Annotated in this window: 52 protein-coding genes, 4 tRNA genes and 1 rRNA gene (1 of these 57 running past the window's edge); 43 read left to right on the top strand and 14 right to left on the bottom strand. The window is 27.0% G+C overall.

The features are described from left to right. The 3 genes from BCF89_RS00005 to BCF89_RS07280 form a co-directional block, all read left to right on the top strand. A partial coding sequence (locus BCF89_RS00005) for an IS3 family transposase (protein WP_146236470.1) occupies positions 1 to 299 on the top strand: 299 nt, incomplete at its 5' end. Positions 300 to 409: 110 nt separating this feature from the next. Next, the gene (locus BCF89_RS07275; protein ID WP_111517924.1) at positions 410 to 1,423 is read left to right on the top strand and encodes a V-type ATP synthase subunit I domain-containing protein; all 1,014 of its coding nucleotides are present in this window, start codon (positions 410 to 412) and stop codon (positions 1,421 to 1,423) included. Positions 1,424 to 1,481: 58 nt separating this feature from the next. Next, a complete protein-coding gene (locus BCF89_RS07280; protein ID WP_111517925.1) occupies positions 1,482 to 3,650 on the top strand; it encodes an MAG2960 family serine endopeptidase lipoprotein in 2,169 nt (722 codons plus the stop codon). A gap of 73 nt (positions 3,651 to 3,723) precedes the next feature. Here BCF89_RS07280 and BCF89_RS03570 read toward each other — a convergent pair whose 3' ends face one another. Together BCF89_RS03570 and BCF89_RS00025 are read right to left on the bottom strand one after the other, a co-directional pair. Beyond that, complete coding sequence (locus tag BCF89_RS03570; protein ID WP_277870025.1) at positions 3,724 to 4,839, bottom strand: BspA family leucine-rich repeat surface protein; 1,116 nt, start codon at positions 4,837 to 4,839, stop codon at positions 3,724 to 3,726. 495 nt (positions 4,840 to 5,334) lie between these two features. Continuing rightward, positions 5,335 to 5,916 (bottom strand): variable surface lipoprotein, encoded by a 582-nt coding sequence (locus BCF89_RS00025; RefSeq protein ID WP_111517926.1) that lies wholly within the window; start codon positions 5,914 to 5,916, stop codon positions 5,335 to 5,337. Positions 5,917 to 6,277: 361 nt separating this feature from the next. Here BCF89_RS00025 and BCF89_RS07285 point away from each other — a divergent pair, with 361 nt between their 5' ends. The 3 genes from BCF89_RS07285 (at position 6,278) to BCF89_RS00040 (ending at position 11,114) form a co-directional block, all read left to right on the top strand. Further along, positions 6,278 to 7,678 (top strand): DUF2179 domain-containing protein, encoded by a 1,401-nt coding sequence (locus BCF89_RS07285; RefSeq protein WP_277870026.1) that lies wholly within the window; start codon positions 6,278 to 6,280, stop codon positions 7,676 to 7,678. A 452-nt stretch (positions 7,679 to 8,130) separates the two neighbouring features. Continuing rightward, positions 8,131 to 10,110, top strand: coding sequence for an ABC transporter permease (locus BCF89_RS07290; RefSeq protein ID WP_111517927.1), 1,980 nt, complete (start codon positions 8,131 to 8,133; stop codon positions 10,108 to 10,110). Next, entirely contained in the window at positions 10,110 to 11,114 is a 1,005-nt protein-coding gene (locus BCF89_RS00040; protein ID WP_170108348.1) for an ABC transporter ATP-binding protein, read from the top strand. Before BCF89_RS07290 ends, BCF89_RS00040 begins: the two co-directional genes overlap by 1 nt. 75 nt (positions 11,115 to 11,189) lie before the next feature. Here the strand turns inward: BCF89_RS00040 and BCF89_RS00045 are convergent, their stop codons facing one another. Both BCF89_RS00045 and BCF89_RS00050 read right to left on the bottom strand, forming a co-directional pair. Next, positions 11,190 to 11,645 carry an RpiB/LacA/LacB family sugar-phosphate isomerase gene (locus BCF89_RS00045; RefSeq protein ID WP_111517928.1) on the bottom strand — a complete coding sequence of 152 codons (456 nt, stop codon included), beginning with the start codon at positions 11,643 to 11,645 and terminating at the stop codon, positions 11,190 to 11,192. Between the two features lie 4 nt (positions 11,646 to 11,649). Next, positions 11,650 to 12,117: an L-threonylcarbamoyladenylate synthase gene (locus tag BCF89_RS00050; protein WP_111517929.1), complete on the bottom strand. Its 468-nt coding sequence runs from the start codon at positions 12,115 to 12,117 to the stop codon at positions 11,650 to 11,652. A 68-nt stretch (positions 12,118 to 12,185) separates the two neighbouring features. Between BCF89_RS00050 and mutM the strand changes: the two genes are divergently transcribed. The 6 genes from mutM to nrnA (BCF89_RS07305) all read left to right on the top strand — a co-directional run bounded on the left by mutM (position 12,186) and on the right by nrnA (BCF89_RS07305) (position 16,938). Beyond that, positions 12,186 to 13,010: a DNA-formamidopyrimidine glycosylase gene (mutM, locus tag BCF89_RS07295; protein ID WP_111517930.1), complete on the top strand. Its 825-nt coding sequence runs from the start codon at positions 12,186 to 12,188 to the stop codon at positions 13,008 to 13,010. Between the two features lies 1 nt (position 13,011). Continuing rightward, positions 13,012 to 13,260: a Smr/MutS family protein gene (locus BCF89_RS00060; protein WP_111517931.1), complete on the top strand. Its 249-nt coding sequence runs from the start codon at positions 13,012 to 13,014 to the stop codon at positions 13,258 to 13,260. Between the two features lie 110 nt (positions 13,261 to 13,370). Continuing rightward, positions 13,371 to 14,060, top strand: coding sequence for a hypothetical protein (locus BCF89_RS00065; protein WP_111517932.1), 690 nt, complete (start codon positions 13,371 to 13,373; stop codon positions 14,058 to 14,060). Positions 14,061 to 14,136: 76 nt separating this feature from the next. Beyond that, complete coding sequence (locus BCF89_RS00070) at positions 14,137 to 14,724, top strand: Mbov_0283/Mbov_0339 family surface lipoprotein (protein ID WP_111517933.1); 588 nt, start codon at positions 14,137 to 14,139, stop codon at positions 14,722 to 14,724. Between the two features lie 260 nt (positions 14,725 to 14,984). Continuing rightward, on the top strand, positions 14,985 to 15,962 hold the full coding sequence (gene nrnA / locus BCF89_RS07300) for a bifunctional oligoribonuclease/PAP phosphatase NrnA (RefSeq protein ID WP_111517934.1): 978 nt from the start codon (positions 14,985 to 14,987) through the stop codon (positions 15,960 to 15,962). Then, positions 15,949 to 16,938, top strand: a complete 990-nt coding sequence (gene nrnA / locus BCF89_RS07305; protein WP_111517935.1) for a bifunctional oligoribonuclease/PAP phosphatase NrnA — start codon at positions 15,949 to 15,951, stop codon at positions 16,936 to 16,938. Before nrnA (BCF89_RS07300) ends, nrnA (BCF89_RS07305) begins: the two co-directional genes overlap by 14 nt. A gap of 102 nt (positions 16,939 to 17,040) precedes the next feature. On the opposite strand, the gene BCF89_RS00085 is transcribed toward nrnA (BCF89_RS07305), so the two are convergent. Both BCF89_RS00085 and BCF89_RS07310 read right to left on the bottom strand, forming a co-directional pair. Then, on the bottom strand, positions 17,041 to 17,688 hold the full coding sequence (locus BCF89_RS00085) for a hypothetical protein (protein WP_111517936.1): 648 nt from the start codon (positions 17,686 to 17,688) through the stop codon (positions 17,041 to 17,043). Next, positions 17,688 to 18,692, bottom strand: a complete 1,005-nt coding sequence (locus BCF89_RS07310) for a nicotinate phosphoribosyltransferase (protein WP_111517938.1) — start codon at positions 18,690 to 18,692, stop codon at positions 17,688 to 17,690. Before BCF89_RS07310 ends, BCF89_RS00085 begins: the two co-directional genes overlap by 1 nt. Before the next feature lie 127 nt (positions 18,693 to 18,819). On the opposite strand from BCF89_RS07310, the gene BCF89_RS00095 reads away from it, so the two are divergent. Further along, on the top strand, positions 18,820 to 19,203 hold the full coding sequence (locus BCF89_RS00095; protein ID WP_111517940.1) for a hypothetical protein: 384 nt from the start codon (positions 18,820 to 18,822) through the stop codon (positions 19,201 to 19,203). 64 nt (positions 19,204 to 19,267) lie between these two features. On the opposite strand, the gene yidC is transcribed toward BCF89_RS00095, so the two are convergent. The 3 genes from yidC to rpmH are packed head-to-tail and all read right to left on the bottom strand — an operon-like array spanning position 19,268 to position 21,815. Next, positions 19,268 to 21,307 carry a membrane protein insertase YidC gene (yidC, locus tag BCF89_RS07315; protein ID WP_111517942.1) on the bottom strand — a complete coding sequence of 680 codons (2,040 nt, stop codon included), beginning with the start codon at positions 21,305 to 21,307 and terminating at the stop codon, positions 19,268 to 19,270. Continuing rightward, positions 21,294 to 21,623, bottom strand: a complete 330-nt coding sequence (gene rnpA / locus BCF89_RS07320; protein WP_211305401.1) for a ribonuclease P protein component — start codon at positions 21,621 to 21,623, stop codon at positions 21,294 to 21,296. Before rnpA ends, yidC begins: the two co-directional genes overlap by 14 nt. A gap of 45 nt (positions 21,624 to 21,668) precedes the next feature. Next, positions 21,669 to 21,815, bottom strand: coding sequence for a 50S ribosomal protein L34 (gene rpmH, locus BCF89_RS00110; RefSeq protein WP_002881399.1), 147 nt, complete (start codon positions 21,813 to 21,815; stop codon positions 21,669 to 21,671). Positions 21,816 to 22,420: 605 nt separating this feature from the next. On the opposite strand from rpmH, the gene dnaA reads away from it, so the two are divergent. The 9 genes from dnaA (at position 22,421) to BCF89_RS00155 (ending at position 28,002) form a co-directional block, all read left to right on the top strand. Next, positions 22,421 to 23,794 (top strand): chromosomal replication initiator protein DnaA, encoded by a 1,374-nt coding sequence (dnaA, locus tag BCF89_RS00115; RefSeq protein ID WP_111517945.1) that lies wholly within the window; start codon positions 22,421 to 22,423, stop codon positions 23,792 to 23,794. A gap of 24 nt (positions 23,795 to 23,818) precedes the next feature. Continuing rightward, complete coding sequence (gene dnaN / locus BCF89_RS07325; protein WP_111517946.1) at positions 23,819 to 24,916, top strand: DNA polymerase III subunit beta; 1,098 nt, start codon at positions 23,819 to 23,821, stop codon at positions 24,914 to 24,916. Continuing rightward, entirely contained in the window at positions 24,917 to 25,147 is a 231-nt protein-coding gene (locus BCF89_RS00125; RefSeq protein ID WP_111517947.1) for an RNA-binding S4 domain-containing protein, read from the top strand. A gap of 80 nt (positions 25,148 to 25,227) precedes the next feature. After that, complete coding sequence (gene rpmB, locus BCF89_RS00130; RefSeq protein ID WP_111517948.1) at positions 25,228 to 25,425, top strand: 50S ribosomal protein L28; 198 nt, start codon at positions 25,228 to 25,230, stop codon at positions 25,423 to 25,425. Positions 25,426 to 25,500: 75 nt separating this feature from the next. Further along, a complete protein-coding gene (locus tag BCF89_RS07330) occupies positions 25,501 to 26,202 on the top strand; it encodes a phosphorylase family protein (protein ID WP_111517949.1) in 702 nt (233 codons plus the stop codon). Continuing rightward, positions 26,202 to 26,969, top strand: coding sequence for a TatD family hydrolase (locus BCF89_RS00140; protein WP_111517950.1), 768 nt, complete (start codon positions 26,202 to 26,204; stop codon positions 26,967 to 26,969). The genes BCF89_RS07330 and BCF89_RS00140 overlap by 1 nt, the downstream gene beginning before the upstream one ends. A 3-nt stretch (positions 26,970 to 26,972) precedes the next feature. After that, positions 26,973 to 27,737 carry a 16S rRNA (adenine(1518)-N(6)/adenine(1519)-N(6))-dimethyltransferase RsmA gene (rsmA, locus tag BCF89_RS00145; RefSeq protein WP_111517951.1) on the top strand — a complete coding sequence of 255 codons (765 nt, stop codon included), beginning with the start codon at positions 26,973 to 26,975 and terminating at the stop codon, positions 27,735 to 27,737. A 108-nt stretch (positions 27,738 to 27,845) separates the two neighbouring features. Continuing rightward, a tRNA-Cys gene (locus tag BCF89_RS00150) sits at positions 27,846 to 27,920 on the top strand. A gap of 5 nt (positions 27,921 to 27,925) precedes the next feature. After that, positions 27,926 to 28,002: transfer RNA gene (locus tag BCF89_RS00155), tRNA-Arg, on the top strand. Positions 28,003 to 28,205: 203 nt separating this feature from the next. Here the strand turns inward: BCF89_RS00155 and gpmI are convergent. Further along, positions 28,206 to 29,717, bottom strand: coding sequence for a 2,3-bisphosphoglycerate-independent phosphoglycerate mutase (gene gpmI / locus BCF89_RS00160; RefSeq protein ID WP_111517952.1), 1,512 nt, complete (start codon positions 29,715 to 29,717; stop codon positions 28,206 to 28,208). A gap of 275 nt (positions 29,718 to 29,992) precedes the next feature. On the opposite strand from gpmI, the gene rrf reads away from it, so the two are divergent. Further along, a 5S ribosomal RNA gene (gene rrf, locus BCF89_RS00165) occupies positions 29,993 to 30,096 on the top strand. Positions 30,097 to 30,133: 37 nt separating this feature from the next. Then, complete coding sequence (gene recO, locus BCF89_RS00170) at positions 30,134 to 30,793, top strand: DNA repair protein RecO (RefSeq protein WP_111517953.1); 660 nt, start codon at positions 30,134 to 30,136, stop codon at positions 30,791 to 30,793. A 57-nt stretch (positions 30,794 to 30,850) separates the two neighbouring features. On the opposite strand, the gene BCF89_RS07335 is transcribed toward recO, so the two are convergent. Both BCF89_RS07335 and BCF89_RS07340 read right to left on the bottom strand, forming a co-directional pair. Continuing rightward, positions 30,851 to 33,271 carry an MAG6410 family transglutaminase-related lipoprotein gene (locus tag BCF89_RS07335; RefSeq protein WP_111517955.1) on the bottom strand — a complete coding sequence of 807 codons (2,421 nt, stop codon included), beginning with the start codon at positions 33,269 to 33,271 and terminating at the stop codon, positions 30,851 to 30,853. Positions 33,272 to 33,406: 135 nt separating this feature from the next. Beyond that, the gene (locus BCF89_RS07340; RefSeq protein ID WP_111517956.1) at positions 33,407 to 35,101 is read right to left on the bottom strand and encodes a ribonuclease J; all 1,695 of its coding nucleotides are present in this window, start codon (positions 35,099 to 35,101) and stop codon (positions 33,407 to 33,409) included. Between the two features lie 160 nt (positions 35,102 to 35,261). Here BCF89_RS07340 and BCF89_RS00185 point away from each other — a divergent pair, with 160 nt between their 5' ends. The 17 genes from BCF89_RS00185 (at position 35,262) to BCF89_RS00265 (ending at position 54,015) form a co-directional block, all read left to right on the top strand. After that, the gene (locus BCF89_RS00185; protein WP_111517957.1) at positions 35,262 to 35,669 is read left to right on the top strand and encodes a hypothetical protein; all 408 of its coding nucleotides are present in this window, start codon (positions 35,262 to 35,264) and stop codon (positions 35,667 to 35,669) included. A gap of 75 nt (positions 35,670 to 35,744) precedes the next feature. Continuing rightward, positions 35,745 to 36,215, top strand: a complete 471-nt coding sequence (locus BCF89_RS00190; RefSeq protein WP_111517958.1) for an MscL family protein — start codon at positions 35,745 to 35,747, stop codon at positions 36,213 to 36,215. Positions 36,216 to 36,464: 249 nt separating this feature from the next. Next, positions 36,465 to 37,508 (top strand): ornithine carbamoyltransferase, encoded by a 1,044-nt coding sequence (gene argF / locus BCF89_RS07345; RefSeq protein WP_111517959.1) that lies wholly within the window; start codon positions 36,465 to 36,467, stop codon positions 37,506 to 37,508. 2 nt (positions 37,509 to 37,510) lie between these two features. Further along, positions 37,511 to 38,446: a carbamate kinase gene (arcC, locus tag BCF89_RS00200; RefSeq protein ID WP_111517961.1), complete on the top strand. Its 936-nt coding sequence runs from the start codon at positions 37,511 to 37,513 to the stop codon at positions 38,444 to 38,446. A 313-nt stretch (positions 38,447 to 38,759) separates the two neighbouring features. Then, on the top strand, positions 38,760 to 39,290 hold the full coding sequence (locus BCF89_RS00205) for a cysteine hydrolase family protein (protein WP_111517962.1): 531 nt from the start codon (positions 38,760 to 38,762) through the stop codon (positions 39,288 to 39,290). Between the two features lie 75 nt (positions 39,291 to 39,365). Continuing rightward, positions 39,366 to 39,441, top strand: a tRNA-Thr gene (locus BCF89_RS00210). 6 nt (positions 39,442 to 39,447) lie between these two features. Further along, positions 39,448 to 39,531 (top strand) — tRNA-Leu (locus BCF89_RS00215). A 131-nt stretch (positions 39,532 to 39,662) separates the two neighbouring features. Next, positions 39,663 to 41,630, top strand: a complete 1,968-nt coding sequence (uvrB, locus tag BCF89_RS07350) for an excinuclease ABC subunit UvrB (RefSeq protein ID WP_111517963.1) — start codon at positions 39,663 to 39,665, stop codon at positions 41,628 to 41,630. 47 nt (positions 41,631 to 41,677) lie between these two features. After that, on the top strand, positions 41,678 to 43,069 hold the full coding sequence (locus BCF89_RS07355) for an endonuclease/exonuclease/phosphatase family protein (protein ID WP_111517964.1): 1,392 nt from the start codon (positions 41,678 to 41,680) through the stop codon (positions 43,067 to 43,069). 164 nt (positions 43,070 to 43,233) lie between these two features. Then, positions 43,234 to 44,889 (top strand): ribonuclease J, encoded by a 1,656-nt coding sequence (locus tag BCF89_RS07360; RefSeq protein WP_111517965.1) that lies wholly within the window; start codon positions 43,234 to 43,236, stop codon positions 44,887 to 44,889. A 22-nt stretch (positions 44,890 to 44,911) separates the two neighbouring features. Continuing rightward, a complete protein-coding gene (locus BCF89_RS07365) occupies positions 44,912 to 46,033 on the top strand; it encodes a hypothetical protein (protein WP_111517966.1) in 1,122 nt (373 codons plus the stop codon). 32 nt (positions 46,034 to 46,065) lie between these two features. After that, positions 46,066 to 47,922, top strand: coding sequence for a hypothetical protein (locus BCF89_RS07370; protein WP_111517967.1), 1,857 nt, complete (start codon positions 46,066 to 46,068; stop codon positions 47,920 to 47,922). A gap of 102 nt (positions 47,923 to 48,024) precedes the next feature. Further along, on the top strand, positions 48,025 to 48,693 hold the full coding sequence (locus BCF89_RS00245) for a LemA family protein (protein ID WP_111517968.1): 669 nt from the start codon (positions 48,025 to 48,027) through the stop codon (positions 48,691 to 48,693). 241 nt (positions 48,694 to 48,934) lie between these two features. After that, the gene (locus tag BCF89_RS00250; protein WP_111517969.1) at positions 48,935 to 50,899 is read left to right on the top strand and encodes a DNA topoisomerase subunit B; all 1,965 of its coding nucleotides are present in this window, start codon (positions 48,935 to 48,937) and stop codon (positions 50,897 to 50,899) included. 17 nt (positions 50,900 to 50,916) lie between these two features. Further along, positions 50,917 to 51,666, top strand: coding sequence for a phosphotransferase (locus tag BCF89_RS07375; RefSeq protein ID WP_111517970.1), 750 nt, complete (start codon positions 50,917 to 50,919; stop codon positions 51,664 to 51,666). A gap of 14 nt (positions 51,667 to 51,680) precedes the next feature. Next, the gene (locus tag BCF89_RS07380) at positions 51,681 to 53,159 is read left to right on the top strand and encodes a hypothetical protein (RefSeq protein ID WP_111517972.1); all 1,479 of its coding nucleotides are present in this window, start codon (positions 51,681 to 51,683) and stop codon (positions 53,157 to 53,159) included. A gap of 13 nt (positions 53,160 to 53,172) precedes the next feature. Then, entirely contained in the window at positions 53,173 to 54,015 is an 843-nt protein-coding gene (locus tag BCF89_RS00265) for a hypothetical protein (RefSeq protein WP_111517973.1), read from the top strand. A 12-nt stretch (positions 54,016 to 54,027) separates the two neighbouring features. Here BCF89_RS00265 and BCF89_RS07385 read toward each other — a convergent pair whose 3' ends face one another. Both BCF89_RS07385 and BCF89_RS07390 read right to left on the bottom strand, forming a co-directional pair. Continuing rightward, a complete protein-coding gene (locus BCF89_RS07385) occupies positions 54,028 to 55,758 on the bottom strand; it encodes an MATE family efflux transporter (RefSeq protein WP_111517974.1) in 1,731 nt (576 codons plus the stop codon). Positions 55,759 to 55,829: 71 nt separating this feature from the next. Continuing rightward, entirely contained in the window at positions 55,830 to 56,609 is a 780-nt protein-coding gene (locus BCF89_RS07390) for a DUF2779 domain-containing protein (protein WP_211305402.1), read from the bottom strand. Between the two features lie 190 nt (positions 56,610 to 56,799). On the opposite strand from BCF89_RS07390, the gene BCF89_RS00280 reads away from it, so the two are divergent. Continuing rightward, positions 56,800 to 57,321, top strand: a complete 522-nt coding sequence (locus tag BCF89_RS00280) for an adenine phosphoribosyltransferase (RefSeq protein WP_111517975.1) — start codon at positions 56,800 to 56,802, stop codon at positions 57,319 to 57,321. Between the two features lie 41 nt (positions 57,322 to 57,362). Further along, on the top strand, positions 57,363 to 57,671 hold the 5' portion of the coding sequence (pepF, locus tag BCF89_RS07395) for an oligoendopeptidase F (protein WP_111517976.1). It continues 1,518 nt past the right edge of the window; the window shows 309 of its 1,827 coding nt (coding positions 1-309); the start codon lies at positions 57,363 to 57,365; its stop codon lies off the right edge, out of view.

Raw genomic sequence — 57,671 nt, forward strand, 5'->3', positions numbered from 1 at the left:
AGACAATTATTCATACTGACCAGGGACTCCATTATCAACATCATTCTTTTTCTAAAGTTTTAGAAAATGCTAATGTCACTCAAAGTATGTCAAGAAAGGGCAACTGTTTAGACAATGCCTCAATAGAAAATCTTATAGGAATTATGAAAAAAGAAATGTTTTATAATCGAAAAATTGAAAGTATAGAAGAGCTTACTGATAAAATAGACAGTTATATCGCCTGATATAACGCGGAACGAATTAGTTATAAAACCGCTGGGTTGTCCCCAATTAAATTTAGGGACAACCACAGCAGTTAAACATTCCGGTTTTTGGGGGACTCTGCAATATCTAGTATAGATGCTATTTTTTATAAATTAGTTAGTAGGGCATTTTAAAAAAATTAAGATATGAAAAGGAATAAAAACCAATGAAAAAAAGGACAAAAGTTGGATTAGGTATAGGTCTAGGTGTTACAACTTTAATTACACTATGTGCAACAGCAACAATTTTCTTAGTTAAGAAAAATAGTGTTTCTAATAATTTAGAGTCTAAGAACAAAAATGACATTAATGAGAGCAATAATAAAAGAACAAATTACAAACCTAAAAAAGAATCTAGCCATAAAAGAAATGCAGCACAAAATGATGAATTTATTATCACTAATGATTTGAATGATAGAACTAAGGTGAATAATTCAACAAAAAAGTTAAATGTTAGATTAGGGAAAAGTAAAGAAACTACTAAATTTCCATCACCTAAAATAAATTATGCCATTGACGCAAAATTAATCATTGCGCCATTAGAAAAAGAAATTACTCAATTAGAAAAGAAAAAGATTGAATTAGATAGGTTTTTTAAAAATAATGATTCGAATTTAGAAGATTGAAGAGCGAAGTTTTTAGAAGCTTCAAAGCAATATCATTATTATGATATTTTGTTTAGAAAGTTATTGAAATATAAGAATAAATTATCAGACTTTTTTAAGCAATTAGAAGAAAAATTATTTGGCGAATGACTGAGTGCTTCAAAAAGAGTTGATTCAATTACAAAAGAAATTAATTCACTATGAAAAACAAAAAAGGATAGTGAAAAGGATAGTGAAGAAATATCTAAACTTTGGGAAGATAGAAACCGCAATTATGAATTTATTAATAAAGAATGAAAAGAATATGAGTCATTTAAGAAATGAATTGAAAAAATTAAGACTGAAATCGAAGATATTCTTAAAGGAAATGGGTTAACAGTACAAAGTTCTCAAGAAGAAATAAAAAAACTAATGAATTCATATCTAAGTAAGTATCAATCAATGGCTGAAGAAGCAGAAAATAAGATTGAAGAAATATTAAAAAATATTAAATTAGCAAATGAGATTGAATTATTACTATCAAAAGATAAAAAATTATTAGAATTATATAAAAAATCACACATTCAAAAAAATTAGTAAGTTCTCACTAAATTTAAAAAAACATCAAATTAAAAATATAAGCATTAGGAATTAAATGAAATTATCAAATTATAAAAAATTAAAATTAGGAAGTATTTTAATCATAGGAGCAATCCCCCCCTTATTAGCCTCTTTTCTTCATTCTTGCAAGATTGAATCTAACATTCAAAATAAAGATAATAATTCTTCAAATCAAAATGCTAACCACATGAAGGATGATAATAAAGATTTAAAACCAAATAATACACCTCCAAATAAACCAAAAAAAGAGTTGTCAAATAAGCATTTTATTTCTCTTGAGTCACTTTTAAAAATGACTGTTAGAGATATTCATCAAAAAACAAAAAACTATAATGAAAAAAGTAAGGAATTCGAAGAGTTCTTGAGAAAAGAAAATATTAATTTTGCAATTGAGGATTCAATCCACTATGATAGAGAATTAGACAAAAAGTATTGATCATATGCTAAGGAATTAGGAGAATATGGGAATTATGGTAATAATTCATTTGAAAAAATTCAATACTATAATCCAAGAGTCCCATTAGGTCATTATCTAAAACCTCAATATCTTGAATCATTTAGTGAAGATGAAATATCAGAGCTAAAAGAACAAGAAATTAATCTTAATCATCTAATTAAAAGTAATCCTTTTGGATTTCTTCCTTCTAATTTAAGTCAACTACTATCTTATGCAACCTTAGATTCAATTGCATCATTTCTAAAACTTAATAAGATTGATAAGATTAAAGCAATTGCAGATGACATTAATGGAATTTTTTATCTTCTAGTTTATTCAAACAAAGGCAAACATTATTACAAGATAAGTAAGGATGACAAATTTAATAAGTCACTAAAATCCAATGTTGATTTCTATTCTTACATAAATGATCGTAGTATTGAGTTAAATGTAAATGTTAAGCAATGAGTTAATGATCGATTAAATGAAAATAATCCATATGAAGTAACAAAAAGATTGAATTTTGCAAGGTTCTTAGGTACTGCTTGAGTAATTGATCGAATTAAAAATGATGATGATAAAGAAAATTATGAGCTTCTTTTGGCTACAAATATGCACGTATTCAATCTAAGATCGACATTTGACAAGACATTCGCATATGATAAATTTAATAAAAATCATGATTACTCTTGATATACATATCCTCCTGGTTTTTATGATGGAAATAATACAACAGACTCTGAAGATAATAGAAATAAGGAACCAAGACCATACTTTAAAATTAATCGGATTAGAGAAAATAAATTAGACCTTAATTTTGGAATATTTGAGCATATCAAAGACAAGTATGAACTAGATTTTTCAAGTTCTATTGAAACATTTGATGCATATGCATCATATCTAGATGCTCCATATTATGTGCCAAAATATAAAAATACACATACATATATCAAATCCGAAAAAGAAACTCCAAGTTTTTTAAAAAATAACTATAGTCACTTTGAAACAAATAACTCAGGTGCAGATTTTTTAACCTTACGTTTCAAGGTAAAAAAAACAATGCTAAAAGACATTCTTCCTTCATTAGCTAAAGTAATAAATACACCACAAGAAAAAGATTGATATGTCAACTTTGCAACTGAAAAATTCAGTCCACTTAAAACACAGTTTTATGCAGGATATTCAAGACATTGAAATCCATTTAGTAAGAAACACTCGCAATTTCGTGGGGTAAAATCTGAAGGTGGAATTATATCAACTAAGAGACGTATAATTGATGAATACTATATACGTGATGCATGGTTAAGATATAATAAGGATCTCAATAAAGAATATAATGCTGTGAATGATGAATGAAAAAAATATGAAACTTCATTCATTAAGAAAAATAATGAACCTGATGAAAACGAACATGGGATGCCGCTAACAACAATTGATCAATTTTCAATGTTATATACAAATATTCCTTTTGGAGACCTGAATCTAAAAGAAGGAGCTTCAGGATCGATGGTCATTGATTCATCCTTCAATGTAATTGGAATTCTTAATACAAGAATTGAATCTCCCGGCGGAGAATATAAAGTTATTCCATTCGGAAAAACAATTAATAACACAGATGGAATTGTTGTTAGAGAGCAAACTAATGGAGTAATTCTTTTTAAGAGTTTGAGCGATGACTATTTAGAAAAAAATAGCTCTCCTCATTTGATTGAGGGATTAAGAGAAAAACTTAAAAAAGATAAACTTGAGACAATCAAATTGGATTAATGTAATTAAGAGTAAACAAAGAAAAATGCAGTTAATAGCTGCATTTTTTAATTTATAGGTTATGAGAGAAAAACTATTTTGAAAGATGATCTTCTGTTGTACCTCAGGATTGAGCAATTTTCTTCTTATATTCACTTGAGAGGTTTGATTTATTAAAGATACTTTTAACAATATTGTGATCTGTTACTTTTCATTTGCTTATATCTTGTTGAAAATTAGAAACATCATAAAATGCCTGATTAGTGTTCTTAAGATTTTTAATATCTCATTTATCAAGATTATCTATACTACTTGATTTAAGATTATGAAATGTTAGATATAAAGAATTTATTTTTAGTGGCAAGTGTTCCGGTACTTTTGATGTGTAGTGTGGGAGACCAGTAGCCTTAAAAAAACCATTATCAACATGATAGCCTAATTGAGTTATAACAATTTTCTTATTTGTTTTGTTAACCATGCTTCAATTCTTTTCTATACTATTTCTATTTACTGAATTTAAATTATTTAAAATTTTTGTTGGTTCATTTTCATAGTAGTATTTAGTAAGAACTGCATCCTTTAATACTATTCCTAACTCAACATCAAATTTCTGTGATCCTAATTTTAATTTAATCTTATTTTTTCCACCATTTGGTGAAACTTCTAAAGTTTTATCTTTATCTCCATTGTTTTGAAGTTGCAATCCTTCAATTTTTTTATCTTTTGCATAAACAGCTATTTGCTCAACAAAATCACCTTGTGTGTGGAATGAACCAAAAGCGTCTTCGTGTTCTTTAACTATTTGCTTAACGGTTTCAACGTCTTTCATATCTTTCTTTTCTTTTTCTTCTTTTTGCTTTCTAGCAGCCTCTTCCTCTTGTCTTTTTCTTTCATCATCTTCAGATCTCATTTCTCCATGCGGCATACCATAAGTCCCACCAGGAGTATCTGAGTTCATAGTGTTATTTTCAGAAGAACTATTATCTGGTTGATCTCCTTGTTCACTGTGGGTATGTGAGTGATCAGAGTTGGTTGATGTGTCTGTATTATTGTGTGCTGCGGGGGGGGTATTAGTAGTTTTATTTCCGTTATTTTCTTCAGTATTTAAATCTTTCTTAGGTTCAATCTTTTTCTTACATGAGGCTGCAATTAAAGGTAGTGAAACTAGAGAAAGTGACAAGCTAGTTAGTATTTTTATTTTCTTATTCATGTTTGTATTTTCCTTTCGTTGATTATCACTTACATTTATTAGTAAGTAAAAGAAATTGCTAATCTTAGATTTTAATTTAAGTAGACTAAGATTGTAAAATATAAATTTTAGGATTCAAAAAAGAAAATAATACTAGAAATTTTAATTTTTAGAAGAAAAACTAAGAATGTTAGAAAAAATATCGAATAAAAATTAATCTTATTTTCTAACTCTATTAATTAATATTAATAGAATAAAAGTTGCATATCTAAATCTTTTCTTTAGATATGCAACAGAATAGTTGAATAGGATATTTGCTAAATTTTAGAAGGAAACTTTAGAATAATTTCATTAATTGGATTTTTATTTAAAGATCTTATTTAAGAAAATATCTTAAAAAAACTTGGATATTCTTTTTTTAATTTAAATTAATAAACTATAAATTTATAGAGTTAAATCTTTTAAAGTATTTTTTTTTGTTTTAGAAATTACTTTTTTTACCTTTTATTTCGAAAATTATAATTCTAGACCGACTGAAGTTGAACCAATTTTTACAAATATTTTATTTTTATTTTCGCCTTCTTCTAATTTAGTATCTTTTTTTGTATTATCTTGAAGTGATATTCCTTCAATACCTTCTTCTTCAACATACTTTGCTAATAGTTCAAGAAATTCACCATGAGTTTTAGTTTTCTTAAGGTCTTCCTTCTTTTCCTTGAATACCTTATATATTTTTTTAACGCTCTCTCGTTCGTCTTGATATTTTTTAGCTTCCTCTTCTGTTATTTGAGGATGACCACCATGTTCATTTGAATATGTTCCGCCATTGCTATTATTTGATGAAGATTCGCCATTTTTAGGTTCTTCAATCTTCTTAGGTTCGTCTTTTTCCTTTTCAACCTTTTCTTTAGGTTCATCACCTTGAATATCTTTTCTTTCTGAATCATCTTTTAGTGATTCATTAATACGTGAATCTTTATTCTTTTCATTTAGATTATCTTTAGAATTTTGTACTCTTTTCTTGCATGATGCTGCAATTAGAGGTAAACTTGCTAGAGAAAGTGACAAGCTAGCAAAAATTTTAGTCATTTTGTTCATATTATCAACACCCTTTCGTTACATTTTTTTCAATCTAATTACAATTAGACTGAATCCAATAATCTTTTATTCAAAAAAACATTCACATCAAAATAATACTAAAAATTGATATGTCTTATTATTATTATTATTTGATACAAATTGTCTTTTGAAATCAATCTTTTTTCAATTCAATTGATTGAAAAACAAATGCTTTTATCAATTTAAAATAAGAATAATTTAACACTAAAAAATAACTTAATTTTTCTTTAATTCAATTAGAATAAAAATCAATATTTTTAGTGTTAAATAATGATTAAAATGTGCTATTATATTTTTTAAATTAAGAGACTAAAAAAATAGAAAAGGAGGAACTAAAAAAATGCTAAAAAAGAAAAAAAATAAAATGAAATTAGATTCATTAAGTAATAATGTTGCTTCTGAAGAATTTAATGCACTTTCAAGTCAAATTAAAAAGAAAAAAAAGGGAAGCAATTCTTTAGGTTACAACATTAATCCATATGGAGTTAACTTTTTTAATATATGAAAAAAGTTTCCTAAGAAAATGCTAATGGTTTTTATTTCAGCAATTTTATATAACTTAGCAGTCGCAATTTTCTTAGGCAAAGCAGCTGCTGTAGCAACTGGATTATCTGCAATTGTTCAAGCAGTAACCTTAACAGTTTCAAAAGCAGCACCTTATTTTGCATATATTTATTTAGGTCTTAATTTACCTTTCATTTTTATTTTTTGAAAAAAGAATTCAAGACTATTTATGATTCTAACCACTTATTGGTTATTATGGCAAGTTGCATTCCAAACGCTTCTTTTAGTTCCTCAGGTTTCTGATATATTTAAGCGAATCTCAATCTATTATGTTAATTGATATGCACCAGATTCAATTGAAGCCCCTAGATTCAAAAATGAGTTTCGTGGTTTAATTCCTTGAGAAACCTATGGTGCATACAGTCATTCATATAAGAATTTATTTGCGTGAATGAATAATAATATTGATAATAACATTAATATCTTTGCTAATGCCAATACTTATACATTTAATTTATCAAAACCTCTTGAAGCAGGTGTTTCTTTGGAATTAGGAAAGATTAAATATATAACACAAAATCAATTCTATCAATTATCTCATTTTAAAACTTTAATTGACAATGGATATAATAATCCAACATGACCAATCATTGTTTATGTCGCAATTGGCGCAATCATGGCTGGTATTGCCGGTGGAATGGCTTGAAAGAATTCAGCTTCAACATCAGGTGCAGATTTTGTAGTTTATTATTTATCAAGAGTTAAACAAAAAAGTATTGGTCATATTTCCTTAATTCTTGCAATTATCTTTGGAAGTTTCGCATTTATTTTAATTACAATTATTGAAGCGCTAGGAGTCACTGTTGATAAACCATTTAATTTTGGTGGATTACTATTAAGATTTTTGGGTTCAGCATTATATGTTGTTATATATATATTTATGCTTGAATTTATATATCCTAAATATCGCAAGATTAGAATTGAAATTTACACAAAAAATCCTGACAAAATTATTTCAAGATTCAAAGAAATCAATTATTGACATGCCTACAATATTGAAAAACTGGTTGGTGGTTACACTAATACTGAAACAATTAAGATTGAGACTTATGCTTTATATTTGGAACAAAGTTTAATCAAAAATGAAGTCTTAATTGCAGATCCAAAAGCTTGAGTTACAATCACGCGTGTGCATAAGATTTATGGTGGACTTGATACATCTAAGGTTGAATCTTAAATCAATTTAATTGCAATAATACAAATTAAATTTAATATTCTTAAAACTTGCACTCAATGGCAAGTTTTTTTATTTACTTGTAAATAGAAACAATAAAAGGTATGAAATAGAACAAAATTAAATTTCATTAAAAAAATGAGACTTAAGTTTATTATCATAGTCTCATTATATTTGCAATAAGAAAGATTATTTAGGTACATTAAAGTACAATTATTAGTATAACGTTTAACTTTTATAAAATAAAAGTTTTTATATTAAAAGAAATTAAGTTATCTATCATAATAAACTAAGCAAAAAAACGATGAAATTGAATAAATATTATTCTAATTAAGTCTCAAAAAGAATTCTCTTATGTTTGGATATGTTAAAACAAGAGATAGGTTAAATATTCAATAGTAGATGTAAATTCCTAAACGTTATAACCAGTAAAATTAAATTTAGAAGGAGGGTTTATGGGTGCTTTTTTCAGAATGCAATTAAAAATTTACTTTAGATTATGAAGTTCGTATATTGCTCCCTTAGCAATTGGTGCATTTTATATTGTTTTAATTGCCTTAATTAAGCTTGCACTTAATACAAATGAGGTCGATAAATTAGTCAATAGCAACAACTATATTGAGGCAATTGGTAATTTTGGTATGATTGCTTCATTTATCATTTGTACCTTTGTCACACAAACATTTTTCTATCGTTATCGAAGAGAAGGTATTGAATACATCTTGTATTCAAAACCAATAAAACGATTTCAAATTTATTTAAGTAATGTTTTAGCTAGTATTATTGGTTTAGTTCTTTCAATGTTTTTAATGGGATTTACTTTCTTCATAAGCAAACTAATTGTTCCAATTGAACCAAAAAAGGCAATAATTACAGCACTATCGCTTACTTGAGCAGGATTATTATGTGGTTTACTAGGTTTGGGAATAGCCTCTCTAGTTCAAAACTTTGTTGAAATGAAGGTATTTCAAATTATTGTTGGAATAGTGCCAATTCTTTCTATTTTGGTAATGAATTTCGTAAAATTTGCTCAAGGTATAAATGTAGTAAAAGTAGGATTTAGAGTTGCAAATAATCCTGTTTTATTAATTCCTAATAAGGATGTTGTTGGAACAAATAAATCGATTGATAATCTAAATAGACGTATTTCTTCGCTGGATGACTTATTGATTGAAAATGAAAGAGTTGCAAACAAGTTTGAAAATGACCAAAAATTAACTTTCAATCCACTTCAAAAAGAGTTTAAAACAAAGAAAATTGATAGTTCTTTAGATATTATTAATAATTCAAGAAACTCATTATATTCAAAAATATTTTTCCTTAATTTCAAAGAATATTATTTTCCCCTATTAACCTTACATAATCGAAGTCTTCAAAATGCCAGTGTCTATGTTGATTACAATAAGAATCTGAAAGATAGAAAATATTATGATATTCTAGACCAAGAAGGCAATTTAAAAGAAGATACTTTAAAGAAACTTAATAATAAATATAATTTGAATTTAAAAGAACAAATTCTTTTTAAAACTGACAATAATGATGTTTATGCCTTAAGTTATCATGTTAATAATTTTAAAAATATTTTTGGTGTCTCTGATGCTTCATCAAATGCACAATTTGAATCCTTTTTTGATTATGCTACTGATGATATTCAAAACAATAATTTTGATCAATTTAAAGAATTCAATAACAGGGTTATTAAATTTATTCTAAATAAAGAATATGCAGACAAAATAAAAAACGTTTTAGTAAATTTTTTGGGACTTGAAAAACTTTTAACTCAAAATCCTGATGTTACTATAGTTCATAGAGTTATTGAAATTCTAAGTCGTCTAACAAAACATGTAGTCTTGAATGATGAAATAAAATTTAAAGAAGAGATTGAAAAAATAAAAGAAGAAATTAAAAATGACAAAAATAAAGATTTAAAAGAATTGAATGATAAGTTTAGCATTTATTTACCATTTTTATCTCTAGAAACAATTAAAGAAAAAATTAATCTAGATAATTTGTCAGGACTTGTTGATAACTATATAAAACATAATTTTGATCAATCTAAATTGAGTGAAATTCAAAGAAGAAAACTAGAAAGTGCTCTTGCTAAAACAAAAGAAAAAGCTGCCGAAGAATTGAGTAAACTACTTTGAACTATCAATGTATTTAAGATTATTGGTCTTCAAGAGGATGGAACTTTCAAAACTACTTTGTCAACTAAAAATTTTCTTAATTATCTTGCACAATCATCAACTAATTACAATAAATTTGTTGACTACAAAAAAGGAATTCTTAAAGTTATAAAATTGAATGATAATCTTATTGAATTTCAAAGAAAGCCATATTTAGAACCTCTTACTGCTTTATTGATTACCTATATAATTTCATCAATATTAATTATTGCTGGATATCTAAAATTTCAAAGAAAGAACTTTAAATAATGATAAAAAAATCAATTTTTCAAATAATTAAAGAAAATAAGGTAATGTTTGCTAAGGCAAAGAATCATACTTATTCAATTCCTTTAGATAATGTCGCTTTATCAATTCAAAATCTAAATGTATTTTTTAAACAAGGGTTCTTTAGGCATAAACAAGTATTGAATAATATCAGTTTTGAGGTTAAAAAAGGTGAGTTCCATGGCTTTATTGGTAACAATGGAGCCGGAAAAACAACAACAATACGTTCAATTCTAGGTTTCTATCCAAATGCAATTGGAAAGATATATATAAATGGGATTGATAGTAAAAGTTCTAAATCAAAAATTAAGATCGGATATGTTCCTGAGGTTGCAATCTTTCCTAAAACACTAAGTGCAAGAGAATATTTGCATACATTTGGATTAATGTCTGGAATTAAGAAGAAAAATTTAGATAAGAGAATTAATGAAATTATTGAAAAGTATAATTTCAATCTTCCTGAGTTAAATAAAAGTCCTGAATTTATGTCCTCAGGTCAAAAAAAGACAATTTTATTAATTCAAGCACTAATAAATGATCCTGAATTAATCATAATGGATGAACCTGCAGCAAATTTAGATCCAAGTTCAAGGGTAGTTTTGTATAAGACTTTAAAGCAACTTCATAATGAAGGCAAAACAATATTTATTTCAAGTCATATTCTTGATGAGTTAGAAAAATATATTGATAGTTTCACACTATTGTCGCAAGGTAATATTCTTTATTCAGGTTCAATGCATAATGCTGTTGATGAGAAATTTAATACACAAATAATTTTAAGTAGTTATGATGAAATTACTTTATTCTTAACAGTTAATAATATTGAATACGAAATTAAAAATAATACTCTTTTTGTTCAACTTGATAAGAACCAAAAGAAAGAATTACTAGCAAGATTAAATAAATTGAATATTGAAATTTTCTTACTTAAGGAAAATAAAGATTCAATCTTAAATAAGTGATTTGAAGGAAACAAAGAACTATAAAATTAAGTAATAAAAATCGAAGTGACTTCTAATCGTTACTTCGATTTTTTATTTTTAGAAAAAATTAATTTTTAATTATTTATCTTGTCCAACCTCATCTAATTTGTTGATTCTTGGAATATGTCTTCCACCTTCAAATTCAGTTTGCTCTCATGTGTGAAAGATTTTTTCAATTTTATTAGGTTCTAATAATCTTCCACCCATGCATAGAATATTTGCATCATTGTGCAACTTAGCTAATTTAGCTTCCTCTTCAGAAGATACACGCGCACAACGAATGTGTTTAAAACGATTTAATGCAATTGAAATTCCAATCCCAGAACCACAAAAGGCAACAAATTTTGTATCTTTTTCATTGATGTGTTTCTTTGCTTCTTTAGCAAATTCAATCCCAACGTCAGCATATGAAACTGAAGTTGTTGCATCTTTTGAACCAAAAGTTTCAACTTCATATCCTTCAGTTTCCAATCTACGCGCTAGTTCCATTTTTGCTTCATGTCCAGCATGATCACTTGTTATTTTTATTTTCATCTTCTTAATCCCTTAAAATTTCATTATCTTCAACTCTAATTATTTTGCTTGGCTTTTGGGACATTGACCCAAAATTATAAATATTTGTAATTTCCGGAAAAATTAATTTAGCATTTTCAATGCTTTTACATATTGGTGCATTTGAAAGATTGCAGCTTGACATATACACTGGACCATTTTCTTCCAAATAATCTAGAAGTGCCTTTTGGTTTGGCATTCTAAAACCTTGGTCGTTTACAACTAAAGTAACTGCTCCTGGTCAATATATTTTAGCTAGTTTTTCAGCTTCTTGATTTCATTGTTTAAATTTTCTAGCTTGCTTAATTGATGATACTAAAATAATTAGTTTTTTATTTCGATCTCTGCCCTTAATTTCATAGATTAAATCTTCAGTTTCTTTGTCCACTGGACCACCAATTCCAAGAACTGTGTCAGTTGTTGAAATAAAGAGTTTATTGTATTTATTTGTCATAGTTTTATTATATAACTTATGAAATTTTAAGTAATTAAAAGAGGATAAAGATAATATAATAAATAAGTATGCCTGAATTACCAGAAGTTAAAGTTGTAGTTAAAAATTTAAAAGAATCAATCTTGTTTAAAAAAATTAAAAAGATTGATATTTTAAAAGAAAAAATAATTAAGGAATGCTCACCTGAATTTTTTCAATCAAATCTAAAAGATGCAACAATAACAAATATAACTAATAGAGGGAAATTTATTATTTTCCACTTTGATAATGACTTAATTTTGTTATCTCATTTACGTATGGAAGGAAAATATCGTTTTTATTCGACTGAAACATCGAATCATAAGCACTTAATGGTTAAATTCATCTTTCATGACCAAAGCGAGTTGCATTATTTAGATAGTCGAATGTTTGGAACTTATCATCTAAGAACTAAGGATAACTATTTAACATCTTTTCCTTTATCTAAAATGGCATCTGAACCAAAAGACACATCTGTTGATTGATTGAAAAATAGACTATTACGATCATCATCTGCGATTAAAAGTCAACTATTGGATCAAACAATTTTGGTTGGACTTGGAAATATATATGTTGATGAAGCACTATTCGCATCGAATGTACATCCACTGAGTGTAGCTAGAAATATGCCTACACAGAAATTAGAAGAAATTCTAAAAAATGCACAACAAATCATGGATAAAAGTTATGAATTAGGTGGTTCAACAATTCATACATATGAAAGTTTTAATGGTCAAATTGGATCATATCAAGATCATTTAAAAATTCATAATGATAAGATTAAAGAATGTCCAATCTGTAAAGGCAAAATATCAAAAATTAAAGTCAATGGTCGAGGCACTTATTTATGTGAAAGATGTCAAAGGAGATATTAAAATGAATTTTGATTATTCATTCATAATTGATTTACATGGTCAAGATTCAATTGAAGCAACTTCTTCAGTCTTAAATGCCTTATTTGCATTCGATGAAAATAAAAATTATGAGTACTTTGACATCATTACAGGTAATGGTAGTGGAGCCCTTAAATTTGTTGTCTCAGATTTACTAGAAACTGAAAACTATAGATATAAATTTCTTAATCAGAATCAATCAATAATTCGTGTCTATCGAAAAAAAAGATAAATAATTTCCCAAGTGATAATTAATTTATCAAATTCTTTTAGTATAAAACTTTTAAAACTAGTTAGGTTTTTTATTTGTAATCTAAACTAGTTTTTTTAATTTTTTAAATAATGAATTTATTATCTTTTTTAAGCTATTATTCTTCGAATTATGAAGAAAATAAATTATTTTTAAGCATAGCAACTTTAGTTTCTATATCATCTCCAATTTTTGTTATTTCTTGTAAGAATGAATCAGTTAATACACCTAAGTCAAATGCTATAAGTACTGAGCACAATAAGAAAATGAGGTTAAATTCAGAAATTAATCCAAACAATGAGATTGAAAAATTAAAGTCTACTAAAAATAATAGCAATCAATCTATATTGAATTCAGAAGACAAAGATTCAATGAATATCAAAACACCTTCAACTCCAAATTCAATAGAAAACCCTGATGCACCGATTGAAAACGAGATAAATAATCAAGAATACATTAAGAAATTACTATTTGAAATTGGAGAAGATGAAGAATTAAAAAGTGAAAATATAACATTAGAAAAATATTTAGAAAAAGTAGATAAATATGGCTCGATAATAGATAAGTTTTATTCTAACTTATTACCCAAATATGAAAATGTAGTTAATCCTATATTAAGTGATTATTATTTGGTAGTAAAATCAATTCTAAATGATCCACAAAGAGAAAGAGAGCGAATTAAGAAACGTCTTGAAGATGATAAACATAAAGCATATTATGTAAAAACTTTAAAAGATTTTAAGGAAATATATCCTGAAGTTTTGACTTTGACAAAAAAATAATTAAGGAATAATAAGTCTTTAATGCTTTAGAAAATTAAATTTTTATTTATATTATTTTTATGTTATATTTTGAAATATGAAAGCAAAAAAATTATTTTTAATAAGTGCAAGTTTACTGGGTTCATTGATCCCCCTTGCTGCAGTATCATGTAAAAAAGAAAAGATAGATAAAAAAGAAGATATACATCCTAAAAATGACCATGATAATGGTAAGGATAAAAATAGTAATCCTCAACCAGGCAATACAGAAAATAAAGAACCAAAAACTGATGACAGTGCAAATGGTGAGACAAAACCTAGCGAAAGCACACCTAATGATGCACCATCGGAAAAGAGTGAATTGGATCGCTATATTGATAAAGTAAAAGAGTATGGAAAAGAAGCATCAGAATTTTTTGACTTAGCTTCTAGATTAATTCAAACAAAGTATAAAGAGGAAATAAGTAAAAAATATGGTAAGTTTGGGGAAATAATCAAAGGTTTGTCTAAATTATATGAGGGAATAAAAAGCAACTTAGACGAAACCAGGAAACAAATTATTGAAGGATTTAAAGATCCTGAAAGTAAGAAAGCATTATTAGAATATTTGAATAGTTATGAAGAATCCAGAGAGGAAATTCAAACCGCAATTAAGGAATTAAAAGAAATTGAAAAGAGAAAGTAGATTTTAATAAATCTGCTTTTTTTATTAATCAATTGGCAAATAAGAATTTATAAAATAGCATAAATTAGTCATCAATTATTGTTTCTTGAATATTAAAAATTCAATGACTAACAATATATTGAATACTTAATGTTTGTATAATGACTGAGTTTAAAATGGATAACTAATTTTGGTATTATAATTTTTCATACTATATATTAATAATTAATAGTTAATTTAAATATTACTTTATAAGTCAAAAAATAATTTTAGGAGAAAAAATGGCAAAAAATACTTGAGAGATTGCAAAAGACGCAATTGAATCTCATGACAATATTTTTATTTTTCATCATATTCGCCCTGATGGAGATTGTCTTGGTTCACAATTTGGATTAAGAGAATTAATTAAAACTAATTACCCAAATAAAAAAGTATTTGTATTTGGAGATACAGGTGGAATATTTCCTTTTATGGAATGAGACTTCGATAAATTTGAAAATGTTCCAAAAGAATTTTTTAATAACTCGTTAGGTGTTGTTGTTGATGCAAACTCATATCATCGTGTCCTATACTCTGATTATATTAGAGAAAAAAACTTTACACATTTATTAAGAATTGATCATCACCCAGTTGATCCAGATGTTCCTTATGATTACACATGAGAAGATGCAACATATGCTGCATCAGCAGAACAAATTGGTTACATTGCAATGAAAGCTAAATGAGTTGTAACAACAAAGGCTGCGAGATACATTTATTTAGGAATTAATACTGATTCAGGAAGATTCCAATATGAATATGTCCAAAAAAGAACTTTTGATGTAATGTCATATCTACACAAAAACAACGATTTTAAAGTTTGAGATGTAAATCTTGATCTAGCTAAAAGAGATGAACGTAAAGTTAAGTTCGCTGCTTATGTTTTACTTAATTATAAAAAAGCAGGTAAAGTTCTTTATTTCTATGTAAGTAAAAAAATTCAAAAGAAATTCAATCTTAAGGACAATGAGGCTAACGATGTTGGGATATTAGCTAATATTGGAGATTGTAAAGTTTGAGTATTCTTCATTGATATGCCTGATGGAACAATTAGAGTCCGTGTTAGATCAAATGGAATCTGAATTAATCATATTTGCGAAAAGTATAAACCAGGTGGAGGTCATGAGGTAGCAGCTGGTGCTACAGCAAGATCAAAAGCAGATATGAAGGCAATAATTCAAGATTTAAAGGCTGAGGTTGAAAAATATGATAACAATTAGTGATGAAAGACTTGCGATTTTTAAGAATATAGAAAGCAAAATTAAAGCTCATAAAAATATTGTAATCTTTCATCATATTCGCCCCGATGGAGATTGTCTAGGGTCACAATTTGGATTAAAAAATTTAATTAAAGAAACTTTTCCGGATAAAAATGTTTATACAATAGGTGATTCAAAAGGCAGTTTCCCTTTCCTAGATTTTTCAATGGATAAATTAGAGTTAAAAAAAATAGATGATTCATTAGGGATAATTGTCGATGCTAATTTCAAAGAAAGACTTGAATGTAGAGAATTTCTAGATAATAATGTATTTGATGAAGTTATAAGAATTGATCACCATCCAAACGCTGATGATTTAAACGCATCACTTGTTTGGGTTGATCCAATGTCACCAGCAGCTGCGCAGCAAATAGCTGAGATTGCTTATTTCTTAAATTGAAAAGTTAATTCTGATGCTGCCACATACTTATTTTTAGGTATATATACTGATTCAGTAAGATTGACAACTAATTTGACCAATGAGAAATCAATGTTTTTAGTGGCTTGACTATGATCTAAGAAAGCAAAAAAAGATTTGATTTTTGAAAATATGGCAATTCGTAGTTTTGATGATATTAAAATTAATTCATTCGTCCAACAAAATATGCAAATAAAAAATGGAGTTGTTTCATTCTATTTTAATTTAGAAGATCAAAATAAATTAGGTATTGATGACCCACTTAAGGCAAATCGACCCTTTCTTTTATCATCAATTGATAATAATAAAGCATGAGTATTTTTTACTCAAGAAAAAGAAAATCAAATTCGTTGTGAATTTAGATCTTCAGGAGCTTGTGTTCGAAATGTAGCTATTAAATGAGGTGGAGGAGGTCATCATCGTGCCTCTGGAGCGCAAATTTCGGATCCAAAATTAATTCCTTTGATTATTAAAGACTTAGAAGAAGAAATTAAGATTATAGAAAATTATGATAATTAAAATGTTGAGTCTTCAACATTTTTTATTATTTGGATAAAAAAAAGATTGCCATTTCTTTAAAATGCAATCTTTCATCTGTGCAAAATTTGTAATAATGGGAATTTATGATTGTGTGTTAATATATTTATCATATATGTAATCATCGGCAGCTTGATGAATATTTCTTATGTAATTAAAATAGGTTTTGTATTTCTTGAAATCACTTTTTCATATAAATTTTTTGTTAATTGTTTTTGCGAAATCAATTACTAAATATAAATCAAAAAAACCAAATTCATCAATTGCATCAATAATCATCTTTTGCATTAACATACGAATCTTTGGAAGAGTGATATCAATTTCTCTTTTGTATCTTTTCTTTTCGATTTCATAGAAGGCGCCAAATAAAATATTTAAATTATTAATTTCAGTGTGATAGGTATTTAAAAATAAATCATTAACCTTTTTTTCTTCTTCATTTAGTTGTGTGTCATTGAATAAATTATTGACATCAATTGCTTGCTTAGCATATTTGTTCTGAGACTTCAGGATTAGAATAATTTTAATGATGATTAAAATAAAAATAAGTAGGAAAATAGTTCCAAATATATAACAAGCAATTATTCCTGCAAGATTGATTTTGCCTAATATCCTATTTGCAGCTAAAAAAAGTACAATTCCAATTGCTAAAAAAGAAAAAATAACAATGAAACCAAGAATATTTAGAGCTGAGTCTTTAAAGTTTTTTCTTTTAATTTCTCTTTCTTCCATTAGATATTTTCTCCGTTATAAGTTTTAAGTTTTTTATTTTCTGAGTAATGTCTACCAACCTTAGCAATTAAATTTCCATTTAATCTTGTCGCATCAGCACTAAAATTGATTCATACTTTTAGTAATGAAGCTCCTACCCCATAAATATCAACTGGAGTATTTGCCTCTTCGAAAGCTTTAATTGTTTGTGCATTGAAACCTGATGAGACTATAATTTTTACATGTTCTCCACCATGCTTATCTAGTGCCTCTCTTAGTCTCTTAATTTGATTTGGTGTAACCCCATATTCTTTATTTGATTCATCAAACATTTTGTCTGATACACCTTTTGATGTATCTACACGTACGCCTCATAGTTTATTTTTAAACTTATTTAGACAAATCAATGAGTCTTTAATTACATCATTATTGAAGTCAACTAGGGCAATTAATTTATCATTAGGAAATGTTTTATGAAATGCTTCAACAGCTTTTAATGTATCACCATTAAACATTTGAATTAAAGCATGTGGCATACTGCCATAAGTTTTTTCATAATTAAAATTGGAAGCAGCAAGCGTAGAGTGATTATCAATTCCGCCGACTTTTAATGCATATGCATCATTAAGCTGATTAATATAATGGTCAGCACGATCAGCCATACTTACTACTTTTTTATTTTTAGCTTCCTTAATTACATAATAGGCATTGGTTGCAATTGAAGTTTGTCTTGCTAAAATCCCATCAATGATTCCTTCTCAAATACCAAAGTCTTGATAGTGACCTTCAAGTTCCAATACTACTTCTTTTTCATTAATAATTGATCCTTCTTCTAGGTATCGAATTTTATATTTGGAAATTTCAGTATATTTTTTTAATAAATTGATAACTTCATTGATGCCACAAAGTTTGACATCATTGAATCTTTGAAAAAATTGTAATGTTACAATGTCATTTTTCTTATATATTTTTGAGATCTTATTTGTTTTGAAAAAATATATTGAAATATAATTTTTTAATTTCATTTTAAACCTACTTAGCAATTGCATTTTAAGTAATGCATCAAGATTATTTAATATTATAATTATATAATTAATTAGTTATAGTAATTTAATTCCAGTTATGCATTTAGATTAATAGGATGAAGTAAATATGAAGAAAGAAAAGAAACAAAAAACTAAAGAATATAAGATTTCTACTTTGCAATTTTGAGGTGGAATTTGATGATTAGTGGCATTGGTAATGCTCATTTCAGTTGCAATTGCAATATATACTAAAAACGATTTTTTAGCCTTTCCATACATTATAAGTTATATTGTGGTTATTGTAATATTTGGATTAAGTTCTTTATTAATAGTCATTAATTCAATCTTTGGAATGATCTTAGCTAAGAAACACAATAATAAGAAAATATTTATTTTATTTCTTCTATCTGCAATATTAGTAATACCTTTTGTTTCAATTTTTGCAATTTTTGCTTCCTCAATTAGTTTGACTTCTTATAATAAATATGAAAGTCAAACTAATATTTCTTAGATTACATCTATCTAATCAAATAAAAAATCAAGCAACTAAAGAAGTCTGCTTGATTTTTTGTGTGTTATGCTGTTTTAAATAATCATGGACTTAATTTATTTTTATATCATTTGGTTTTTTGAATGTAATGAACAATGATACTTTGAATAATTGTAAATATACCGCCGATGATTCAATAGATTTGCAATCCAGCACTAAATAGAACACCAATAAATGAAAGAATTATAGGGAGAAGAATTGTTTTTTTGCTTGCCTTTTTCATTTCTGCTTTTTGGTAGGCATCCGCACGTAAGAATTTCTTTTTGCGCAGTTGTAAGATTTTTGGCATAAATTGAGCAATAATTTGGATTCCGACTGAGAGAATTAAGATTGGTAGATATTGCATCTCTCCAGCTTTGAATACTCTATATAGAGATGTTGCTGAAAGTTGGATTGAATATAGAAATGCTTGCTTAATTTCTGGAAGTGTTGAAATAATTCTAAAGACAACAATTAAGATTGGAAGAGTTATAAATGAAGATAGAAGTTGTGAAAATGGAGAAATCTTTTCTTTTTTATATAATTCAGCAATCTCCATTTGTTTTCTTTGCTGCATTTGTTTATCAGTTTTGTAAGCTTGATATTTGGCATCAATCTTAGCTTTCTTTTGATTTAATTCTTCCATTTTTTGGGCACTAAAGATTGATTTAGCAGTTAAAAAGAATGTTATAAGTCTTACGATAATAACAGTAACAACTAATGCTAAGACAATACTTCATCCAGTTGTTCCTAAACTTCTTATGATTGAATTCATAAATTGGGACACAGGATACATAAAGAATCCATAGAATGGTCCATAACTTCAGTGGTCTTTATATGTAATGATATGCTTTTGAGGTATTAATGAATCATTTGATAATAGATTATTTTTTCAAGCATTTTCATTATAGTTACCTGAAGGATTAATTGGGGAATATTGATATAGATTTACTTCGGTATTTAATTGATTGTCTTTAACTTTATAATTTGATTTACTCAATGAAGCAATTTGAGTGTAGTTATTGAACATTGAAGCTGCATTATTAAAGATTTTATTTAATTGGAAACCTTCACTTTCGGTTATTTTTCCGGGGCCAATTGAATCTTTATAATGTAAAACAAAGGTATTTCATTCTTTGATTAAATCAGCATTATTTAGTTTTCTTAAGTCACTAATAGACTTTTTGTTTGTCTTAGATAGCGCTTCACCAAACCCAGAACGATTATTGGAGTCATTAATTCAAATTCTAAAGGTCTCACCAACTAATGTTGTAAAAATATCTGATAGAAGAATGCTATCAACACTTTTTCCACTGATTGTAGATAGTGAAGTTTTTGAAATATTTAATTTTTTAATGTGTGAGTAATCAGTTTTAAAAATAGTTTTTTCTTCCTTACCATCTTCTTGTTTTTCGTATTTGTTGTATGTTTCGAATGTTATTGATGATGGTATGTAAATATCTTGAATTTTATTTACTGGTGTGTATGTTTTTGTTCTACCATTACCTTTGGCATCACCAAAGTTAACATAGATATGATTTTTACCATTTCCATATACAACACCTCTTTGACCATCTTTATTGGTGATGTTGATATTAGAAATATTTTGTCATTCTGTATTTTTTTCTGAAGAATTATTTAAATTACTTGGTTTTTGTAATTGAAGAGCAAAAGAATTGCCACCATAGATACCGTAATGTCCACCATTGTTTCTATCTTGCTCTTTTAGGGCTTTAATTTGCTCTTTATCTTCTAAACCTAGATATGTGTTGGCAACAATTCCTGTTTTTGAATTAGTGTTAGGGACAATAAATTCATTTCTATCTTCATTTCATCTTAGAGTAGCAATATTAGGTGAAACATAATCAGCTTTTGTATATATTTCATGCCCAGTACCGACTTTGTTTCCTGATTTTGTCGCAAACGATTGGACGCAACCTACAAGACCAATTGAAATAAAAAAGATAATGAAAGCAATCTTAATTCATTTTCATACTTTTTTTCAAATATATTTAGGCTGCTTGTCTTCAGGCGTTTTGTTAATTCTAAACGCATCATAGTGTTTAGAATTATTATTTTTTGCCATTACTTATCCTTTCATAAATTTTATGAACTGCCAAAATTTTTTCTTCTCAAGATAAATTAAGGAAATTTTTTCTTGCGATGATGACAGTGTCATAGTTGATGTTATTTGTGTCCATTTTTCTTAAAATTGCTCTTAGCTGATTTTTATAGTGATTTCTTTGAACTGCATTTGCAAATTGCTTAGGGATTGAAATTCCTACTCTAAAATGGTCAGATTTACTGAAATAAATAATTAGATTTCTTGAAATTATTTGATTGTGACTATCAATTATTTTTTGAAATTCTCAATTTTTTTTGACAATGTTTTTTTTGTCCATAATTTTTTTAATTTGGATGTTATTTCCATGAAGAGGATGATCTAATTATTTTTCATCTGAAACAGTTAATTTATGTCTACCTTTTGCACGTCTAGCAGCTAATACTTTACGACCATTTTTTGTTTGCATTCTAGCCATAAAACCGTGCACTTTAATATGTTTACGTTTCTTAGGTTGATATGTTCTTTTCATATTATCTTCTCCTTAATTCATATATGTTTAATTAATAATTTTATTTGGATTAAAATACTTCTTAATATTTTACCAAAAATATAGTAAAACTATTTTATCAAATTAGACATATAAATTTATTGTTTTGATTAGGTTATCGTCGCAAATTTAACTTAAAGAAAAATTGTCTATCATTAATAAATTACTAACTGACTATTTCAATTATTTTTGTTAAGTTAAATCATATTTTGGACTATTTATTTAAGTTTTTATAATTCCTCTATCTTATTATAATTTTGAGACTAAATGAGTATTTATTCCTATATATTCATTCAATTTTTCAGTACTTGCATTCATTTTTGAAACATTTAAAAATTGGCTTATTAAAGTAACTATCTTCATGAAATATAACAAAACAAATTACTTTTTATAAACCCATTTTTTAACATTTTCTAATTTATTAACAATTAAAGTGTCAATTAAGTAAATAAGTAATTTTTTTCAATTTAATTTAAGAAAGAAAATGCATATTTTTTGTGTTGATAAAATGTTAATAATCTTGTTTAAAAAATTAAATAATATACATTTAGAAGGTCACATTTAGCAATAAAATATAATTTTAAGATATGAAATATAAAGATGAAGAACTCGATCTAAATATTAGCAACCAAATTTTTCAAAATGAATTAAAAAATACTGCAAGTGATGAGATGACATATACTAGTTTTTTTTCAACTTTAAAACTCGTTTATGTTTCTGGTAATAATGCTTATGTTTTGGTTCCAAGTCACATTATTGATTTTATAAAGTCTAGATTTATTGAAACAATTCAGCGAGCAATTGTAAATGTACTTGAAAGAAAGGTTTTTATAATTTTTGTTTCTTCAATTGAAGAAATTAAAGAATTGAGCAATAAAAATGATTTTAATTACTCAGCGCTAAATGACATTGAAATAAAAATCAATAATAATGTAAAAAATAATTTGACTTTTGAAAACTATGCCACAGGAAATTTTAATAAAATGGCACTAAAGGCCGCAAAAAGAATTTGTTTGCAATATATTGATGAATCTAACCCCTTATTTATCCATTCAAATAGTGGACTTGGAAAAACGCATTTATTACATGCAATCGGGAATGAGTTTGTTAAACAAAATAAAAGTTGTTTGTATATCAATCCTGATATTCTAACAAGAAGATTAGTAGAACAATTAAGACTTAAAAATCAAGAACAAATTAATAAAATTATTGATGAATTGACATCTTATGATTGCTTAATGTTTGATGATGTACAACAATATGGCAATAAAGAAAGCACTCTTAATGTTTTATTTAATGTAATAAACATTATGAAAACAAATAATAAGCAAATTATTTTTTGTGCAGATAAAGCTCCGAATGATTTAGGTGGTTTTGAACAAAGATTTTTAACTAGATTTGAAGGTGGACTTACGATTGAAATCAATAATTTACAGTTTGAAGATGTAATTTCAATTCTAAAGTTCAAACTTAAAGAAAATCAAATTAATGTTGATCTTTGAGAAAATGGAGCATTGAGATACATCGCACGTAATTTTTCTTCATCAATCAGATCAATCGAAGGGGCAATAAGTAGAATTAAATTATTTGCTGAAGGAGATGATTTCTTTACTTATGATTTGCAAACTATGCAAAACATTTTTAAAAATGTTACGAGATCGAAAGAAAGTATCACACCTGAAAGAATTATTGACACAGTTTGCAAATATTATGGTGTTGAAAAGAAAAAAATTATGAGCAACAGCAGAATGCAAGAAATTGTTATTCCAAGAAAGATAATTACTTATTTTTTAAAGAATAATTTTGATTTTACACTCAAAGAGATTGGAAAAATGGTCGGAAATCAAGCACACTCAACAGTTATTGCTTCTCTTAATTGAATTGATGCAAATATGCAAAGCAATTCGTCACTAAAAAATGCTATTGATAAAATTCAAAATATATTAAAGAAAATAATTTAGTAATCTAAAAATATAAGGAACGAAATGAAATTAAGAATTAATAAATTACTATTAGATCAAGTTATTGAAAGGGTTGCAAAAGCAATTGATCCCAATCCTTTTATTCCTGAATTAAAGGGAATCTTAATTGTTGCTGAGGGAAATCAAATCACTTTAATTGGTTCGAATGGAACAATTAGTGTTAAACATAATATCACTACTTCCCTTGATGCTGAAATTATTCAACCAGGTAAGATTTTAATTGATTTGCATTTATTTAGATCCATTATAAAAAAATTAGACAATGACATTATCTTAGAATCAAATGAGACAAAACTTGAAGTAAAAACAGAAAACGATCATTATATTTTGAATCTTTATAATGCTTTTGAGTATCCTGTTATTGATTTTTCTGTTTATGGTGAACAAGTAAAGATTAAATGACAAAAATTCAAAAGTATAGTTAGAAATGTAGCAGTAGCAGCAAGTACGCTTGAAACAAACATTATTTTATGTTGTATTAATCTTTCAGCACAAAATGGAAAATTAAAATTAGTTGCAACTGACAAATATCGTTATGCTGAAGAAGTAATTGACATTGAAGAAAATATTAATTTCAATATTAGTGTTTTAGCAAAAAATTTAAAAGATTTACTAAACTTTGAATTCAATGGAGATGTAATTTTAAATATTTCTGATCAAAAAATTTTATTTGAAATGGATGGATCAATTATTGAATCCAAAGTGGTTGACCAAGTTTATTTGGATGTTTCAAGAATTATTCCTAAAAATTTTGCAAGCACACTTTTAATTTCAAAAAGAGAATTAAATGAATTATTGAATAAGGCATCAGTAATTATTTCTGAAAATTACAACAAAATAAAACTATACATCAAGGATGACCTATTAACAATTCTTTCCACACGTGAAGAGATTGCTAATGCTGAGATTAAATCAAGAAATTTCAGCTACAGCGAGTCTGAATTGAAACTAGCACTTAATTCAAAATTCTTGAAAGACGCAATTCAAAGTTTTGATGATGAAATTAAATTATCATTGACCCCCGATAAAATGAGAATTGTGATAACATCAGAATCTAATCCAAATTTATTTCACTTAATTACGCCGCAAAGAGGTTTCTAAATGAAGATTGAAATATATGGCGAGGAAATTAAACTAAGTCAATTTTTGAAGAAAACATCATTATGTCGTACTGGTGGATTAACTAAATATTTTCTAAAAGTACATAAAGTACGTATTAACGATAAGGATGCACTTGGAAGAAATTCTAAGATAAGAGTTGGTGATGTAGTCTGAATTGATGACCAAGTTTACATTATCAAAAAAGCTGCCGATGATAGCGAGATAAAATAAATTTAATTTCCAAATTAAAATCAATTTAATATAAAATATTAAGATAACTATTTTACATGCAACAATTTAAAGGAGAATAAATGCCAGGAAGAGATCAATTAACAGGTCAAAAAGCTTTAAGTGGAAACAAGAGATCGCATGCATTAAATACCACAAAAAGAACTTTTGATCTTAACTTGCAAAAAGTAACCGTCCTAGCTGACAATGGTTCAAAAAAAACAGTTAGAGTTACTGCCAAGAATGTACGTACTTTAAAAAAATATGGTTTAGTAGCTTAGTTTCAATATATAATAAGTTCTTGGAGAGTAGCCAAGAATTTTTTATTTATTATAATTAGAAAAAGGTCTTAATTTATGAAGAAAATTACATTGTTTGTTTTTGCTGAAAAAAGTGAAATTGATCTAGATTTAAACCAAAATATATTGAATAAGACCATTTTTCAATCTAACCAAATGGACCTTTGTATTTATACGAATTTAGCATTGAAGAAAGATTATGCACTTCTTATTTGTGGCGTTGGAAAGGTAAATGCAGCCTCTTCCTTAAGTATTGCAATTTGAAAACTAAAGGAAGAGGGCTTTATTGTTGAAAATATAATTAACATTGGACCAGTTGGAAGCAGTCAAAAAAATGGTAAGATTACAGAAGCATTTTTAATTAATAAAGCATACTTTTTTGATGTTGATTTAAGGGCGATTGAAGGATATAAACTAGGAGAACTTCCAAACAATGAATATGAATTTCAAACGTCAAATGAGTTAAATTCTAATCTTAATAAGTTTTTAAAACTCGAGTTAAAAAACATAGTCAGTGCAGATCGCTTTTTTTCAATCAATGATACTGAAATAATAGAAAAAAATTTCAATAATTGCACACTGTTAGATATGGAAGTGTGTGCCCTAATTAAGGTAGCCAATACACTTAAAATAAAAATTGCATCAATTAAGATTATCTCGGATAATATTTTTTCAAGTGAGAATTATTACATAACAAAAAAAGAAGATTGAAAAAATAAGGTTTTAGAAGTTTTCTTAGCTATTTTGAAGGAGATTTAATGCCTAAATATATTGATATTCATACTCATCCATTTAAAGAGTATTATTCAGATCCTTATGCAGTCGTATCTGATTGAAAAAATCAAGATCTAGAAAAAATATTTATTGTTGGAACATCAAAAGAAGATTCAATTGAAGTACTTGAATTATGCAAAAAAGACAAAGAATTTATGCATCCAATAATTGGTATTCATCCAACACTAGCAACAGGCAAGGCAGATGGTGAATTTCTTCAATCAATCATTAATAATGAAGTAATTGCAATTGGTGAATTTGGACTTGATTATCACTATGATGATTCACCCTCAAAAGAAATTCAAAAAGAGTCGTTCTTATCACAACTAGAAGTAGCAGAAAAGAATAATATTGTTGCAATGCTTCATATTCGCGATGCGCTGGATGATGCGTTTGAAATTATTACTAGAGCTGAATATAAAGATCTAAAAATAGTAATGCATTCATTTAGTGGTGATTTAGCCTATGTTAAAAGATTGCTTCCATATGAAAATATATTTTTTTCAATTTCTGGAGTTGTTACTTTTAAAAATGCAAAGACATTACAGGAAGCAGTCAAAGAAATTCCAATTAATCGCATGTTCGTTGAAACAGATACTCCATATTTAGCCCCTACTCCAATGCGCGGTAAACCTAATATTAGTCCATATGTTAAATATACTTATTCTTATATTGCAAATTTAAAGGAAATCGACGAAGATATTTTTGTGAAGCAAATTAGATTAAATATTAAAAATGTTTTTGGAGTTTAAATAATGGAAATAAAGGCAAAAAAAAGTTTTGGACAAAATTTCTTAATTAATAAAGATATCCAAAACCAAATTGTTGAAGTTGCTCATACTGATAATGAAGATGTTATTGAAATTGGGCCAGGTTTAGGTGCCCTAACAAATTTATTAATTAATAAAGTAAAAAGTCTAAAAGCATATGAATTAGATAATGAAATCTATAAAATGTGATTAAGCAAAGAACTACCAGACAATATTTTATTTTTTAATCAGGATTTCTTAGATGCTAATTTAAAAAATGATAAAAAAGCAGTTGTGATTGGCAATATTCCATATAACATAACATCACCAATAATTTTTAAATTAATTGAGAACTTTCAATATCTAAAGCATGCAGTTATCATGGTGCAAAAAGAAGTCGGAGAAAGATTGATGGCCTCAATTAATTCAAAAGAATATAGTAAATTAAGTGTCTCTATTCAAAGCATTGCAGAAGTTAAAAAAGTGCTTATAGTTAAGGCACATAATTTCAATCCGATTCCAAAAGTTGATTCAATGGTAGTAAAAATAATATTTAATAAAAAGATCGATTTTAATTTAAAAGAATATCTTGACTTTATAAAATTATGCTTTCAATTTAAAAGAAAAACCTTATTAAACAATCTATTAACTAAGTATGAAAAAAATAAAATTGAGTTAATTTTATTTAAAAATAATATAGATTTAAAAGCACGTGCTGAGAATCTTAAGATTGAAGAATTTAAGACGATTTTTAATGAATTTTCTAAATAATTTGATTCTAAAAAGCCAAAATAAATCTTTTTTTCAAAATAAGTTACAAAAACTATTAAATATATCAAAAAGTAATATAATTATAGGCGTAACGAAAATAAGTGTTGCGCCACCATAGCCAAACGGCCAAGGCATAGGTCTGCAACACCTTGATTACCGGTTCGAATCCGGTTGGTGGCTCCAAATATGCGCCCGTAGCTCAATTGGACAGAGTGTTTGGTTACGGCCCAAAAGGTTGCGGGTTCGACTCCTGCCGGGCGCGCCAAATCAAAAATTGCCCTCCTTCAAAAAAACACAGCAATGTGTTTTTTATTTTGTTCTTAAAAAAGTATTGTTATTCATATAGCTAAATAAAATACATAATTACAATTTAGAATAAGCATTAAAGTTTTAGAATAATACCTAAGGAAGCTAAAAATAAAAATTAAGGCTAATAATTGAGAAAGCCTTAATTTTTATTTGACATTATTAAATTTTGCTAAGTAAGCTTCTTCCAGTCATTTCTTTTGGTTGTTTAATGTTTAAATAATCAAGGATTGTTGGCGCAACATCACATAGTGATCCATTTTCTAATTTGATGTTTTTATCTGTACTTATAAACATAACTGGACTAGTTGTATGTTTGGTTGCTGGATTGTTGTTTGCATCTTCAGTAATTTCAGCATTACCATGATCAGCAGTAATAAACCAAGTTACTTCATTTTCATTCTGATTTACAAAATCAAGAATTCTTTTAAATTGTGAATCAAGAAATTCAATTGCTTGAATAGTTGCTTTGAGATTTCCGGTGTGGCCAACCATATCTGGGTTTGCATAATTCATAATTACAAAATCAAAGTTATCTATTTTTTCAAGTAATGAATCAGTTATTCCTTCTGCTGACATGTGTGGATAGTTGGCAAAAGATTTTGCTTTGATGCTATCAACTAAAATTCTTTCTTCGTTTGGGTATACAATTTCTTTTCCCCCATCCATAAAGAAAGTAACATGAGCATATTTTTGAGTTTCAGCCAATCTTAATTGCTTTAAATTATTTGTTGAAATTACTTCACCTAAAGGTTTATCTACTTTCATTTCTTCAAATGCAATCAATGAATTAATTCCTTCATATTTCATCATTGAAACAAAAAGATCAACATCAATTTTATTCTTTGGTTCGTAGTTATATAGATTGCTACCTAAAAACAAATGACTTAATTGGCGAGCTCTATCAGGTCTAAAGTTAAAGAATAAAACATTATCACCGTTTTCTAGAAATACACCATTTTTAGCTTGTGCAGGAATAAAAAATTCATCATATATTCCTTCTTTATATTGATTTTCAATATATAAATTAAGATCATTAAATATATTTTTTGATCTACCTAAGATTGCTTCTAGTGCCAACTCATTGCGTTCAAAAATTTGATCACGATCCATGGCATAGAATCTGCCACTTATACTAGAAATTGGATAGTTAAATTCAGTTGATAATTTATTTAGAATATCAAGTGAATCCTTAATTGATTGAGGTTTAACATCTCTTCCATCGCCAAAAATATGAATTGATACTTTTTTTAATCCTTTTTTATTTGCTAGTTTTAATATTTCAAATAAATGATTATCTAATGAATGAACTCCACCATTACTTAATAAACCCATTAAGTGAAGAGTCTTATTTTTTTTAATTGAATTATTTATTATTTGATTTAGTATTTCGTTATCAAAGAATGTATTGTCTTCAATTGACTTATTAATCAATGATAATCCAGTATAAACAATTCTACCTGCACCAATATTTAAATGTCCAACTTCCGAGTTACCAATTTGATTTTTGGGTAATCCTACATATTGTCCTGACGCATGCAATACTGAATTGGGACACATTTTAAATAGATAATCAAAGGTTGGATGACTTGCTTGAGCGTATGCATTGCCCTGTTTTTCTTCTCTTAATCCAAGACCATCAATGATTGTCAAAATAATTTTTTTCTTACTCACGTTATTTTCCTTATTAATAAAACTTTCGTTTATTTATTACTTATATATAGTTAAATTTTATAACTCTCAATTAAATTATTAACTTAATATATATCTTGATTTTGTAATGAAATCTAATTTTAATTAGTTAAGTAAGTCATTATACAAATGCTTAGTCAATCAATATTAAATGGTGAATAAATAAACTAATTTAAACTAAATATGCATATTGTTTAATTTATTTAAAAAAAATAAAATATTTTTTCTAAATAAAAAAAATTATATATAATATTATGCATAGCAACCATAACGAAGGGGCCCACCTGATTCCATTCCGAACTCAGCAGTTAAGACCTTCAGTGCCGACGATACCATAAGGGAAAATAGGTCGTTGCTCTTTTTTTTATTTTTTATTTGTTATAAAATTAAATATTATTATGAAAGATAGAGAGTTTGAAACTTTAGGCATTATTCTAGAGATTAAAAATCATAATGATAATGATGGGATTTTAAAAATTCTAATTAATGATGGAATTAGATTTTTATATGCTAAAGGAATTCAAAAATCACAATCTAAAAATAAGCTTAATACACCACTATTAGGCTTAGTAAATCTTGAAATTATAAAATCAAAATTTATTAACAAAATAAGTACTCTAAAAAGAGCAAAAGTGATCTCAGTTTTCCCAATGAATCCGATGTTACAAAATATTTATAATTTAGTTTTATATTTTTTAAATTATATAAATAATAAGAATTTAGATTTTAATAAGTATCGAATCTTCTTAGAATCAGTGGAAAGAAATCCTAATCAAAGTCTAAGTTATTTATTACTTGAAATATTAAGAGTTTTTGGAATGAAACCAAATTTTGAATCTTGTGTTGAATGTAAGAATAAAACGAATATTATTGATTTTGAATTTTATAAAGGTGGTTATCTTTGCAAAGAGCATTCAAATAACTATAAAAATTCAGATTATTTAAGAGCATTATATTGATTAGAACATGATTTTTCTATTTTTATTAAGGATTTTGATGAAAACATTTCAATCAAAATCAATGCAGAAATGATCGAAATTCTTAAATCAATAATTTAAGTTCTTAAAATTAAAAAAAAATAAAATTACGAATAAGTCTTTCGTAATTTTTTTTGCTTAATTTATTAGTATTTCGTAGATTTGAGAAGCTAAAGTTTTATTATGTGCTTTTGTTCTAAATTGATAAGTTCCTTTTTTAAGACCATCTATCTGATTGGATTTAATTTCAATTCATTTTTGTGTATCTTTCAATCTGTATTCCATCATTGAATCTACACCAATAATTTTGTTATCATAAACCTTAATTTGCTTATCAATATCATCCGCCATTGGCATCTCAATTTTTTGAATATCTGATTGAAGTTGATTTTCATTGCTTTTATATCTAATTGAAACTGAACCAGAAACTAAATTAGATATTTCAAAATGATCATGTGTAATTTCTTTTCATTCTTCAGAATTGTTTCGATATTCCATTCCAGATGTTACACCACTTAGAATAGCTCGATTGGATCCGATTGTTTTTAGATTTGCACTTGGAGTTTGATGCTTATTTACATTTAATTGAATTAAGTTACTATTTGAATTAAATTTGTATCCAAATTTTTGAATATCTAATTTGATATCATTTTTTCCAAAGTCTTCAAAGTGATCAAGATATACTAAATATCCGCTCTCAAAGTCTTTAATTTCATTAATTTTTCCTTTATTAACTATAAAGTTAGAAGAATTCAATTTGAAATCATTGATCTTTTTGTTTTCAATTATTACTTTTAAAACTAACTCAGCATGTTTTTCTACTTTAAAGTTTATTTGTTCCTTATTGGATTTATTTTTAAGATCTTCATTATCGAACTCGAATCTAAATTTACGATATCCCATCTTTCAGGTTTTATCATCATTAGCTCTTACAATTATTGCTTGTTTAGGCTTAAATCCTTTTGTTTCAAATTCATTTTTAATTTCTTCAAATAGTTTTTCATCTCCATATAAATCTAATCATTTTGGGAGTTGTTCATTATCTTGAACACCATATAATCTTTCAAATTGAGCAAATGCTTCTTCTTTATTTCTAACAAAACTTCCATCTTCAAGGTGTTTGAAGTTTCTAAAGCGCTGACCCATTCTTTTTTCAAAATAATTAAAGTAAGAATTGCCTTTTCCAAAATCTTTATCATGCATCAAAAAGAATTTATGACTTATTTTATTGTTTTTCTTTCTTTTGTTTGTTTGATAAATTATATGATCAGTTGTTGTATCAACATGATATCATTCACCATCTAGTTCAACGAGATTTCAAGCATGACGAGTATGATAGTTTGGATATAAACTTTGATCCATCGATCCAGTTATAATACTGCTTGGAATTCCTAATTCATCCATTAACATTTTGAATGCCTTAGCGTAACCTGTGCAAATTGCTTTAAGATCAACTAATGCTGAATATGCACTTTGATCCTTTCAAATATCTTTAGTATCATGATATTGAATATTTTCAATAATTCAATCATGCGCTTTTATTATTTTTTGAAGTAGTGGAAGATGCATTCAATCTTTAACAATCTCTTTGGCTTTATTTCTTGCTTGTTGTTGTTCATATGTTTCTCTTATTGTATCTTCACCACCAATTTTTACCATTGTTCTATATAAATAGCCTTGGTGTTCAGCTCATACTTCAACAACATCATTTTTATTAGCTTCAGGAGTTTTTTTCTTTTCGATTATTCCATTTTTAGATAATTTAATTAAGGCTTGTGAAGAATCTTTATCTTCTTCTAAAATTAAGTCATGAGGATATCTAATTCTTTGAAATCATCTAACATTTTCAATTGCTTTTTTAGTTTTTGTATCTAGCAATTTAAGTTGAATTTTTTCATTATCTTCAATCTTTTTATTTAAACTGACAGTCTTATTTTCTAAAATAAAATTAGGATGTTCATAATAGTTTGAAGCATACATTTGATTGATAATTCTATCTTTTACTTGATCAAATGATAATGAAGTAGGTTGAAGAGAGGAGACATTTTGAATAGGATAAAAATTATTAATTTCTTCATCAGACATATGAATTTTGAAAGTTTCTTCATCTTTAATTTCAATCTTAGTTGAATTACTTTCAATCTTTTCTTCAATCTTATTCAATTCATTTGTTGACTTTTCAGAAGAAACGATATTAGGCTTTTCTAATTCATTTTTAGTTTTTGGAGAGGAATAAGTATTTGAATGATTATTGATTTTTAAAGGAGTTTCATTTTCTTTAGTCTTAGGAATATTATTTGAATCAATTTCATTATTTTTTCTAGAATTACTTGATGTGTTAGTTTGTTCCTTAATTGGAGATTTATTGATCGTAGTTTCTTTTATTTTTATATCTTCATCTTTATTCTTTTTTAGATGATAAGATGTATTTTCATTTTCATTATTTAATAGGTCTGCAATTTTTTTATTTTTTGTTTCACAACTAGATAAAATAACGGGAGCTATAAAAAATGAACTTAATGAAATCATACTTAGGATTATTCTTTTAGATTTTTTCATACTATTCTCCTCTTGTTTTTAAATCAATTCAAATTTAATGGAACTATTTTACATGATTAAAATATTTTTCTAAAGAAAAAAATTATCAAGTACTCAGTTAGATTGGATTCTTGATAATTTATTGTAACTTAGAATTTAATCTATTTGTTCTTCATCTTTTTTAGCATCAGCTAAAAGAATTGTTGGAAGAATAACAACATTTCTTCGTTTAATTTTATAAAAGAAGGGTGCAAGGCGATCAATAATTAATTGTTTTAGTTTAGGCATTGTTCAATCTGGTTCATTTTTAATCGTATACAAGATAGCACCATGAACTAATCGTTTAGCTTCTTCAATTAAATGAAGTTCTTCTTTTACAAAGAAAGCACCTCGAGATACAATTCTTGGTTTTCCAAGAATAATATTCTTTTTCTTATTTATTGCGATTACAACATGGACAAACCCATTTTCACCTAATTCCATTCTTTCTTTTATAAGTTGCGTATTTGCTTTTGATAGGACATTTCCATCAATATAAACAGGTCCAAAATACACTTTTTCATTAGAAAGGTAAAGTTGGTGACGATCTAAATAATATACATCTCCTAAATTAGCAATCAAAACATTGTTTGGATTGACACCGGATTCTATCGCTGTCTGACCATGAACAACACTCATTCGATATTCACCATGATATGGCATAAAGAATTTTGGTCTAGTTAGTTCAAAGATTTTTTTATGTTCATCCTTATAGGCATGACCCGAGGTATGAAGATATCCATCAACACCGTTTTCATAAATTGTTGCACCCAACTTGTATAGTCGATTAACTAGCAATTCACATTTTGATCGATTTCCTGGAATTGGACTAGATGAAAAAATAACGACGTCTTTAGGTTTAATTGTAATGTTTGGATGCTTTGCATATGACATTTTAGCAAGTGCTGCCATTTCTTCGCCTTGGGAACCTGTTGTTAGGATTAATAGTTCATTTTCATTGTATTTTGACAATGCTTTTTTATCAATAAAGATCTCTTCAGGAGCATTAATGTATCCTAATCTTTTTCCGATATCAATGTTATCTACCATTGAACGTCCAAAAGCAATAACTTTCTTACCAAGTTTCGCTCCTAATTCAATGATTGCTTTGATTCTTGTAAGATTTGAAGCAAAGGCTGTCACAATAATTTTTCTTTCAGCTTGCATCATGTATTTTTTAATATCTTTTAGAATATCACTTTCAGAAGGTGAGTGATCTGGTCGCATTGCATTTGTTGAATCTGAAAAAAGAACATCAAGTCCTTCATCTCCAATCTTTTTAAGTTTGGAAAAATCAGTTAGATTTCCAATTGGAGTATAGTCAAATCTAAAGTCACCAGTCATCATAAGATTGCCATTTGGTGTTTTGATACGAATTCCAAAAGCATCAGGAATTGAGTGTTGGGCAGTTCATCAATCAACCTTGCAATCTCCAAAATCAGCAACCAAATCTTTATTTATTTCAATAAACTCAACGTGAGTTTTTATTTTCATATCAGAAAATTTAAGTTTTAGATATTGGATTGCAATTCGTGGAGCATAAATACGTTTAACATTAACTTGCTTAACTAAATATGGAACTCCACCAATATGATCCTCATGTCCGTGTGTAATAAAAAGACCTTCAATGCGATCTTGGTTTTGTGCTAAATAAGTGAAGTCAGGGATTGAACCATTAACGCCAGTAATAAATGTATCAGAGAATTTAATTCCAGTATCAATAATGAATATGTGTTTATCATATTCAATGACAAGAGTACTTTTTCCAATCTCCTGCATCCCACCTAAACCAAAAATTTTTGTTGGATTCATATCCATCTCCATGTGTTTAATAAATTATTATAAATGTGAAAATAACATAGCATTTTATTAGAGATTATTTTAGCAAATTTGTTATAATAATCTAATAATTTTGATAAAAAATTTGAATCGAAATAATATCATTACAATGTAGAAAAAAAAGAGGCAAACTATGACTAGTGAAAGAAAACTTTCAATTGCATCTCTAATCTTTAAACTTATTGCAATTGCTCTTATTGCAACAGGAATTTATTTACTTATTAAAGTATCTGCTCAAGATCTTAAAACAATTGCCGCTAATTTTGATAAAGAAGGTTTTAAGGAATCAATTAGTAGAATTATTGATCTCTTAAAAAAAATAATAAAGTATAAACTGAATTTGATTATTTTTGGAATAGGAATAATTCTTGCAATTACTACTTATATTTTAGATTTGATAATCCTATCAATTGCAAGTTGAAAGACACAAGCATTTGGAAAATTTATATTATTTATTACAACATTACTACCAATTCTTTGAGTAATCTCAGGTTTTGGAAATATTGGAGTGATAGTTAAAAAAAGAGTTTATCCAGCCTAAATATAGACTTATTTTTTTAGACATATAAAAATATTTTATTTTTAAGACTAAAATAAAAATATAAAAGGATGTATTATGACAAAAAAAGAAAAAGAAGAAGCAAAAAATTATGCTAAAAAATCTTGAAGTGATGCAGGTTCAATTTTAAAACGTGGGAATATTTTATTACTTGCAGTTGGTGTATTACTAGGGGGAGCATTAGGAGCTGTTGTTAACTCATTAGCAAATGACGTTATTATTTCAGCAATATCTGGAGCTTTGAATTTCGGTGAAGTTAAAGAATGGAAAGTTGGTAATGTTTTAATTGGTAAATTCTTATCCGCTCTATTAAGTTTTATAATTATTTCATTCTTTATATTTTTTTCAGCCTTAATTTTTTATCTTGTAAAAAATGCAATAGAATTGCGTAAAGCTAAGAAACAAAAAGAAACCGAACCTAAGGTCGAAGAAGTTGTTGCACCAACTACTGAAATGCAAATATTAGAAGAACTTAAGAAAATAAATGTTGAACTTTCAAGAATGAAGAATTCAAATGCAAAAAAATAAGAAATTTTCATAAGATTAATTAGATTAAGTTAGGGTAAGTAACCTAACTTTTTTATTTATCTTATTAAAATTTAATATATTCAATAATATATTTTGATAATGCTATAATTTAAACGAGTTTTAATTAGTTTATTATTTAGTTATCCTAATCATAATAAAAAATAAAAATAATAAATCCACTTAAAACTTTTAAAAATTTTAGAAAAAAAAAAAAAAAAGAATTTATACATAGGAGAAATACTTTACAAAATGCCAATGAATTTAAAAGGTCGTAGTTTAGATTCAGCTCTAAACTTTACAACCGATGAAATTAATTATCTTTTAGATCTTTCTTTAGAATTAAAAAAGGCAAAAATGCAAGGATTACATGTTAATAACCGACCACTAACTGGCTCAAACATCGTAATCATGTTTCAAAAAGATTCAACTAGAACACGTTGTGCTTTCGAAGTTGCAGCAGCTGACTTAGGAGCAAGTTGTACATATATCGGACCAACAGGATCAAACTTTGGTAAAAAAGAATCAGTTGAAGATACAGCTATGGTTTTAGGACAAATGTATGATGGAATTGAATTCCGTGGATTCAAACAATCAGACGTTGAAGCTTTAGCTAAATATTCAGGTGTACCAGTATGAAATGGACTAACAGATGCTGAACACCCAACACAAATGTTAGCTGATTACTTAACATTCAAAGAATTTGTTGGAGACTTAAGAGGAAAGAAAATTGTTTTCTCAGGTGATATTAAAAACAACGTTGCTCGTTCATTAATGATTGGTGCTGCTTTCTTTGGTGTACACATTGTTATGTGTGGTCCAAAAGAACAATGAGAAATTGTTAAAAATGGTCCAGATCACAAACATGTTTACGAAGAAGTTCTAAAATTATTTGAACGTAATGGTGGATCTGTAACTTTCTCAGATAATAAATTAGAGGCTGCTAAAGATGCTGATGCAATTTACACAGACGTATGAGTTTCTTTAGGTGAACCATTTGAATTATTTGAACCACGTATTCAAGAATTAGGTGCTTTCCAAGTAGATATGCAAATGATTAAAGTTGCAAAAGAAAATGTTATTTTCTTACACTGCTTACCAGCATTCCACGATGATAAAACCCTATTTTCAGCAGAAATTAAAGAAAAACTTGGTGCAAAATACCCAGTTGTTGCAACAGGTGCAATGGAAGTTACTGATGAAGTATTCCAATCAAAATACAACAAATCAATTCAACAAGCTGGAAACCGTATGCACACAATTAAAGCAGTTATTCTAGCTACATTAGGATATTAATTATGAGTAGAATTGTTATTGCCCTAGGTGGAAATGCTCTAGGAAATAATCCTGCAGAGCAAAAAGAATTAGTAAAAATTCCTGCTAAAAAGATTGCTGAATTAGTTAAGGCAGGACATGAAGTTATTGTTGGACATGGAAATGGTCCACAAGTTGGGATGATTTTTAATGGTTTTGTAAGTGCTGCATCAGTTAATCCAAAATCACCATTAGTACCATTGCCAGAAGCTGGTGCAATGTCACAAGGGTATATCGGATATCACATGGTAAACGCAATTACAAATGAGTTTACAAAAGAAGGTTTATACGATAAGGAAGTTTTATACATTCTAACTCAAACCTTAGTTGATGCACAAGATCCAGCATTTCAAAACCCAACCAAACCTATTGGCCCATTTTTTGCAACAAGAGAAGAAGCAGAAGCATCAAATCCAAATAGTGTTATTGTTGAAGATGCAGGTCGTGGTTTCAGAAAAGTTGTTGCTTCTCCAAAACCAATTAACTTTGTTGGAATTAACCAAATCAAAAAAGCAATTGATGCTGGTGCAACAGTTATAGTAGGTGGCGGTGGCGGTATTCCTACCATTCAACATACCTGTGGTTCAATCGAAGGTGTAGATGGTGTTATTGATAAAGATTTTGCTTTAGCAAAAATGGCTTCATTAACAAACGCAGATTATTTCATTGTTCTAACAGCAGTTGACTTTGTTAAAGTAAACTACGGAAAACCAGATCAAAAAGATCTTAAAACAGCTACTAAAGCAGAGTTAGAAAAATACATTGAAGAAAAACAATTTGCGCCAGGTAGCATGTTACCAAAAGTTCAAGCTGCAATTAAATTTGTTGAAGAAGGTGGCAAGGCTGCATTTATTGGTGATCTAAAAGATTTAGAAGATATCATTGCAGAAAAAGTTGGTACTAAAGTTACTTTAAACTAACTACTTAGTAACAAAATCTCTAAAATTAAAAGATTAATATTTTAAAACACTCTTATAACACTTATTTATGGTGTTAAAAAGAGTGTTTTTTCTTTAAAAAATCAGTAAATTTCAATCCAGTCGCAATCTTTTTCAAGTAAAAAAAGATAAAATAATAATTTATTGCTTTAAATGTAAAACATTATGTAATTTAAAATAAAATCAATATAATAATTCTTAGTAATTAAATAAAATTGTAGGGATTTCAAGGATCCAAAATTTGGAATACTTATGTAGATTTAATTTAAATAGATATTCAAATTTGGGAGTTAAAATGAAAAAACTAATCTTTGTAATTGATATGCTAAACGGATTTACAAAAAAAGGTAATCTTGCAAGTAAAAGAATAAAAAAATTAATCCCAAGAATATCAAGACATATGCAACAAAATTCAGAGTTTGATAATATCTTTTTTTGCGATGCACACACTGAAAGTGATCTTGAAATGTTTTCGTATCCACTTCATTGTTTAAAAAATACACCTGAATCTGAGATTGTTTCTGAATTAGTTGGATTTGCAAAGACAATTATTAAGAAGAATACAACAAATGCATTTCTTAAATTAGAAAATAAAGAATTTTTGGATTCATATAATGAATTTGAAATTATTGGATGTTGTACTGATATTTGTATTCTCCAATTCGCCCTTAATCTTAAAACTTATTTCAATTCTAAGAATATGGATAAGAATGTAATAGTTTATAAAAAACTTGTTAATACATTTGATTCTAAAAATCATAAGGGAAATAAATTTCATAAATTTGCTTTGAAACTTATGGAAAATAGTGGAATTTTAATAAAATAGTCCAAATAAATTAGTTTAAAAAATTTAATACAAAATAAAAAAAGTTTATATAATTATTTAGGCATATAAAAATAGGCCGTTTTAGCTCAGTTGGCAGAGCAACTGACTTGTAATCAGTAGGTCGTAGGTTCAAGTCCTATAAACGGCACCAGATTATGCGCGAGTGGTGAAATTGGCAGACACGTTAGTTTTAGGCACTAATGCCTCCGGCGTGAGGGTTCAAGTCCCTCCTCGCGTACCATATCACTAAATGACCAAAAGAAGGCAACAAATGCCTTCTTTTTCTTATATTAGATTTAAAATCAATAAATAAATTAAGAAAATTAGAATTCTAAAAAACTATGTTTTTTAAAACTTTATATAATTTAAAACATGAATGAATTTAAACTTGTAACTAATTTTTTACCATCTGGAGACCAACCAAAAGCAATTGAGCAACTAGTTAACGGTATTAAAGAAAACAAAAAACATCAAGTACTTCTTGGAGTAACTGGTTCAGGGAAAACTTTTACGCTAGCTAATGTTATTGCAAAAACTAATCGCCCCGCGCTAGTAATTAGTCATAATAAAACTCTAGCAAGTCAACTATACTCTGAACTTAAAGAGTTATTTCCTCATAACAAGGTTGAGTATTTTATTTCATATTTTGATTACTATCGCCCTGAGGCTTATAAACCAGCAGAAGATTTGTATATTGAAAAATCTTCAATTACAAATAAAGAAATTGAGGCAATGAGAATCTCAACACTTAATTCTTTAATAACAAGATATGACACAATTGTTGTTGCGTCTGTTGCTGCAATTTATGGCGCTTTTAATCCTGAAGAATATAAGAAACACTTTTTAAAATTAGAAGTATCTGAGCAAATATCTAAAAAAAATATTAAAAGTTCTCTTGTAAGAATGCATTATCAAAATATGGGTGTTTTTCCAGATATTGAACAAGGACAATTTAAAAGTGTTGGTGATGTTATTACAGTTGCTCCGGGTTATAAATTTGATTATCTAATTCGAATTGAATTGCAAGATAATCAAGTAATAGGAATTAAATTAATTGAACCAATCACAATGGAAGTGGCTAAGAAACTAGATGAAATTATAATTTATCCTTGCACTTCCTTTCTTATTGACCAAAGTTATATTGAACCAATATGTGAAGAAATTGAAGATGATTTAATTGAAAGAGTTAAGTATTTTAAAGATAATAACAAATTAGTTGAAGCTCAAAGATTAGAAAGTAGAATTAATGCTGACATTGATTCAATTAAAGAGTTTGGTTATACATCAGGTATGGAAAACTATGCAAGATATATTGATAATCGTAAACCAGGGCAGAAACCATATACACTTTTTGATTATTTAAATAAGGATACAATCTTATATATTGATGAAAGTCACTTAATGTTACCTCAAATCAAGGGCATGTATGAAGGAGACAGATCAAGAAAGGAAAAATTAGTTGAATATGGTTGAAGATTACCTTCAGCATTAGATAATCGCCCTTTAAGATATGATGAATACCTAAAAATTGATCTACCCAGAATTTATCTTTCAGCAACACCAGCGGATGAAGAAATAAACTTAGCCGGAGGCGAAATCATTACGCAATTCATTCGTCCAACTGGTCTACTAGATCCAATTATTGAAATAAGACCTAAAGCTGGTCAAATTCAATTGATTCATGATCTTATTAAGAATCAAATAACTAACAATGAAAGAACTCTGATTCTTACTCATACAAAAGAAAATGCTGAGGAATTATCAAATTATTTAAAGAAATATAAGATTAAATCTGCTTATATTCACGAAGAGTTTGAAGTCTTTGAAAGAAATGCAATTCTAACTGATTTAAGAGTTGGAAAATATGATGTCGTAATTGGGATCAATCTTTTAAGAGAAGGAATTGACTTACCTGAAGTGAGTTTGATTTTGGTTTTAGATGCAGATGTAAATGGACTAGGAAGAGATAGAAAATCATTAATTCAAATTGTCGGGCGTGCAGCAAGAAATGACCATGGCAAGGTAATTTTCTTTGCTGATTCAATGTCTAAGGCAATGTCAGAAACAATTGCTGATAACAAATTAAAAAGAGATATTCAACAAAAATACAATCATCAACATAACATAATACCTAAGACTATTATTAAACCAATTTCAAAAATAAACTTAAATATCGCTTCAAATATCAAATTTAAAAAGAAAGCAAAATTAACAATTAATAAAACCTACATTGCCGAATTAGTTAGAGAAATGAAAGAAGCAGCTAAAAATTTGGATTTTGATAAAGCAATAGAAATAAAAAATTATCTATCTGATTTAGGATGGGAAAATACAAAATAATAAATCTTAGAATATGAAAAAAATTAAGTAATAAAATTTAAGGTATCATGAAAGCAAAAAGAAACATTTTATTATTAATCTCAACAACACTAGTTGCTCCATCTTTTTTAATTGCTGCTTCATGCCAAAAGAAGAATAGCAGTGATACAAACAAAAATGAAGAAAGTTACAATCTAAGACTTACTGAATTGATTGAAAATATAAGTTCAATTGAAGATAAAAATATAAAGGAACAATTCAATTCCTCAGCTCTTTCAATTATTCAATCAAAAGATTCAACTCCAATTTTAGAATCATTGAATAAGATCGAATTATTGTTGAAGGATATCAAGAAAGCCATTGAAAATAACAATAAGAGTGAGACTGAAGTAAGACCTCAACTAACACCAATTCCTGCTCCACAATCTTCAATGAAACCTGAACCAAAACCACAACCTCAACCTGAACCAAAACCACAACATCAACCCAGATCACAAGATATTCCAGCAGGAAAAGAAAATACATTCAAATGAGGACATTGAAATATTTTGAAATATCACGGTGATGGATCTCAAGATAAAAAGACCAAGCGTATTGCTTTATTAAGTGAAAAAGAAAAGTTTGATATTCTTGGATTGACAGAGGTTTTTAATCCAGATAATGTAAAAAATATAGTTGATGAGATGAATAAACTTAGCTCCTCAAATATGTATTCATATATTGCAAGTAAAAATGAAAAAGGGGACAAATTCAGTAAAGGTTCAGCAGAAGCAGTTGCAATTATTTATAATAACAAAAAATTTGAACCAATAAAGTTTAATAATGATCAAATAGGATATTCTTATAAAGACAAATTTGATGATAATTTAGGAGATAAATCAGCTCAGTATGCAAGACCTCCATATGGAATTCAGTTTAAATATAAATTAAATCAAGATAAAAAAATGACCTTTGTGTTTGATCACTTTGATGGTCCAGGTTGAAAAAAGAAATATCTAGGTGAGAAACCAATTGATAAAATTGGTTCGTTCGAATATCGTGAAGGTAAGCAACTTTGAAAAGCTCTAGATAGATTTGATGAATTAGGTGGCAATGCAGGGAATGTATTTTTTGCTGGTGATACAAATATAAAATTAGGAAAAGAACATCTAGTATTCGATTGGCTAGACAAATACAATAGAAATAGTGGATATAAGTCAGTATTTGAAGATAATAAAAAATATAGTTCTTCCTTAAATATGACAGGTGGGTTTGCTAATCCATATGATAAAATGTTTTACAAAAGCAATTTTAAATTAACCAACTCATTTGTTTTTGACATATATAAAGTTGTTAAAGATGATGAATATGTTAATTTATTTAAAAAACACGATGTTGAAATAGACAATGAAAAAGCAATAAGACATCAAAGTATTTTAAGCGATCATACATACACAGTTGCAGAGTTTGAAATTCAATAATTTATGTAAGCAATTCATATATGATTGCTTATTTTTTTTATTTCATTTGAAAGAATAAAAACTTGCTAAAATATTTATATTTAAGTTTTACTTAATTTCTTATATTTAAACTAATTTCAATAAATAAATTTCAATAATAAGTTATAGAAAATTAAAGAGGTGTTATGAATAAAGTTAATTTCTTTGCATTGGGAGGACTTGATGAGAACGGAAAGAATTCTTATGTGTTAGATATTAATGGCAAATTATTTATTATTAATTGTGGTACTAAAATTCCTATTAATACACACAATGGTGTTGATACTCTAATTTGTGATTATGAATATCTTGAAAGAAGAAAAAAAGATATAGTTGGACTTTTTATTACTGATGTAAAGGATTCAAGTTTTTCAGCAATTCCTTGATTAATAATGAAGTTGCCTGGACTTAAAATATATACAAGTGTATTCAATCGTATTGTTATTATGAATAGAATCACAAAGTATAATGTTGGAACTAATAATTTTGAAATCAAAACATTCAATTCGCCACTTAAGTTTAAAGATGTAATTGTTTCAAATTTTGATGTTGCAGGCGGACTTCCTGGACAAATGGGACTTAATTTTGAATATCAAGAGGGAAATATTTTATTTCTTGTAAATTTTGTTATTGGTGATCTTGGTTCATATGGAAAAACTGATTTGTATAGAATTAAGAAACTAATAAGTAATAATAAACCACTTCAAATGTTAATTATGGATGTCTCAAGAGCTAATTATTCTGGTAAAAGTATTGATAAGATCTGAGTAACCAAGAAGATTGAAAGCAAATTTAGCGATACAGCAAATGATAAAAGAATTGTTTTTGGTTTATATGATGAAGATATGATCATAGCACATGAAATTCTTCTTTTAGCACATAAATACAAACGACCAGTAATGATTTATGGAAAAAATTATTCACAACTAATTGATTTAGTTTCAAAGATTAGTCCTAACTCGCAATTTCCTGAATTTGTGGATATAAGAGCAATCAATGAAACTCCAAATGCTGTCGTTTTAGTTACTTCTTCAACCGAACGTCTATATTCAAGACTCTTAAGAGTTGCAACGAATAATGATGTTTATTTGAAATTAAAAAAAGATGACACTGTAATTATCATTGCTCCCCCAATCAATGGTCTTGAGGTGAGTTATGCTTTAACATTAGACGAAATTGCGCGTCGTGCTTCTAATTTAATTGAATTAAGTTCAGATCAATTATATCCATGTAATCCTGCTAGAGATGATATATATAATGTTATAAAGGAACTAAGACCTAAGTATTTTATTCCTATCCAAGGACTATATCGTTATTTAGTGCTTGCTACAAAAATTGCACGTAGTGCAGGAATGAATATATCTAGATGCATTGTACTTCAAAATGGAAGGATTGCTGAATTTGTTAACAATGAATTGGTTTCGCAAAAGCAAGGAATCAAAAGTGTAGGTGATGTTGTTATTGATGGTTTTGGAATTGGTGACATTTCACAAGAAGTAATTAATGAAAGAGAAAATCTTTCAAGAGATGGAGTTATTGCCTTGAGTTGTTTAATTAATTACAAAACAAGAAAACCAATAGGAAAACTTCACATTAGTTCATATGGAATCGTATCTAAAGAAAATAAAGATACAATCATTAAAATCATTAATAACTTATTCTTAAAAGAATTTGAAAATAAATCATCGCATCAAATTGATCTAAAAGATATTCAGGAACATTTAAGAAAGACTGTAAAAAGAAAAATTTTTAAGTCATTAAATAAAGAACCAATTATTGTTGTAACACTATATGAAATTTAAAAAAGGTAATAAAATTTAAAATATGGTAGATAACAAAAACATTGAAAAAAATGAGACTGAAATAAAGAAAATTAAACAAAAAAAGACTTATTTTTTTCTTAAAGATAAAACTTTTATTTGAACAATAATAAGTTTTGCAATGGTTTTTTTTATCATTATTTCCTTTTTAAATATTAAAGGTTTGACAACAATTCATTCCTTTAGTTTTGGTTTGTTTTTTGGAATGTTTTCAGTCGCTATTTTTGTTTTTATAATTTTGCTAGCAATCAAAAATATTTTTAAAATGAAAAACACATATTCAGCAAGTGTTTTTCATTTTAGTTTTTTAAGACTAGGAATTTTGCTTTTTTCGTTAATTATCTTGGGTACAGCAATTTATTATGCTAAATTTAAAACAGAAACCTATACATATAAAAATGCGCTAATTGCTATTTCAGAAAAATGATACGAAGATTTTATTAAATATAAAACTACTTCATTACCAAATAAATGGACACCCGGTTTATTTTTTAGCTTCATCTATTTTTTAATTGCTTTTCCTGGAGGAACAGCAGGATTTGTTTTATCTTTCATTATTGCAATTGTTATTCTTTTGCTTGCTTTTGCATCATTCTTTATTAGTGATAATACTTTTAAGAAAATTTTTGGAAGTAAACATAAAAAAGAATCAAAGCAAACTAATATCAATCTCAATCTTGATAAACAAAATATTTTTGAAGAAACAAAAGAAAATATTCATATTGAAAAGAATCCTGAAGTTAATGAGCAAAATATACCAAAAATAGAAGAAGATGATTTTGTTTCGAAAGCAATAAATAAAGATAAACAAGAAAAGCAAGATGAAAATCCAAATAAACAAAATATTCAAATTATTCCTGATGTACCTGATTTTTCAACTAATGAATTTGATCTTTTGTTTATACAAGAGAATGAAAAAACCGAATTAATTCCAAATGAAATAGAAAGTAATGTTGAACAAGAAACAAAAGAAGATAATGTAATTAATTCCAAACCTATTAATGAAAATAATATTAAAAATGATGAAATTGATTTCTTTTCAGATAACAAAAAAACCGAGGAAAAATTTAAGAATTCTAAGTCAACTAAATTTTCTATAATTGATGATAAGGAAGATTTATTTTAGTAAATTAAATGAATTTATAGTTAGGTGACTCTATGGAAAATAGTATTGTAAAAGAAGAAAAAGAAAATTCAAGTGGGATGGATTGAAATAAGATTTTTAATAATCCAGTAACAGAAGTATATGAGGGACTTATAAAGGAAACAGAAAACGCATGTCAAAGAGTTTTTCAAAAATATGTTGTAAATGGCAATGAAACGACGAATGATTTGATTGAAAATAATGTTGAAACCATAACTTCTCTGACAAATGAAATCAATGTTGAAAAGAAAACTAAAAAAATTACAAGCAAAAAAGCTGCAAACGTATTTATATTATTTTTTTGTATTTTTATAGTAGGACTTTTCTTTATTAAGTTCTTTATTGACAATTTTAAAGTAGTAAATAAATTTTATTCATTTAGAAAAGAAAGAGTCAATATTATTAATTCAAAAATTCAACAAAATAGAGAACTTATTCCAACCATTTTTAATAAGTTTAGTATCTTAGGGTGAAAAAATAAGATTTTAGAAGAATTAGATATTAATAAAATAAGACATATAAATTCAACCGATTTTTCTCATCTAATTGAAAAAGATGGATTTTATTCTTATGATGCAATTCAAAAATATCAGGTGCGTAATTCTTACTTTTATGATATTTTATATACAAAAGAATATTGAAAAAATGTAATCACAAGAGAATCAATCTTGGCTACGATTCAAACAAAGGATGGTCCTGTAACAAAATTCATTTCAGCAAGTCATGTTGAACCTACACCATTTATGTTTCAAAAGCACGCTTTTGTTCTTCCAACTAACTATCGCCCAGATTTAAAAATTTTAGAAAATGATAACTACTTATCAAAAAGAGAATACGACAGAGCTATAAGATCAGGTAAGTTTCTTTTAGAAAATCCTGAGTTGTATCAATACTATAATTTTTCATTTAATGATAAGATTGGATTCCTTGATTATTTCAAAGTAAAAACTCAAGAAAATTTTGTTAAATTTGCTAAAAGTCTAAAATGAAGATACAAATTCTATAAGCTTGGAAGGTCAATTTTTGTTTCAAATAATTATGACCAAAGTAAATTGCCATATTCGGATAGTAACGATTGATTTGAAAAAGTGCAGTTAGTAAATTTATCTATGTCAATCACACTTACTCAAGTTTTTGGTGCAATGTGCAAAATCATTAAAGAAGCAATATTTCCAATATTTAAATGTCTAGCTCAAGCATATTTAAACACGAATATTGCATCTGAGGTTTATGAAGAAAAAGGTAGATATCTATCAAATTACTATTATGATTCAAATAAAAAGAATATAAATTTAGCCTCTAATTTAAATATTATGGATATCCTAACTAAGACGATTAGTTCAAAAAATTATTGATTTAATTCGGCAATACCAAGTAAGGATATAGGATTGGAAATTGATAGTTACATCACTGATAATAAAAAAAACTTAACCAATGCGTTTATAACATTTAAAATGTTTTCGTATTGAAAAGAAGATTTGATTGATTCAGTTTGGACTAATAATCACATAATTGATGTACCTTATGAAAAATTTCATCCATTGATAGAAAGAAAACAATTAATCTATTTAGGGAAATATAGAGATTCAATAAAAAAAGATCTTTGTGTTAAATATTCATTCTACAATAAAGAAAAATCATCTTATATAAACTTAATATTAGATGAAAATACCGATGCAGATACACTTAATAAAGTGCAAAATATAAATGATATATTTAATTATATTTGTGATGCAAAATTAATTGAATCCGACTTTAAAATGCAATTTGATAATGATGGATTGTTTATTTTTATCAATAGCGAACTTAGTATGTATAGCATTGAAAACATTTTAGAATATTTTTCAATCAATATTAAAACTCGAGACTAAAAAAATTCTTTGAGATTGTATAATTTAAATAATTAAAAACTTCAATTTATACCAAAAAACAACTACAAATGACTAAAATTAAAAGTTAAAAAAAGGATAATTATGTTATTTGACTCAAGAACACCTCAATCAAATGAAGGATTTAAGCCTAATGTTGATAATTCGATTAAAATTCCTGAAGTTAAGAAAGGAGAAAAGGTTTTATTTATCTTTCTCTTTATTATAACTTTCGGATTATTCTTCATTGCAGTTATTAACCGAAAAAATGAATTATTAGCAAGAATAAACCGTATTCAAGAGGCTGCTTCATTAATTCAAGCTGCTGAAAAGAAAAGAAGAGCAATTTTAATCAAACAATTAGACGCAGTTAAAGGTTATGCAAACTTTGAACACGAAACATTAACTAAAGTAATTAAATATCGTTCACAATTAGTTGAATTAGAAAATGAAACTGACCCAGCTACTTTAGCAACAAAATTAAATCAAATTAAAGCAGCAATAAATATTCAATTTGAACAATATCCAAATTTAAAAGCAAATGATTCTTACTTAAGATTTCAAACAGAAATTGCAGTCCAAGAAGATGAAATTTATGCAACTATTAGATATTACAATGCAATAGTTAGAAATTTCAATTCCGATATTTATCAATTTTGAACAAATATTGTTGCTAAGAAGAATAATATCTACAACCAACCTCTATTCCAAGCAAGCGCTGAAGAAAGACAAGATGTTGATACAAGTTCATTAGCAAATCATATTGCAAAATAAAGTTTGTAAATGTATCTTTAATTCTAATTTTCTATAAACAACTTCTCATTTTTTGTAGAAGTTTTTTATTTATTTTTTTTCACAAAAAAGAAGCAAAATTTTTATATTTTTTAACTGTAAAAACTATGTTTTTTCCTTGCTTATTATATAAGCAAAGGAAAAAAGATATTTGGTATAATTTATTAATTATATTAATGCTAAATTATTGCTAATTCATAGTGAGTAAGCTAAAGGAGTTTTTATGTCAGATGAAAAAAAATATGTAGCTAGTGATATTCAGGTTCTTGAAGGATTAGATCCTGTTAGAGTTAGACCAGGGATGTATATTGGTTCAACTGGATATCGTGGAATTCATCATCTAATATGAGAAATATTAGATAACTCAGTTGATGAGGCAATGGCAGGATATGCAACTGAAATAAGCATCATTTTACATCCAGACAACTTTATTGAAATTGAAGACAACGGTAGGGGAATGCCTGTTGATATTCACCCTTCAACAAATAAATCTGCAGTTGAAACAATTTTAACTGTGTTACATGCTGGTGGTAAATTTGATTCGAGCAATTACAAAGTAAGTGGTGGTTTGCATGGGGTAGGTGCCTCTGTTGTTAATGCATTGAGCGAATCATTTGAGGTATGGGTAAAAAGAAATGGTAATCTTTATTATCAAAAATATCAACATGGTGGAAAACCTATAGATGATTTAAAAGTAATTGAGCAATTGCAAACAGAAGAAACAGGAACTAGAATTAAATTCCAACCTGACTATTCAGTTATGGATAGAATTAATTTTGATTTTGGCACAATTAGTGACCACGTTAAACAAGTTGCTTATCTAAATAAAGGATTGAAATTTAATTTACTTGATTTAACAAAAAATATTAAAAAGAGTTTTTGCTTTGATGGTGGAATTATTGACTATGTCAAGGAATTAAATAAGGGTAAAAAAGTAATTAACCATGATGTTATATATGCGCATGGTGAAATATCTGATATTGAAAAACAAAAGAGCAGTCAAGAAGATCCTAATAAAACTCCAAAGAAAGTTGATATTCTTGTTGAAGTAGCATTGCAATACAATGAAGCATATCAATCAACAATTATTTCCTATGCTAATAACATTCAAACAACTGATGGTGGAACACATGAAAATGGGTTCTATGATTCAATTGTAAGAATATTTAACAAATATGCTGAAGATAATAAATTATTTAAAGCTAATGAAAAAATAAGTAAAGAAGATTCAAAAGAAGGTTTAGTTGCAATAATTTCTATAAAACATAGTGATCCAGTATTTGATGGACAAACTAAGACTAAATTTGGTTCATCGAATGCAAGATATGCAACAAATAAAGTTCTTTCAGAAGTTCTTGAAAGATATTTGAACGAAAATCCTGTCACTGCCAAAAGCATAATTAATAAGTGTTTACAATCACAAAGAGCTAGACTTGCGGCAAATGCAGCCAAAGAAGCATCAAGAAAAAAAGACGGCATGGAATTTAGTGGATTACCTGGCAAATTAGCTGATTGCTCATCTAAAAATGCGGAGTTAAGAGAACTTTTCATTGTCGAAGGTAATTCTGCTGGAGGTTCGGCCAAAGGTGGAAGAAACCGTGCAATCCAAGCAATATTACCATTAAGAGGTAAAGTAATTAACGCTGAAAAAAATGACCGTGTTAAATTCCTATCTAATCAAGAAATTCAAACCATTATTCATGCTTTAGGAACTGGTATTGGCGATGATTTTAATATCAACAAATTAAAATATCACAAGATTATCATTATGACAGATGCCGATGTTGATGGGGCGCATATTTCAACATTATTATTAACTTTCTTTTATCGTTACTTAAAACCTTTAATTGAGTATGGTTTTGTTTATATTGCAATGCCGCCATTATATAAGATTATGGCTTCAAAAAAAGTGGAATATGCATACAATGATGCACAAAAAGAAGAAATTCTTTCGAAACTAGATGATAAGAACATTTCAATCCAACGTTACAAAGGGTTGGGGGAAATGGATGCTGAACAATTATGAGAAACAACAATGAATCCTGAAACAAGAAAGATGCTTCAAGTACAAATTAATGATATGGCAATTTGTGACTCAGTTTTTTCTACCCTTATGGGTGAAGAAGTTGAAGCAAGACATGATTTCATTGAAGAGAATGCAAAATATGTTTCAAATATTGATTTTTAATAAGGAATATTTAACAAATGAAACTAATTAAAAACCAAGGTTACACAAATAAAACGTATTATGATGAACAAACAAACGAGTTTATTAAAATAAAAAATTATGATTCATTTAATCATAAGACACCAAACAAGATTTTAAATGCTCTAGATTTTGTTCCAAAGACAATTTACGAAGATGATGAAAGAGTTGTCAATGAGTGAATTGATGGCCCAATCATGACTCAAGAAACATTGAACGATGACAAGTTAAGGGAAATAGCTAAAAAGTTAATTACGTTGCATAATTCAAAACTTGAATTTTTTAAAGAAAATCAAATCGCTCGCCGTTTTAAGGTCTATCGTGAAAAAATTAAAGCATATGGAAAAAAAATTCCTATTCTTGATAAGCACTATAAAAAAATAAATTTATTTCTTAAGAATATTGATAACTCAGCGCCTGTGCATAATGATCTTTGACTTTTTAATTTTATTGAAAATAAAAAAGAACTTTATATAACAGATTGAGAATATGCAACCATGGGTGATGTACATTTCGATTTAGCTTATTTTATTGAATCATCACAATTAGACAAAAGACAAGAACAAGTTTTTCTTGAGGCTTATGGGGATGATTTTGAACCTAAGTTTTTATTGGCACAAAAGGTTATTGTGAATGCATTAATTGTATTATGAATCAACAAACATGAAATCAATCCTTTTGATGATACACTTTATTTAAAAAGAGTCGATCAATTGATAAATGAGTATAATAAACAATATAACTCTTAACTTAATGAGTAATTATGAATAAACTGACAAAGAATTATAATAGTGAAGATAACATTAAAAAAATTAATTTAATGTATGAAAAAATCAAATTAACATTCTCAGCAGATGTTGCTGATCGTATTACTCATGCAAAATTTCAACTTGAAAAGAGCAACAATATTTATTTTATTGCTAAATATAACGAAATATGAGTACAAATAAGAATTCCGATGGAAAATTCGACATCATTATTTGATAATGAATATAAACTGGTTAACGATGTTGAAGAATATTTGTTAATTAAAAATGGAATTTTTATTAAAAAATGATTTCCAGGCTCAGATTTATATCAAATTAATATTAATGATCATGAGATAAAAAAAATTTTTGGAGCAATAAATAAATTTCATAAGAGAAATATTGAAGTTAGCAGATTTAATTGAAATAAATTTAAAATTAAGGATAGAAAATATCAATATTTAGTTGAAAAATATAAGAATGATAAACTAATTTTTAGTCACAATAATATAAGAAAAAATAATGTAATCATCAATAAATTTGGTTATGTTAAATTAGTTGATTTTGAAGCAGTATGCTTGAACTCTGAATATTATGACTTGGTTTCCTTACATTTAAATATGGGAATAAGAAAAGATAAAATCATTGATTTCTTTAAATTAGATAAAGATAAATTTGATGATTATATTTATTTATATAAACTATATAAAGATTCTGAATATAAGAATCTTTATGCCAAAAATAATGAAAAAGAAGAAAAAGATCTACAAGTCAAAACTAAAAATAATTCATCTCTTGCTTTTGCTGATTCAAAATTTATTACATTTAAAAGAAATTCAGAATTTAATTACAGATTAAAAATTGAGGAAATTGAAAATTTTCATTTTGTTCCATCTTGCATTTATGAAGATGACAATTATATTATTTGAAAATGATCAAATAGTAGCAATGAATTGGAAATTAATACAAAGTCAATAAAAGCACTTAGTAGAGTAATGAAAATTTATCATACATCAAATTCAATTTTTCCGCCCTTTGTATTAGATAAACAGATTAAAAAAGTTTTAGATAATATTGATACTAAAGAAATAACGAAAAAAATTGGGTCTGATAAATTTATAAGTCTCATTTTGAAATGAATTTCAAATCTCAATTTGGATGCAAATTGTCATCATAATTTAAATTCAAAAAGTATTCTATGAGATGAGATTGATACAATCTCAATAATTGATTGATCAATGGCATCTATTGGTTCAAAATTCTTAGATATTGCTTTAATGTTTGAAAATCTAAATGTTAATGCTTATTATAAAAAGATTTTTTGAAATACATACAATGCTGAAATTCCAAATGACTTTTATAAATATCAATTAATTGCACTATTCATTGGTTATTTAAAAAATGAATTAATTACTAAAGATGAACTAAAAAGTAAATTATTAATTAAAAAAATTAAGTTAATTATAAATAAGAATAGAATTAAACTTGGCAAATAAGAATGGAGTTTTGATGAAAAAAAATAAAGAGAAAAAAAACAAAGACCAAAATCAAAAGACAACTAGAACTAAAAAAGAAAAACTTAACATTGCAATGACTGTTGCAATGTTTACTGGTGTCATTGGTTCACTTGCTACAATGCCAATTGTATCAACCTTTTTTTCATCAAAACAACCTAAAAAGAATGCATCAATCTCTGATCATTTAGATGATACGAAAATAAGTGAAATTAAAAAGAAAGATAATAAAAAGAAAACTTTAATTAAGTTGTCAAAAGAAATTGAAGCAACTAAATTATTTGATATCAACAAGAAAATTGCTTACAATCACAATCATGCAAAATTTAAAGATGGTAGTAATTCGATTGTAAAATCAAAAGCTGAATTTACTTTTTATAATACTGGATATAAGTTAAAAGGTTTCTTTAATGATAAAGATTCAATTCAATCAAAAGAAATTAGTGCTAAAGATTCAAGTAAAATTGAAATTTTAAATTTTGATTTAGTAGATAAACTATCTAAATTTAATAAGGAAGCAAAAAGTAAGACTCTTCCTAACTTAGAATTTAAGGATTTTATTAAAGAAATATCTAATTTAAAGCTTTCGTTTACATATTCATTTAAAAATGAGGCTGATAAAAAATGGTATTTTTATGATACGAATAATAAGTTATTTGGAATTGAAATTAATAATTATTTTAAGCAATTAAAAGAATATGTTGAAAAAAATATCACTGCTGATAAAAAAATATCAAGAGAAGAATCTAAAATTATTATTAAGGCAATAAAGAATAAAAATTCAAATAACCTAATAGATAAATTTGTAATTGAGATAGCTTTTAGTTATGAAGCATAAAAAAATTTCAGTTTAGGCTGAAATTTTTTTGTCACTTAGTTTTTTGTGAATATGTTCAATTTCGACTGTAATGTTTCTTTTTCAGTTAGTTTTTCAAGCAATTATTTCAAAAATAATGAATCTAACAATATCAAAACTATAGAATAAAAAGTATGTTAATTCCAAACTTAGATGATATGGCTGTGAGATGCCAAATATTAGGATATTTAATCAAATAAATGAAGATCAAAATGCACCAAGAATTGTTAAGGAACCAATAATGTTTCTTCCACCTGCTCTTGGAAGTGCAGCAGCTGTGTAAAATCAGCATCAAATTGGATTAAATAAAACAAATGATAAACAAGAATATAGAAATACCCTCTTAAATACAATTCCAATTTGGTTTTTCATTTCAGCAATTCACTTGCTTATTTCAAGATTATTAGAATTAATTAAAAATTCATTGAATTGAGCTGGACTTTTATCAAAACCAAATGTATAAATTGATGCCTTTGCATTTTTTATAATTGTAGTATCAATTAAACCTTTTTGATCATCATATATATAATTAAATAATTGAGCTGCGTTTTTTTGCTTATAGTAGAAATCAAGATTTTTTATAATGCTATCTTGAGCGCCCTTAGTTGTTGTTTTGCTATAAGCTAGAATCAATACTACACCTAGCATTATAATAGATAAACAAAAACCAAAGAAAGCATGAAATCCTCTTAAAGCATAAGCATGTTTTTCGGCTTCCTCGAAATTATCTCTTCCAAGATTTCCAGCAACAAAATAAGATACGTTAGTAGAACAAGCTGACGTTATTGCTGATGCAATTGCTGCTAGACTTTCAACCAGTCCTAGAATTGTAACCGCTCCTATTCCCATTCAAAAATGTCCTACTCCTGATCCATGAAGTAGATCATCAGGAAAACCTCTTGATCAAATAATCATTCTTATTGGAACAGTAATCATTGCTGCAATTGTAATTAGCATCGCAGGTATTCTTCTTAGGATTTGAATTGCAATTGCTTTTTTGATATGGAAGATTTTGAATGGATTAAAAAAGATCGCTCTGTCCTTATAATAAGTTAAAAGTGAGTCTGAAGTAATACATACAATTGCACTGGCAATTGTTCCAAATGCTGCATAATAAGCATTGCCCTTAAATCCATATAGTAAAATTGCATTTACTGAGGCATTTGAAACTAAGGTTAAGGTTGCAGAAATAAATGCTAAATTTGAATGCCCCGTTTCATTTAGTTGCATATTTGTATTGAAGTTGAAGGCAATTATTACTCATGAGATTGCAATAAACATTAGATACATTCTGCCTTCGCTTATAACTGCATCTTTAACCTTATTTCCTCCCATTAAATAAATCATACTATCAGGTGCAATTCATGCACTTAATGCAAAAGGTAAAGCAATAATTAAGAAAATAAAAATTCTTAAATTTATAATCTGTTTCACCTTATCAAAATCTTTTTTTCCATAATACTGCCCAACAAACATTGATGCAATCCCTTGGATGGCAAAAAAGATTGTATAGATAATATTTGTATATGTATTAGCATAGGTCAATGCATCAATCCCAGAAGGTATATGACTAACCATAAAATTATCTAGAAAACCATTAATACAAAACAGAATTTCACCAATGACAATTGGTCAAGTCATTGAAAAATACATTTTAAAGTCTGCTTTAGATTGTGGATATATACGTTTAAAATAATTTTTCTTTTTAACTGTCTCCTTAGACATTATTCTCCTTTCGTCTTTTATTTAGTCATAGATTTTCAATAAATAGAGCTTATTTGAGTATAAAAAATACTCTATAGGTTTCAAATCTTCTCTTTTATTTGACCAATAGTTAAATCATCATCAAAATCAATATTCTTGAGCAAGCGGAGCAACTCTTTTTTATAAAGATATCTTTTAATTAATAAACTCGTTTCACTTGGATTAAGTGAGAGATATAGCATCTTATTAACATCGTCCTTCGAGTAATTTCTTAGTTCTTTAAGAATTGTGTTTTTCTTAAGAGGGATGAAATATTTCTTTCTTTTATCATTAGAACGAAGATTACTTAAAGAGTTAACATACAATCAAAAACCAACAAATGATGCAATAAAACCATTATTTTTGACCATTATTTTTTTTAATGTCGGAATATTAGATTCAATAATGCTTTTTTTTGTTTTTGCAAAATATTCATCCTTGAAAATTGGTCCTGTAAGTTTTGAAAGGGATAGATTAGGATTGGAATTATCATCAAGAAGTGCTCTAATTTCATTCTTAGAAAACATCTTAGATAAGATCTTTTTTTCTAATACAGGATTATGACCAATAAAAATAATTTCATTAATTTTTAAATGAGGATTGATTTGATAGATATGTTTAATGATATTTTTTTTGAGTTTTCCTCAAATATCTTTAATTGAGTTTGTTTTAGCAAAATCAATAATGAATGTTTTTGTTTCTAATTTACCTTCGAGATTAAGGGCTCCAAGTGAGTAAGCAAAAGGCGTATTTGCAGGAATTGAAAGAATTCTTGCAAATGGATTAGAGATTGCTTCAAAATCAATGTATATATAATTTTTATTGATATTCATATTATATAAATTATAGCATTTAAGTAATAAAACCCAAGGTGATTGAGTGTGTGTTCTCAATGTTTTCAATTCAAATTATGAGTATTTTCAAAATAACTTTTTAGGATAAAAAATTCTTTTTTAGATTTAGTTACACCCAAAAAAATAACTGCTTTTTTAGGGAATTAAAATGTAATATAATATTAATGCTATGGAATTAAAAAAATACATAAGAACCGTGAAAGACTTTCCTGAAAAAGGAGTTAATTTCAAAGACATTTCGTTGCTTTTAGCAAACGGTGAGGCCTTAAACTATACAATAAATAAAATGTCAGAATTAGCTAATGATGCAGATATTATTGTCGGGCCAGATGCAAGAGGGTTCTTATTTGGAACTCCAGTTGCTGCAAAGTTATCAAAGCCTTTTATTATGGTAAGAAAAAAAGGCAAATTACCTGGAGAAGTAATAAGTTATGCTTATGGCTTAGAATATGGTCGCTCAATCCTTGAAATTCAAAAAGGTCTTGTTAAACCAGGACAGAAGGCAGTTATTATTGATGATGTTTTAGCAACTGGTGGTACACTTGAGGCAATCATAAAATTATTAAAAGACCAAGGTGTTGAAATTTTAAGAATTATTGTTTTAATGGAATTGGGTGGATTTAATTCAAGAGAAAGATTAAATTGTGATATTGAAAGTTTAATTTTTGTAGATGAAAATGAAGATAAATAAGTTCTTTACGAACTTTTTTATTTAAATAAGGAGAATATTAAATGAAGAAATACGAAAAGTATGAAGATATTGAACAAAAATATCGTTTTGATTTGGAGGATATCTTAGGAAATAAATCCTTGAAGGATTTGGAAGGCGAATATTTTATGTTGCTTAACAAGCAACTTGAAATTAAGGATTCAAAATATAATAGTCTTGAAGAATATATAGCTTCACTTGAATTATCAAAGAAGATTATTCTTATCGCAAATAAAATTGATAATTACTTATCCAATAAGCTTAATACAAATTTAGTTGATCCAAAAATTAATAGATTAATTTCAGAGTTTGATGCCAAAAAGTCAGAATAT

It is taken from the genome of Metamycoplasma auris, from assembly GCF_003253435.1.
GTDB classification, from domain to species: domain Bacteria; phylum Bacillota_I; class Bacilli_A; order Mycoplasmatales; family Metamycoplasmataceae; genus Metamycoplasma; species Metamycoplasma auris.